Origin of the sequence: Halorubrum miltondacostae (assembly GCF_041379815.1) — an archaeon.
GTDB lineage: Archaea > Halobacteriota > Halobacteria > Halobacteriales > Haloferacaceae > Halorubrum > Halorubrum miltondacostae.
This window is the reverse complement of the sequence record NZ_JBEDNY010000001.1, coordinates 1-55999: the sequence shown is the minus strand read 5'-3', so window position 1 is coordinate 55999 and position 55999 is coordinate 1. Positions and strand designations below refer to the sequence as shown.

Sequence of the window (55999 nt, the reverse complement as noted above, 5' to 3'; positions counted from 1 at the left end):
ACTATGATAATGTGATCGAAACGATTCGTGAACACGACTCAACAGTATCTGTTGACGTGGTTGAACAGTACAGCATCAACGGTACTGGTCGGACTTCTGCTACCCTTCTCATCCGCAGCCAGCACTTTGAGTATACGCCGCTACAGGTCTTGCTCCATGAAGGGTACATTCCACTCGGCGGATTCGGTGAGTTACGGAATGGATCAGAATGTTTTGATTTATTATTGACAGACAGAGAATATCTGTCTGATGCTGTTGAGTTGCTGAAAAGATTTGGTCCTGTGAAGATTGAATATGTTTCTTCAGACTTCGAGCGTCGAATAACACCTAGTGTTGCCGAATGGAATGAGCTATTTGACTCTATCACACCGCGTCGCAGGACAATGCTAAACAAAGCGCTTGAAGCTGGTTACTTTGATATCCCGCGCGGTAGCACGCTTGAGGAGATCGCAGATGACCTTGGAATTGCTAAGACAACCGCTTCTCAGCATCTTCGTAAAGCAGAGCGCAGCATTATGGAATTCTTCATTCAATATGTAAACATATCTGCGAAAGATACAAATAAATGAAACCCTAAGCATGTATATCGAGCAATTATATTTTTTAAATTTTTATCCAAGATACAGAAGACGAGTACAAAATGATAGTAGTTTTCTTTTAAATATTAATATTCTTATATAGCGATGCGACTGGAGAGCGTAGCAATATTGAACATGCCATGGCCGCCGGGGGGCTGGTCGGCATGAGGCTCAAAATTCCTCAGCACTTCACGCACCACAGAGCGGAGTCCAGCACTATCTGCGGTGTTGAATGGAGGTCAAATAACGGATTCAGCGGCTCACGCAGCGTCATATGTGCGTGAAAAATATTGATTGGGTTTACAGCCTCGTGTTCAGATATGATGATTCCATGCGAATGCGAACGATCTCAGCCACTCGTCAGCAGTTTCTGCGTTGGCGTTGCTGAAACAGTTTGAGAAACTGGTAGTTCTGCGTTTTATCTCACGAAAGACACGTTCGACGCTGTTCCGATTTCCATGTCGTTCGTATCTGAAATCGAGGCCGTGTTTTTCACATGCTCGGTGAAGTGGAACCGCACCATCAACGAGAAAGATCGCGTCGTCCACGTCGTGTTTGTCGCGGAGTTCCGCGAAAAACTGATCCGCGATCACGTTGGTTCTTGTCGGTTCAAGCTTCGTGTGGAGCAAATCGTTTGAGCTGGGATCGACGGCGGCGTACAGCCAATACTGTTCATCGTCAAGCTGAATCACAGTTTCATCGACCGCAACGTGATTTGGGCTGCGACCAGATTCCGGCTGTAGCTCGGCCTTGTGAACCCAGTTATGAACAGTGGATCGAACCCGCTCAACACCAAATACCTCAAGAAATGAAACAGTATTCGAAAGCGATAATCCAGCAAGGTGGAGCTGAATACTGAGCTTCATCAACAACTTCGGTGTTGCCTCTCGCTCCACAAACTCTAAGTTGATATCGTCTAAACAGCCGCCGAGGCGGTCGTTTTCGGGCATGAATCACTTTGAAAACGCACCGCCTCACCTTTCAAACCTTATCTGAACACCGTCCATTCTGTCTTACCGCAATCCCTGCTGTTCAGTCTGAACCTCTCCCTACAAAATTGTCAACAGCCCCCCAAGCGGAGATTCGTTTGAGTTCATTTGACTTCCACGGCTGGGGGGAAATGGGGTCTGTATCCTGCTATTCTATATATATGTCTACAGGAGGTCAATCTTGAATATCTCGTTCCGGTATTCGCGTTCTATGTGCTCGTAATGTGGGTGTAGATAATCATCGATGGCCTCTGCAAACTCATCAAGTGGTTCTATTTGGTCACCGCGCATATACTGGACGTGTTCTCTGGTGAATTCAGCCTCAAGCCGAAGATACGAGCTAAACCAGTGACGACCGAAGTGACTCGTGATCGCTCTATGGGCTTCAGTCTCAGCGTACTGTGGATGGAATGCTGCCTTCCACGGTCCGTTTATCCCGTCGTGACCGAGTTGTCTAAAGGACCGTGTTGAAAGGAACACCCACGGTTCATCCACTTGTGGCCTCGTTAGAAGATGGCGGATCAAGAGCCAACGGAGTTCCTCATCGATAGGGAGCAAGCGTGGTACACTCGATTTGTTTCCATCTCGGTCAGGCGGGACATACAGTACATCGGAGTACTCGCCAAGAGCCATATTTGAACCCAATTTTGGATAGCACTCTTGAACACCACTATGGCTTAGATGAATGTCCTCAATCAGGAGATTGAACACTTCACCTGCTCGGAGTCCTAATTTCAACTGTAATCCAATGAGGGCACGCTCGCGGATGTTTTTGATCGAATCGAATACGCTCCTCAGGTCAGTTAACTTGAGATCAGGGAACGTCTTGGTATTACTTTCTCCAAACGAAGCCTCAGCGTATGCGATCTCGAATGGATTGTAGTCGTGCGGGTGCGGGAACACTGACTCGCGTTGCCAGTGAGAATATGCCTGCTTGAGACGTCCGAATTTGATCTTGATTGTACTTGGAGCGTTATTGTGGACATCACGTCGCCATGCGATGTACGCCTTGACGTGTTGAACACTTGGACAGGCAGGGTGTCGATCAGTGGTCGACATGAACTCCCGCCACTGCTGGTACGTCCGTTCATAATCCTCGATGGTTCCTCCTTTGTTGATTTCATCGCGGCTAGTAACGACTCGGCGGAGAAAGTAATCGAATGGATCGGAGAGATCAGCGAAGATATCGTTGTATTGGAGCAGGGGATCAGTAGGCCGGTCAAAAGCATCTGCAAACTGCTTTCGTTGCTCTGTTACATCTGGTTCTTCGAAGCGATCAGAGCCAGTATTATCCTTACTCATTGCCTCTCCCTCGACTACGCTCGTCGACCCGATGCATCCAGATGTGACGCGCAGAATCGTATCTAACGGCGGCCAAGAGCAACGGATTATAGAGGTGAGGGTGTTGTGAGCTGAATTTTAGATAGTCGTAAAAATCGTATATTCGGATGAAATAGTAGTCATAACACGTTCGACGAGCTTTTTCTTCAGCCAGCTGCTTACACCATGAGTTAGCGTCAGTCGGCTTCGCCAGTGCGTGGTGTCGGCCTCTGTCGTGGATGTGTTCGAGCCACGACTCGCCAGCCAGACGGAGAGCCCGCCTCATTCGCTCCGAATCATGCTCTTCCAAAGCGACCTCGTGTACGTACTGCTCCCAAACGTTTTCATCGCAATATTGGGAGGCATACGTCTCGAGTTGATACCGAGGTGGGATCGTCTCGAAGTGTTGTAGTGCGCCAGCATATTGTTCAGGAGTCGTCCCTCTAATCTGAGTCATTCTTATCCATTGTGAGAGGCCCGTTGTTCATCCGAATCACAGAGGTAATACCTCTCATCGTCAAGCATGAGAGTATCTTCCTCAAGAACATCGAGGTGACCTACTACTCGTCCGGGAACGGTGTCGGCGATATGTTGAATTATTTGGGGTGTCGTTGCCCCGGGGTTCTCCTCAACGTAGGTGATGATTTCAGTGTGCGCCGTGTGCTGAAGCTGGCGTTCAAGATCTCGATTACGCTCACGCTGACGTTCGAGTTCTTGCTGGAGATCGGTGAGCTGTTGGCGGTATTCGCGAGCTGAACCAGTGGAAAACTCATCCATGCTGACATTCTTCCGTCCAGCTTCGACCATTCGGATCAAGAACTGACTCGTACTCATATCGAATTTCTCTGCGTGCTCACACCATGTCGAATAGACCGACTCTGGAGGATAGCAGGAAGCCATTACGGTGTCAGATGCGATATCTGGCATGATTGTAGTACTCTCTGTGCGTTAGTAGTCAATCGGTGGTTGCGGTTGGGTGTGTATCAGACCTTGCCGAGTCTGTGCCTGAAATCTCTAAAACACGATCATTGCCAACCTCATTGATTTGATACTCAATCACGTCGTTGCCGTTCAAATCAACGCCAAGCTCACGAAGATCGACGGCAGAGAGAAAGATACACACACCTAGACTCGTCTCCTGATGTGATCCAATGCGCGCGTGTCGTGGCTGAGTACAGAGTCTACTCTTAGCGGAATCCTCGGTTGTTGCGTCTAAACCACACATGGTGTATAAGCCTCAGAGGAGAACCCTCCAGACTGGTTGGTCCAACAGGGGTCTCTAACCTATTTTAAAAAGGGTTCTACAAGTCAGGGTAGCAGACTGTAGTGATTTACTCATCGTAGTAATCGTCAAGACCGTTCTCAAGGATTCGAGAGCCCGTTTCAGTATATCTACTCACCTCGTCCGGTAGAGATTTTCTAAGGGCAGCCTCCTGAATCCAAGCCGGATCTTCCCTTTTTTCAAACACATGGTAGAGTAAGAGGGCTCCGTAGCCCGTCAATTTCCATTCGTTACCATCATACTGAACTATTTCTTTTGCTTCAAAGGTTCGATCTACCTCTTCAGAGGGCTCCTTCCCTTCTGTGGACAGTCGATTGAGTACGTGTGAAACCTGATTTCTATACATCGATCTTTTGCCTGCTTCCTTTGCGATCTCTGCTGAGTTGACTAAGTTAGCAGCTTTTCGACCACCCTCAAGATTGGTGTGCTTACGAGATGTCAGCTCCCAAAGCGCCTTCAGCGCTTCTTCAGCACTCATACCTAGAACACTTGCCTCACCGATTGAGTCCCATTCTTCTTCTAACTCCGTCCGGAGATGACTACACCTTCCGAATCGGTCGCTAATCCGTTCTTCGAGGTATTCCTGTGTTGCTTCTTTTGCTGTCAGCGGGTCTCTGTCTACAATATTACTCCAACCGAGGTTATAGGTCTGGATCAATCGGTCTATGTACTCAGTCGGCTCAATCCCATACTGTTCAAGCAATTGTTTCCGCTCGGTATCAATCTCATCGCTGTACTCTCTATCATTTGTGTCATGGGTACGTTGGTAATGGTCAGTTGAGTACGCCGTAGTGAATCCTGCTAAAAATTCAGATGCTCTCTTATCCTCAGAAATTGTTCCCGTTAGGGTACTCAACCCGAGCCCTATATCAAATCCCAAGGTGAAGTGAGAATTATTTCGATTACTCACCGTTTCGCGCCCGTGTGACTTGCGAGAGACTAAGCTCAGGGCATATGGAACATCATTCAACTTGTCCCAGTTGGTATCAAGATTATCAAGATACCCTCCTTGAGATAAAATTGCGAGATCATAAAGAAAACGAGTGAGACGAAGCGGTAAGTCTGACAATACGTCTTCAATATCGCTTTCATTTGCGGTGTCATTTTCATTAGATTGGAACAGGATGTACCGAGCGGTAGATTCAGCGAGGTATGGACCGTCGCTCGGAGGTCGCTCTGAAACCGAGCGAATGAGTTCTTTCCTATCATCCAATGCCTTAGTGTCAGCTATTTCTGGATTGTCTGTCATCAATTTAGGCAGTCATGCTAGTCCCGTCTTCTATATTACTAGAGAGTGTCGAATACTGGAACCAATTTAAAAAGAATGGATCTAGGTCACCCTGACGAGTGTCATAGGGGGCTTCTGTTCAAATTCTCCATCGATGCGAAACCCACCGCGTCCAGAGAAATGCTCGTACCAACTCGGTATTGTCCGCCGATGTCAGCTTCGGCTGCTCATTCTACATATAAAAGGCGAGCTGACAATCAGGTCGCATAGCGGTATGACTGGTGACAGGAGACATATCACGAACACGAGGGTAAATACAGCTCTTAATAGAGTTGATCACTGATGACGGAGAACACCCGAAAACACTCTATTGCCAAGAAGTTCACCCTGACCGCACATCACGATGAACTGCTGGACAAAATTGTGGAGCAGCGATACGCTTCCCGCAGCGAAGCTGTTCGGGCTGCAGTTCAGCAGCATGCGCAATATCTCAGTGAAGGTGGAGAGACAGACATTGAGCTACTTCAGGCTGAGCTGGAAAAGGTCGCAAAAGAAATCGATACTGTCCGGCAAAAGGTGGAAGAACAGAACTCTAACACAATCCACGTAGCTGGACAGGTCTCTGATAGAGTAGAAGTTGAAGAGCATTCAAGAAGAGAGTCTGAAATAGAAAATAAAATTGTAAAAGAATTGACCGAAGAAGGGCCACTGTCAGCCAGCGAGATTGCAGAAGGGATTGGAAGAGATGCTATTTCGGTGGTTCCAGTAGCGAAGTCACTTCATGAAGAGGGCATCATCTCCCAAGTCAGCGATAGTGACGACAAGTACAAGCTTGACATATAACTTCAAACAATGTCTAAAGAAAATAAGAAGCTAGAAGATTTCATAAAAAAAGATAACCAGCCGCCTGTAGAAACCGCGGGAGACTCAAAAAAATCAGGAGGCGGAAGTGAAGAATCACACAATAAGAACAAGGATACAAATGAGTATGAGAATTCTTCCACTATTTGTGACTGCTATCACAAAATAAGACGCGAATACCAAGAAGAACTTCGTCACCGGGGTATTACTCCGCCTGAATGCGGACACTGTATCGAATATTTATGTAAGGGGGTATCTGCTGGAACAGCAAGTACCTACAATGGTCCACTTCGGATGTTTATTGAATATCTACATGAGCAGGGAGTCTGTATTTCCAGCACTGAATATATTCACGTACGCGACTTCTTTGAGTCACAAAACGAAAGACAGCTGGCAGAATCCACTCTTGGGGTATATAAGTCGTCAATTAAAGGAGTTTTAACGAGGTATGAAGCAGAGAACGAACAGTTTCCAGTAGTCTCCTGGAAAGTTGCCAACAATATTGACCCAAGTAACTACGGTGGAAATACTACATTTGAACGAGAGCCGCTAAGCGACAAAGAAATTGAGTTACTACTGAGGGCGGCAAATGATTTCAGGAATAAGATAATGATGCTCACTGGGATAGAGACAGGAGCCCGAGATGAAGCCACCCGCTCAATTAAAATTTCGGATGTTAAACTGGAAGAGAGTATAATAGAGCTAAAAAACACAAAGTACGGCCGAAAATATACATTACCGTTAACTGATGGCCTAACTGCCTTACTTGAGCATTGGATCGAAGATATAAGATCGAGTTACATACAAGGTGAAGATAATCAGTATCTTTTCCCTTCCAGACATGGTGGAAAGATGTCAGACGGGACCTACAGAGAAATTGTTGACACAGCCGCAGAGAAAGCAGGAATTCAGGAAGAAGTAGCCAAAATTCAGCTATCGGAAGGGCAAAAAGAGGTACTGAATACTGACAAAGATTACCGGGTAAAGAAACGAGTGGATATTCATACTCTACGGCACACTTTTTCTCGATTATTGAAGGAGAATGATATTTCTAAAGACGTTAGAACATACGCATTGGATCACACCCCAGATGTAACTGATGGGTACGGCACTGACGAGGAGGCTAGCAGAAAAGAAATCAGGGACAAATTTGAGGGCGTGGACGTATCAAGATTGTAGCGGGTATATATCTAATTCCGTATCGATACTGATTGTAGACTTCGGATCAATGATCTGAGAAGACTGCTCATTTCAGAGAGTTCGGATTCTACGGACATTTTGGCTCTGTTAAAGTCCTACTCTTTAGAGAATGATGAACAGAAATGAGAGCACGGACGCAATGACCATCAAGTACCCACACCATATCTACAAAAGTAAGTTTGAAGATGTGAGATGGTCACTAAGTGTCCATTTGACCGGGTTAGAAATTTCAGTCATCATGGTGAATACTACTCAGCATGCCGCCACGTCCGGTTTAGTGGGTGACATCTTCATCGGGGTAAGAGACGGTGGGGTCATCGTGTAAGGTTAGCAACATTTCCTTCTGGAGATCGCTTGAGATCTCAAGAAGGTCGAAGATGATGAACACTAGGACCTTCTGTAGCATGAAGGTCAGATCATGGTTGTCCAGTAACCGGTCCTCTCCGAACTCATGAGCGATATCGTTGCGGGTCCGATAACCGTCTCGAATGAGTTGGTAGATTTCCTCCTCGTCGAATTCAGGCTCAATATAGTCTAGGTAGATGAGAATCTTATCTTGGGTCCGGTGCTCGTACATGTGGTCTCTGGTGAACCGGTCGATCAGCGTCTCACCTCGACTCTCATCGATCGCCTCGTCGACTACCGACGATATCCCGTCCTCGATAGCATCCCGCTCGGTGGACGATATAAACTCATTTCCGGGGAGATTGACCCATTCACGGTAGTTCCACTCGCTTGTCCGTTCAATCCCGATCCACGCGAACAGGAACTTGGCCGCGAACAGACCACGTGCCTCGGAGTTGAGGAACAGGTTCAGAGTTGACAGGATATCGCTCCGCATTGCGTCGCCAGCGTTTTCCATCCGATTGAGGGCGGCGTCAATGAACCTATCCTGTTTGTCCAGCCCGAGAGGTCCGATCCCTCCAATAATCGGAAGTTTGTCGTTCTTGATCCGTGGGATCAGGACTCGCTCTGTTGTCTTGTCGTCGTACCCCTGGTTGTGGGGATAATACGTATCCCAGTACGCACGGCGGCGCTGTGCGAACGAGTAAAAAAACGTCAACCAGTCTGCCCGCCGCTGGGCCTCTTTTTCATTTTCAGCCGTGATGTAGCACTTTGCTGTTTTCCAATCACCTTCCGCGTACTTACTATCAGCCTCACGTCGCTTCTCCTCGAACTCCTCGGCCTTTGCCAGCGGTCTGATCCGGATATCATTCGACTGGTTCTCGTATTGGTGCCCTTCTGGGATGTACAGGTTGTAGAAGTCGAAGACGTACGTTGTCATGTCTCTGTATTCCGCACGACAGTACTAACAGACTGTGAATACTTGTCATCCGAAACGATTGTGTGAGACCCCTGTATTGCGCGATCCATGTTGAGTGTAACACTCCCTTTGTCGTACCCTACGGATTAGGCGAGAGCCGGAATTCAGAGAGCATGTAGTGAAGAGGTACTCAACTCAGATCTAAATTTGAGGCTATCGCGGTGCGTTGAACTGCTTACGGATCGATGAGAACTCTTGCTCACGGCCATGTGAGTACTGTTGGGTTGTCTGTGGGTTACGATGGTTAGCTACCAGCTGTCGGTATGGCAGCGAGACACCGGCTTCCTTCATTAATGTGAGGCAGGTGTGTCGCAGCGTGTGGACTGTCACTCGATTCCATTCTCTCACCTCTGTCTTCCCATTATATTGGGTGCGTTGCTCAGGTGAAACTCTAGATTTTCCGATCGTTTCTTGGATGCCGGCTCGCTCTGCTGCCGAGGTCACAATATCATTTAGAGCACTATTGGTTTCCAACTTTGCTCCATTCTGTGAAGGGAATAGATACTGCGCATTTTTACTACCTCCATAACCAGCCCGGTACTGTTCACACCAGACTTGGAGCTCTAGACATAGGTCACGGCTGATCGGGACATCATAGGGTACAGCATTTTTCGGATCACGGACATGAACTTCACGTACGTCAAAGTCCACATCATCCACGTGAATATTTCGCAAATCGGAGTTTCGCAGCCCGGTCTCGGCAGCGAGGATTGCTAATAGGCGGTTCCGATAGCTGTCCATCGCGTCGAACAGTTTTCGGAGTTCCTCACGACTGAGTGGCTCTCGCTCGATATCTGGTGGCGTATTGTACTCAGATATATCAATCCTGTCTAACTCAATTGGATCCAGTGTCAGCGCCTTCGCAGCATCTGTCCGTAATCGAATGAATGCGTACAACTCTCGGATAGCCGTTAGTTTCCCTTCAATTGTCGATTGACGGTTCCCATCGTCAACACATTGTTCTACAAACGCGATAACGTCAGTAAGTTCTACATCTAAGAGTTGTATGTCGCGCTTTTCAAGAAATGTGATGTATTGCTTGAGATTATGCTCATACGTTTCGACTGACCCCTCTGTTAGCTGACGACCGCTACGTGTTTCCAAATATGCGCAGACAAATGGATTTGAAGCCGAGAATTGATCGGGGTTGATTACATCGGGTTCGAAGTCTCGAACAGAATATCGGGGCGTGAGGCGAGTAATCCCGTCACGAAGCAAATCAAAAAATGTCCTTGAGTCGCTATTACTCTGGAGTGGGGGGGTCATCCGCTCGGACCTCCTAGCTCATCTCGATCAGTAGAGTTGAGTCCTGAGGTAGCAAGATAGTATCGAGCAGGGTCTTCTTGTGTAGAGAATACGTGGGCGTGGTCGACAAGATATCCCAACAGATAGCGTACGTCGACGGGTTGCATCTCAACACGCTCAATAATATCCGCCACTCTGAGCGGTGTATCTGTTTCCTCCAGCGCAGCAACGATCTGGTCCCCACCTGCTACCACAGGTGGCTCGCCAGTAACGTTGGCCACTGTCGCTTCTGGTCGGGCTGTGTGTGTTGGATCGACTTGTTCGACGAGAGTATCAACCGACTGAGTAAGCTCACTAGCTTGATCTTCGATGTGTGCGACAGATTCCATCAAACGCCGTAGTGTGACTTCCCCATTGCCACGAAGAGTTTCTCGGTGGTCTGTTACCGCCTGTCGAAGGCACAAGCTCACATTGCCCTGATAGTTGTTGTCGGCCATGCGTTCTAATTCCGCATCCAGCTCTTCCGTAATCGTGAATTTACGACGGACGAACGTCGCTTCAGTATCTTTGTTCATATGATGTCTCCGATTATAGGGGTGTACCTTGGAGCGCGTCCGGTGGTACTAGCGGCCCAATTACACTCCGAGTCTTCCACAACTCTGTTACTGAGGAGCTTCCCTCTTCGAATGATGGGGATTCTGGTGATACCCTTTCACTACTATTCGTATGTTTGTTTGTCAGATCCGGAAGCTGGTCCAGCGGCTTATCGACAAAGTAGTTCGAAAGTAGTTCGACGATAGCGATGTGTCTAAATCCTCGTAGCGTCGGTTGTTGGATTTGGTCACACGCAAGGAATCTAGTTCGGACAACCGCAAGTGTATCCGTTGAAGCCGTAATCAGTGTAATATCGTTATAGCGCCCGTCATCTAGCCATGTCCCGAGTTCCTGTAGCAATTCAGCTTCCTCACTCGGATTGTCAGCGGTGAGTTTCTCTGTCTCGATTAGCTGCTCCTGGTTACCTGCACCAATCTCACACGACGTAATGAATCGCCCAGCAGCTATCGAATCAGTATCAATCGTGAGTAGATACCACGATTGCCGGAGCTCATCCGTACCGTACCACCTATTCATCCTGATCGGCCTCTTGGGGCTGGTATTGCTCATCCGGTTGCGGTGATCGTAATGGAGCAGGCGTACCGTTATTGGCGCATTTAGGGCACAGTGGTGGTGCTGATTGGTCACCATCCCAATCAGGTTCGTCCCAAAGAAATTGAGCATCACAACTAACACACTGCCACTTCGCAACCGGGTGTTGAGAGGCCAATTCAGGGTACTGCTGTGCCAGCGTTGGTGTCAGGACCGCCCCGTCGTGCGCCTCGAGATACTTCCTCACTTTCTCTTGGGGATAGCCAGTATACTCTGGAAGCAACCCGTAAGGACTGATATCGGCATATGGCTCGCTAGACTGCCCACAGCGATGTCGATACGAACAGACGTTACACTCCCAAGCGTATTCAGGATCAGCAGGGGGGAGATCATCAGATAGCCGGTAGGAGGTATGTGATTCCGCCCACTCTAACACCACCTCCTCCCAAAATATCGGGTCAAATTCTACGTGGAATGACGTGACGTCAAGATTCGTTCGGCTTCCATAGAGTACGATTGCATCTGTAACCTCGTAATCATGCTTTTTTGTGAGACCACGCATATATGCGTGAATCTGTGCTTTATGATGACGATTGGGCTTTGTGAGTCCGTCTATCGACCGTTTCGTTTTGATTTCGAGTGGAAGAAGTGGCTGAGCTTCTGCGTCAACAACCACTGGATCCGTTTCTCCCTTAATACGGAGTTCACCCCTCTCGGTGTTGATAGTGAAATCAACCCACAGTGAGTTACAGACATATGTGTTAGAATCAGCAATGAGGTCCTGTAGAAACGGCATGATGATGTCCTTTTCAAACCGATTCCCGAACCAAAAGATCCCTTCTGGATTAGCGGACTCTTCAGGGGCATTGAGCTGGTTGTACACTATTTTGCGTTGGCACTGTAGCAGCTGACTGGGACTGTGACGCCTTGGTGATTTAACACTGCTTGGGCCATTGAAATACGGTGTTCCATTTCGAATATTTTTAGCAAATTGTCTGTTTTGATACCATTTGCTAAATGCTTCTGAGGAGATGGACTCAGTGAGAGATCTCTTCCAATTTTGATCTACCCTTGTCACAGCATCACCCGGCTGTTTTGACTGAGACCCAATGTTCTCAGTCTCGTCACTAGGCGGCATCTGTTTCAACTCCACTGTTCACACTCGTAGACTTAATCCAAGTGAGCTGGCTGCGGATCGACACAGCAGCCGGTCCAAATTGTACGTCCCACGGGGCTAAATATCGGGTTTTCATTACCACAGCCAAAGTGTCGATAGCTACCTATATCATCAATCACCGGTTGAGTCTCCCAATGGTGGCACCCCATCGTCGTTAATATCTGCTATGGCACTGTGAAAGAGCATCTGAGCAACTGGTGAAGTAAGTGCGGCGACCATCGACAACGCAAATAGATTATCATCCGGGCGGATATTTTTCCGATCAGGATTATATCTGATAGCACCCACGTCGTCTAATTCAGGAAGATGTGTCTGGATAAGTGCGGTGTAGACATTATGATATGGATCGCCAGTGGCGTGTTCTAAAGGAATACCTTCCTCAATAGAAACAATTTCTCTTGAGATCTGTCGGACTGTGACAGTAGGCTCTGAATCTGAGGCTTGAACTTGATTCTTAGTCTGTTGGAACTCGGCCGATTTGAGTGACCGGTGGGCCACTAGGCCGACGATTAGTCGCCGTCGTGACGCACGTAAGGTGTGATGGATAGTCGATAGAGACTGGTCGGTGTATTGTTCGGCAGCGGAGGGTATCTGTTCCATTTCACTTCACCCGTTTATGCGAACGAAAGGTGGTTTCTGGACAGTACAGTTCGTCAAATCGTGTGCCGCGAGTTGATTTTCGCGCCATACTGGTGGTCATTAACAACCAACCTATTAATTCCTCGCAAGGGTCTAAACCCTATAAACGAGCAAATTGCTTTATAAATTCCTCTTTCGGTTCTATCTAATGGGCGACCCGGGCCGGAAACCAACAGTCTCCGATGAAGAAATACTGTACGTCTTCCAACAATCTTCAGATCCCGTTCTCACGACAAGTGAAGTGGCAGAAGAGATAGGAATCGGACGACGTGGAGCCTTCGATCGTTTGCGAAAACTTACAGAAGATGGCTCGCTCGAAATGAAGAAGATAGGGGAAACAGGGGCAGTCTGGTGGTCACCGAAGGCGCTGAGAGAGCAGTATTCTATTAAGTAATATTTATAATGTTTATACAGCGTTCTGTAAGTAGCCTTGGCTGTACACCATAGGCCATATTATCTAATTAGCTGGCAGATCCCAACTGTGGGGATACTCAATTAGACAGTATATCCTGATTTATTTCTCGTTAAAATTATAAAAGTAGAAATGATTTTTCACTGATCAGATGCCAATTCCCGACTATCACGTAGGTGACTGAGTGCGGTTACACGTACGGTTGCGCGCTCGTATGGACGCCCGTGTTTCGTTGTGATTAGCGGAGAGCGGTCATAGTCGTCAGTTACGCTGTGTCAGTTTGGGCTTTCGATATAGTCCTCAATTACGTAAGCAACATGCAGAGCAAGTGACGCGTCCCATTCTCCCCGTTTTCCTTTTTGAGAGGGGTATCTTGCTCCGGGCGACGACGGAAACAGATCACGCGATTTTCCTTGTTGAAGTCTTTGAGATTGAGTGCATGAATCCCGCCTCAACGAGCTGACGTACGTCACATCAGAAGGAGAGTCACGTGTTCTACAGATGCGCACTTGAACTCCCAGAGATATTCGAGAATCGCGTTTGCTCTCTCCTAGCCGAGCATCGTATCTCGTGAGCCGTTCCCTTCTACTCTCAGGAGGTGAATCCGTTCGGGGAGTTCCTCCCGAACAGCATCTAGATCGGCAAGGTGTTTGAGAAATCGACGGAGAGTGGAGACTTGTCCCTGTATAGTCACATCGTTACAGGTTGTTTCATCCCCGTTATCTTCACGCTTGTATACTCGGTAGGCGTGGATCATCCGAAGGTCCACCTCGTTCATGTTGTGAACGTCTTGCTCTTTCAGCCAATCCGTGAAGGGGTAAAAGAAGAGTATCGGAAACAGCTTTCTGAGGCCGAGGAGACAGATATAGATCTCTTCGAAAAGGCCGCTAGAATAGTCGAAGACCGGCATTCTTCTGAAACTACAGAATAGTGTAGAGGCAGTTATTCCGATTCGTTTGATGCTTCTGCGAACTCAGAAAGTTCTGCGTTCCCAGTCTCAGAAACACTATCCGAGACGCGTTCTTCGACTGTTTCGTTTTCGAACCGATCCCGGACCCCCATTATGGTTGGGAGATTATACTTCGTGAACAAATACTTGCCATCTTCTCTTCTTTTTCGACATGCACCGATATCCCGCAGATATTCGAACGCGTCTTCGAGCTGCTCATACGAGATACCTCGATTGAAGTCGTCTTTCACATCCTCAAAGTCCAGTGCGACACCGCTTTCGGAGAGATCACTACCTAGAACAATCTCCTCACAAATCCCAAGCACCAGTGATTCGTCATGTATCTCACGAGTAAGGTACACAAGATTTGCTGGGCTGTCGGGGACAGGGATTCCGTTTTCGAGTAGTTCGCATAGGTCGTCGTCTCTTAGCGGTGTTGCCTCTAAGGATAATTCTCCACCTTTAGAAACCGTAGCTAGAGAACTTGTCTCTTCCAGTTCCCGGATTCTCTGCCTCTCCTCTGCTGAACCTACATTATGTTCACGATATTGATCCTCCCGTAGGATAGTACAGTGGTCGTACCACTCAACCTCGTCAGGATCCAAGAAGTCCTCACTTATCGGCGCTCTATTAAGATGATTTTCGACAGACCGCATGTTTATATGGTTATACTTGTCGATTCTATCGATCTCGTCTTCCTCGATACTTCCGGGTGTAATAAAATCGAAGAAGATAGCGGAGGTTCTCCCAAGAAGAGTATACGGTGGTTCAATATCTATATCATTTCTCGTATCCGGAATGACGTTATATTCCCCCACGACTCGGAAGTCCTCATCTATGATTCCGGGGCCCTCTTCTCCGATTACTGCTGATTGGAATAGGTTGTGAGTAGTAGAGTGTCTTCTCTGCGTCTCCCACGTACTCATTTAGGCCCTCACTTTTTCACTAGTTTTATCAAAGTCATATGACGAGTTAAACTCCTCATCGATAATCTCGCAGAAATCTCTTAACCCATCTTTCGTTGTGTTATTCCTCGAATATATCTTTAGATCCTGGCCTGTGACTACGACTTCAAACGACTGACCACGGTTTCCATCATATACCAAAAAGTGGTTGTCACCAATTACAGAATAACGGTAGGGCTGTTTGTATTCCAGTACATCTTCTCTCAGACTCTCCGCGATTCCGGATTCAGACGGATATTCTTCGTCCTCATTTAATTCTTCAAGAGTACAAATCGTCATACCGTCCAAGACACTTCCTTGATCTGCGTCTAGGATAATCTCAGACGCTCCACCATCGGTTTGGGTATCGTCTGCAGACTCGTCTAGAGACAGTTGTGTGAGAAAGCCGTGATCACCCGGGGTTAGGCGCTCTGGACGATGTTCTACTTCGAAGTTTTCCTTGTCTTTCTGCTCACACGCTTCGAAAATGTTCTCGATTGCGTCAACCCCAACATCTCCTGACCCCTCCCTAACTCGCGGGATGGATGCGTATCCGTCTTGATTTACAGTACCTTTTACTGCTTCTACAGGGCTATTTCTCTGGCTGAAGACAACCCGTTTGGGACGGGCAGCGAACTCATCTTGGACCTGGTCGAGAGTATCATCAGAGCCTCCGTGAACCTGTACACTGATGTACTCATCTTTGAAGAAAGGTTCATACTTTGCTGTGAAACCCGATAGGTCTCTCTTATCGTTTACCTCAACAATATCGCGGAGATCCTCAGAACTTAAGAAAATCCTATTGAGCTCGGGAATGTACTTGATTAGTTTTTCAATCGTATCTTCAGCAACTCCTTTTTTGACTACTGTGAGGATTCTTAAGTACTCCCCATCATCAATTAGCAGAAATTCATGAGTGGTGTCGTATTTGATGGGGGTGATCTCTAGCCAAGTGGACTTACTATCTACAGAAGTGGTTGAGAAGGAATGTTCTTGAAAGAAACTCTTCGGAGCCTCGTTCAAATCCTCTGAGGAGAGAAGTTCCTCAATAGATCCTGTTAGACTCTCGGGATGGAACCCGTTATTTGACGCAAGGTAGAGCTTCAGTTCCGTAGATTTCTTTTTATTTTTCCTTCCTTCTTCAACTATTTCTTCGTCAGTTTTTGTTACGTACTCTACGAAGTCTTCAAGTATATCTTCTGTATCCGCTTCTCCAAGGTCCTCCTCACTAAGCGGCATCTCGATTCACCATAATTATAGGAGTATCAAATCTCCAGACACAAGGAGGTTACCCAAGACCCGAAAATGGTTAGAACACATCTTTTTTCAACTCTTCATAATCTTCAGGGCCAAGCTCATGAGCACCTTCTAATTTCCAGTCCTTGCTTCGAAATTGGTTGATTTTTTCGCGATATCCACCAATCGTGATTTCTTGCTCGTCACCCGTAGCGGTTTGATATTTAATAGCTAAGATAATAGAGACCTGCTCATTATCCGAGCCAATGTCTTTTAGGACGTCTCCTATATGATTAGTTCCAACCACGTCATCAGATCTTAGTGTGTTAGAGTTCATTTCCTTCAACTTTGGAGAGGCTTTGAATTCAACACTTCCATTATCGGACTCCGATATTGCACCCCCCTGATCTGTGGGCCACCAAGTTCCTTCCTCCGTCCTTGTCAGGGGTACGGTATGTGAAGAATAGTAGGTGTTTGAACAGCAATCTAAATCATATTTTACACCGGTCCAGAGCCGCAAATTCCTAGCTGCGGAATTTCCATTATTCACTAGATTGACATATACTTTGTTCGCTTTCTGGTGTTGAATGTTATTCTCATCGTCTCGTTCGCTTCCCCACTCTCTCTCAGTCACGCCTAGAATCGGCGTAAATCCAGAACGCATGAGCTTCTCCTGTCGTTCTGAGAGATCTGCTTGTCTACTCTGGATTAGATATTGCATTAGATATGTAGTAAGTAGCAAGGTCGAGACTATGACAGAGAGTGAATCTTTCTTGTTGCTGAAGAAATCAAGGGTACTGTCCACAAATAGAGTACTTCCGAATAGAGTCACGTCTAGAATCGAGGCTACTATTGTACCGAAAACGCCCAATAAAAGGGTCAGGGATAATCTCCTATTGACATCAGCCATATCTGAAGATACATTCTTTCCGAAATATTTGAAGGTGAGGGAAATTCATGTTCTATTCTGGATGGGAAGTGGTGTCTGGAATCCCAGGAAGGTGACCTACCGAATTGCTCAGAAAGACACCTCTCGCTATTTGGCGAAAGTACCGAAATGAAGTAGCTGGGAGCCACGACGGCCCAATTTGTCCGGCCTGAGACTAGCCGGCACCTGGATGGGCCAACTAATTTTTCAGACGGACCTCTGTAGGGTTGAAGCGGCGACCAACTCGTGAATGCGATCGTGACTGAGCCCGGTTTTAGACGGATCTCTGTGGGATTGAAACTAGGCAGTTCACGGGTAGAATTGTAGAATAATATACTCTTTTAGATAGTGATAGAGCAAAGAAGTCAACTTTTAGGTCGGATTATTACCAAATTGCGCAATTTTCACATTCAATCGGGATACGTTCGTTTTTACTGGACTACTCTAGAGACCCTGTCCCACTAATTAAATCGGATCAATAATTGAAAAGAGAGGAAGTGTGAATTCTTTCGGTTCTCTTTTCCATCGGATTTAACGTAATAAATTTGACTGAATGAATTCGAATATCGCGAACAATCCAGAACTAAATCTTATTCACTCATGAATATCGTGATGCATGAATTCTAAAAAACGCTAATGCAATTAACATACCCGCAAGAAGCCCGATAAAACCGGCAAACCGGACGAAAATCTGTCCCGTTGGGGATTCAATTACTTGTACTGGGATTTGAACAATCCCGAGAAATTGCGGAAAATCAAAAACCTCTGCACCAGCGATTGCAAGAACTAACCCCAAAACGATAGACCAACCAAACTTTAGATTAAGCATTGTAAACTTATTGACGACATCTTTCAGTTGGTATATCACCGTAATACTCACTATCCCAAAGCGACCTACGCTGTAGGCGATTGCCGTCCAGTGTAATGCTTCTAAAGTTGGGTTTCGTAAGAAAGCTATCAAAATAAAAATAATCGTTACATTCGTTACTATTGAAGTAAAAATAATCCTCACTGTTCGTTTTTTAAATTTTCTAATTATTTTGTCTAACAAAGGATCTTGAGAGGATCCATAGAGAAAAGAGAATACTCTGGTAAAAAACCGAACAATAAGTGCACCTTCTATGCTCCGGGCAATCATGACCAAAAACATCGCATAGTACCAGAGGAGATCTCGCGAGCGGAACGCTGGGATAGCGGTAAACAGAATACCAATCGTCAGTAGTCCTAAGATCAGAAATCGCTCTGTCGGATAATAATCTGGCCAGTAAGTTAGGTTTCCAGCTGCTACACTGCCCGCAACACCGGCAAACATGAGCATAAACCCGATACCAACGGCAAGTGCTGGAAGTTGCCATGAGATAGGTGTAAAAGACGACTGAGTCTGTAATAGTAAATTCATATATAAAATTATATTAGCTCACCACGAATGAGTAAATTGATCATTGCGATGCCAACAACTACTGGAATCGTCATTGCGACGATACTACTCACGATCTGTACTATCAAATACAAATTGAATATTTTTACGACTAAAATAGTGGCTACTGGCAAGAATGCCCCAAAAAGAAAAATGAATACTCCGCGTGAGGTTCTTGCGTGAGATCGTCTCCAAGCAAGTAAATAGAGAGTCAACGAACTTGCTAAGCATACGGTAGCAAAGTCAATAATACGGATACTACTGAAAAGGAAGATTATAGTTCTCATGAATTATCTAATTTCGGTCGCGGATCCAATAGTACCAAGCAGCACCTCCAATCGATATACCTGTTACAGTGATTAGCGTAAGGAATGCGTAGTATGTTGTAATCGAATCTAGGATAGAGGTAGAATCTCTTTGGGATGAAGAGGCATCGCGAGACATCTCTTCCTGCTGAGCTAGCGAAGAATCATCACTTTCAGAAGTAGAAGGACTGGTACTATCGGCACCGTTGGTATCAGAGCGGTCATTATCCATGTTATCCGCTTCAGACATTTTCGTAAGGCTGCCAGATTTGCTCCCAACGAATAGGCCTTTGCTGGTTATTATGGGTCCCATCGTGGTCCCAGAATTGAGTCGTTTCCACCTAATCTCCCCACTATATCTGTTAAGCGAGTATATTTCGTTATTTTGATTTCCGAAATATACTGAATTTTTGCCGACCGCAATCTGACTAGTCCAAGCAGGATCAGGGACGTGGCCAACGTCGCTACGCTTCCAAACAACGCTTCCATTTGATCGAGATACTCCAACCAATTCCTGAGTACTTCCGAGAGTGGAAGCGTAAATCATATTCTCTGTAATCGCAAGTGAATTAAATCCGCTTCCGTCAGTACCTGCCTCAGTTGACCAGTCTATTATACCAGATCCAGAGTCAATATGGACCAATGAGTTTGTATCTGAAATCACAATTCCCTGTTCTGTAGCAGCAATATCTCTGATCTCCCCTTCACTAGTTTCAGTCTTCCAAACACCCACTCCAGAACCCGAATCAATCGAAATTACCTCACCGCTAACTGTACCTACAATTAAGTTCCCATCAGATACAACTGGACGTGCCCATATCCGATTTTCAAGTTGATGTTCCCACCTCTTTTCACCATTTTGCTTATTAAACGCAACCACAGTTGATCCGTGCGTAACATAAACTAAATCCCCAGCGACTGTTGGACCCCAGTACCAGGTATCGGGAGGATACATGGCTTTCCAATTCACATCTCCAGAGTTAGAATCAAGCGCGAATAATGTCGCTTGTGGGGACGAAAATATACCGCCTCCGTTTAGGGATACAGCAAAAACATTTTCTTGACCGACCGCAGGAGATGTTTCAAAATTAGAGTCTGATGATGGATTAAAACTCCAAATGGTCTTTCCAGTACTCTGATCCAGCGCGAGCACTGAGGACTTAGCAGGAGCAAATATTGTTTCTCCGTCAGTAACTGGAAGTAGCCCAGATGTATCTTCAGATTCAGCGAGATCTCTCTTCCAATTAATCTCGATGTTATTGCTATTTTTCAGATCCGCAGACCCTGGATTATAATTTGTTCCTCCTGGATACCCTCCATGTGTACGCCATTGGTCTGCTGACTCGTTAATAGGATTAGAGTACTGGGCAGTCGATATACCGCTGAAGAGTGTCCCAACACATAACAATACAATCAGGAAAATAGCCATAATCGGTGAGAACTTGGACTTCATACTAACTCTATATGTACATGAATCGACCAATTATAAAAATATCCCCTATAAATTCTTACACGAACTTGTGACTTTTCTAGCTCAACTACTTTTTGCTTTTGAATATAGAAAAATTATAAATATATAATAAGAATTCTGGCCTAGTGAGAGTTGCGTGTCCACCCTCAGTTGGGCCTTGGCGAAGCGCAATTCCGTCGAATTATGATTCTTATGATGCTGTGCCCCTATTTATGATCGCAATCATTGAGTTTGAGTGTGAGTCGATTCTATAAAGTAATTCAATCACGAACTGAGAATTCTTTTCTGACAGTTTCAGATTACGTCTACTAGTAATTCTCTCGTTTAGTCGGGTTTAATCAGGACGACGACCCGCCCGCGGTACGTGCGGGTCCGGTCGCCGCGGTCGGTCACCTGGCAGTCGCCTGCGAGCACGCGGAGTCGTTGCGGCATGGGGCGGGTGGTGCCGGTATGGGTGAAAAACGGTCGTGGCAGGGACTTATTTTGGATGCGGGGCGGGGGTCGGACGGCGCGCGCGCCTAGGCCACCCGAACGGTCCGCGTCGCGGTGACTGGCAACAGCGGGAGGTCGGGGAAGACGACCTCGACGGTGAACTCCAGTTCGTCGGCGTCCGGCGTGCCGAACACGCCGACCGGGAGCGTCGTCTCCCCGTCGAGGTACGTCGTCGTCGCGGTCATCTCCACGTCGTTGACGGTGACGCGGATTCCCGTGCGCGCGCTCCCGGAGACGGCGGTCACGGCGACCTCGCACATCTCGTTTTCTCCGACCGCGATGCTCTCGGGGAACGCGCCCCAGTCGACGTCGATCCGCGGGCAGTCGCGGGCGGCGTCGACGATCCGCTCCGCCACGGAGCCGCTCATGCCGGCGTTTTCGAGGTCCGCCGCGCCGGCGTCGACGACGTCGGCGGGGGAGGTGAGGCCGGCGCCCGCGAGGCGCTCCGCGCGGCCGGAGCCGACCCCCTCGATCGCGGTGAGCGCGACCGCCTCACGGGAGACGCCGTGTTCGACGCGCGCCTCTACGCGGCACGCGAGGTTGGCGGCGCGCGGGCCGGCGAACCGGTTGAGGAACTCCGCGAGCGCGGCGAGCAGGCGGAGCGCGTTCTGCCGGATCACCCACGCGTCCGACCGGAGGTCGGAGGGGATCGAGTCGGCCATCCCAGCGAGCAGGATGGCGAACACCTTGCGGTGGCCGTCCGCTAAGTCGGTGTCACGGCTGTCGAGGATCCGGTCGATCGCGTCCGACTCGGCCGAGCGCGCCGAGACGGAGTCGAACTCGCCCGCCGACGCGACGGTCTCTAGCACGGCGTCGGGGGTCAGCGTCTCGCGGTCGGCGAGCCGCCGGAACCGCCGCGCGGTGTCGAGCCGGAGGTAGTACTTCGAGGCCAGCCGGCCCAGCGCGGTGGGTTCGATCGCGAGGTCGTCGTCGGCCGCGACGAACCCGTCGTCGACCAGCGATTCGAGGGTGTCGCGGACGCGGTCGCGGAGCATCGAGAAGTCGTACTGCTCGGGCTTCGACTGCGCGCGGACGTAGTAGAAGGTGGTCTCCAACCACGCCATCACGTCGTCGAGCCCGCGGATCGTCCCCATCGCGATCTCCGCGTTGAGGTGGGACTCGAGGTCGGCGGCGAGCCGCGACTCGATCGCCTTCCCCTCGCGCAGCAGTTCGCGGTACTTGTCGGCGTCGGCGCGGTCGCAGACGACCCAGCCGTACCCCACGTCGTCGTACTCGGGGCGGCCGGCGCGCCCGAGCATCTGGAGCACGTCCAGCGGCGAGATGTCGGTCTCCCCCTCCAGCGGGTCGTGGTACTTCGTATCGCGGATGACGACGCAGCGGGCGGGGAGGTTCACCCCCCACGCGAGCGTCGACGTCGAGAAGAGGAACTTGATCTTCCCCTGCTTGAACCACTCCTCGACGCGGTCGCGGTCATCCTTCCCGAGGCCGGCGTGGTGGAAGCCGACGCCGTCCGTGACCGACTGGCGGAGCGTGTCGTTGGTGAGCTCTTTCGCCTCGTTGTGGAAGTCGTAGTCGCCGCGGGAGTCGATCGGGATGTCGCGTTCGGTGATCTCGTCGCGGGCCTTCTTCGCCGCCTGGACCGTGTCCTGCCGCGAGGAGACGAAGACGAGCGTCTGCCCGTCCTCCCGGACGTGGGGCTCGGCCAAGTCGAGGGCGCGGTAGAGCCGGCGGTACTTGTCGGCGAACGCGTTCGACCCGTGCGAGTACGTCTTCACGCCGGTCTCGAGGTCGACCGGACGGTACTCGTCGCCGAACGCGTACGTCGTCTCCGCGGGCGCGTCGAGCCACTCCGCCACGTCGCCGATGTTCGGCATCGTCGCCGAGAGCGCGACGACGCGGGGGTCCTGGAGTCGGCGGAGCCGCGAGACGGTGACCTCGAGCACCGCGCCGCGCTTCTCGGAGTCGAGCAGGTGGACCTCGTCGATGACGACGCAGTCCACGTCGGTGATGAAAGAGTAGCGCGCCGAGTCGTGCTTCCGGGTCGCGCTGTCGGCCTTCTCCGGCGTCGTCACCAACACGTCCGCGCGCTCGGCGCGGCGGGGGTTCAGATCGCGCTCGCCCGAGACGACGTAGACGGAGTAGCCGAGCTCCTCGAACCGCTCCCACTCGCTCTCCTTCTCGTTCGTGAGCGCGCGCAGCGGCGCGACGAAGAGGGCGGTCCCGCCCGCGGCGAGCGTCCGACAGATGGCGAGCTCGGCGAGCGCGGTCTTCCCGGAGGCGGTCGGCGCGGACGCGACCACGTTGTGGTCGGTCTCTAAGATGCCCGGCAGCGCCTCCCGTTGCATCCGATTGAACTCGTCGAACCCGAAGGCCTCCGCGAACTCCGGCACCGCGTCCGCGACCTTCACGGCACACCACACCCGTGCGCGAGTCGTCGGGAACCGCGGCTGTGTCGCATCGGATCGAGAGGGGGGCTTCGAGGGCAAAGGCGTTTCTCATGCGGGCGCGACGCGTCGGGACGGCGGTTGCGGAGCCGAGGGCGTATCGGCGGCGGCGTCGACCGCCGAAGTACCGCCGCCGACCCACATCGTTTAGGCGACCGCGGTCGACCGCACGGACATGATCTCCTCGTCGCCGCTCGTCATCGGGGTGGGCGTCGCGGTCGCGCTGCTCGTGCTCGCTCGCCGACTTCTCGGCCCGTCCGCCGAGGCGCGCGAGTCGAAGCGCGCACACGACGCGGCCCGAGAGCGCGAACCACCGGTCGAGATCGGCGAGACTTACGAGTTCGGCGTCACCGAGCTCACCGACCACCACTCCGGCGACGAGGTCGCCGTCGGCAAGGTCGAGGGATTCGTCGTCTTTACCGAGGACGTCCCGAGCGGCCTCGAACCGGGCGACGTGATCCGCGCGAAAGTCCTCTCGTTCAACGAGGGGCGCACCTCCGCCGACGCGACCTTCGTCGGCCGCGCATAATCAGGATGGGGCGGTCACCGGACCGACGCCGCGCCCGCCGCGACCACGTCCGCCCCGAACCGGAGGTTCATACGTGATGGTGACGAAGAGGTGTCGCAATGGCTCAGGCCGGCACCCAGGACCTCACGGAGCGGTTCATCCAGTTCTATCGCAACTACTACCGGGAGGAGATCGGGCAGCTCGCGCAGCGGTACCCCAACGAGCAGCGCTCGCTGTACGTCTCCTACGACGACCTCTTTCAGTTCGACCGCGACCTCGCCGAGGACTTCCTGAACAAGCCCGAGCAGATGCGCGAGTACGCCGAGGAGGCGCTGCGACTCTACGACCTCCCCGCCGACGTCAGCCTCGGCCGCGCACACGTCCGCATCGAGGACCTCCCCGAGAGCGTCGATATCCGCGGGATCCGCGTCCACGACGACCACATCGGCAAGCTCGTCTCGATCCAAGGCATCGTCCGCAAAGCCACGGACGTCCGTCCAAAGGTGACCGAGGCCGCCTTCGAGTGCCAGCGCTGCGGCACGATGACGTACATCCCGCAAAGCGACGGCGGCTTCCAAGAGCCCCACGAGTGCCAGGGCTGCGAGCGACAGGGCCCGTTCCGCGTCAACTTCGACCAGTCCGAGTTCGTCGACTCCCAGAAGCTCCGCATCCAGGAGTCGCCGGAGGGACTTCGGGGCGGCGAGACGCCCCAGTCACTCGACGTCGACATCGTCGACGACGTCACCGGCGAGGTCAGCCCCGGCGACCACGTGACCTGCGTCGGTATCCTCCACATCGAGCAGGTCGAACAGGGCAACGAGAAGTCCGCCATCTTCGACCTGTACATGGACGGCGTCTCCATCTCCATCGAGGACGAGGAGTTCGAGGACATGGACATCACCGAGGCGGACAAACGCGACATCATCGAGCTCTCCGAGCGCGACGACATCTACGAGGCGATGGTGGGTTCCATCGCGCCGGCCATCTACGGCTACGAGGAGGAGAAGCTCGCGATGATCCTCCAGCTGTTCTCCGGCGTCACCAAACACCTCCCCGACGGCTCACGGATCCGCGGGGACCTCCACATGCTCCTTATCGGCGACCCCGGGACGGGGAAGTCGCAGATGATTTCATACGTAGAAAACATCGCGCCGCGCTCCGTCTACACGTCCGGGAAGGGATCGTCCGCGGCGGGGCTCACGGCCGCCGCCGTCCGCGACGACTTCGGCGACGGCCAGCAGTGGTCACTCGAAGCCGGCGCGCTCGTCCTCGCCGACAAGGGGATCGCCGCGGTCGACGAGCTGGACAAGATGGACTGCGTCACGGGCGACACGCTGGTCTCGCTCGCGGACGGCCGCGTCGAGCGCATCGACGAACTGGCGCGGGAGGCCGCGGAAGACGGCGAGATCGAGGAGATCTCGAACGGGCGACACATCCGCGACGTGGACCTCGACGTCTGGACGATGGACGAGAACGGTTCGTTGGTCGAGCGCCCGGTCTCGACGGTCCACGAGTACGACGCGCCGTCGGAGCTCACCGAGGTCACGATGGAGACCGGCGAGTCGCTGACCGCGACGGCCGATCACCCGTTCTTCGTCCTCGACGAGAGCGAGCGCGTCGAGCGGGAGGCGGCCGCGCTCGACGAGGGCGACTGGGTGTACGTCCCCCGGGAACTGCCGGCGAAGGCCGCCGACGGCGGCGGCGCGGTGGCGGCGACGGGCGATACTGGGACCATCGAAACGCCCGCTGACGAGTCCGTCGACGGCGGCGAGGGAGTCGACGCCGCGATGGCGAGCGTACTGGGATACCTCTCAGGCGACGGGAACGTCTACTACGACCGCGACGAAGGCGTCTACGGCGTCCGGTTCACGAACGCGGACGAGGAGCTGCTGGCCGACTTCGAGCGGGCGGCGCGCGAGGCGTTCAACGCCGAACCGACCCGCCCGTCGAGCGAGAGGCGCGACGACGGCGTCGAGACGGTCCGGGTCACCGGAAAGGATCACGCCGACGCAGTTCTCGACGCGGGGATGAACCTCGGTCGATACGACGAGAAGTGCTTCCCGACCGCCGTCTCGACCGGAGGCCGCGCGGCGAAGGCCGCGTTCGTCCGGGCGCTCGCCGACAGCGAGGGGCACGTCGACGAGTCGGCCGGAAACGTCCGGATAGCGTCGGCGAGTCGAGACCTGCTCGGGGGCACGCGGACCCTCCTCTTACAGTTCGGCGCGTCGAGCCAACTCCAGCACCGCGAGCGAGACGGGGGCCGCGACGTGTACTACCTCACGGTGACCGACGCGGATTCGCTCGCGGCGTTCCAACGCCACATCGGGTTCACGGCCACGCGAAAGGCAGAGGCCCTCGACCGCGTCGTCGATTCGGCCGACGGTGATCGAACGGTTCTCGACGTGATCCCGGACGTCGGAGACGCGCTCGCGCGGTCTCGCGATTCGCTCCGGCTCCACCAGCGCGAGTGCGGTCTCAACGCGGTCACGTACCACGACTTCGAGAGCGAGGACGCGAACGTCTCGCTCCACCGCGCCGGCCGGGTCCTCGCGGCGTTCGAGGACCGGCTGGAGACGGCCGCCGAGGACCGGCGTCGACTCGACGAGCCGGCGACGTGGGAGACGCTCGCTGAACTGCGGGAACGGTACCACGTCTCGCAGTCGGAGTTGGCCGAGGGGACTGCGTTGTCCCAACAGCAGATCTCCCGCGAGTGGGGCGGAGACGACGAGGTCCGTCGGATGGTGACCGGGCGACTCCAGGAGATTCTCACCGAGGTCGCGGAGACCGACCTCGGCGACCTCCGCGAGTTCGTCCGCGGTGACGTGAAGTGGCGGCGGGTGGAGTCGGTCGAGACCGTTCCGCCGGACTCGACGGAACACCGCGGCGAGGTGCTTCGACAGCGTCTCGCGGACGTTATCGGCGGACCGGTCGAGACGGTCGAAGAGCGGGCGCGCGAACTGCTAGATCGCGACCCGGTCGGCGGAACGCGGAGGGAGCTGTCGGCGGCGCTCGAGGCGTACGATGTCGGTCAGTCCGACGTGGCGTCCCGGCTCGACGTGACGCAGGCGACCGTGTCGCGATGGCTGACCGACTCCGTCGAAACGGACCGGCTCGGGGACCTGCGCGAGGCCGTCGCAGAGGAGGTCGACGCGGTGAAAGCGGAGCTGCGGTCGATACTGGCGCGGATCGAGGACGGGGAGCGACCGAGGGTGTACGACCTGACGGTCGAGGAGACGCACAACTTCGTCGCGAACGGGCTGGTCGTCCACAACTCCTCGGACCGCTCCGCGATGCACGAGGGGCTCGAACAGCAGAAGATCTCCGTCTCGAAGGCGGGGATCAACGCGACGCTGAAGGCGCGGTGTTCGCTGCTCGGCGCCGCGAACCCGAAGTACGGCCGGTTCGACCAGTACGAGCCGATCGGCGAACAGATCGACCTGGAGCCGGCGCTGATCTCGCGGTTCGACCTCATCTTCACGGTGACGGACAGCCCGGACGCGGAGCACGACTCCCGGCTGGCGAAGCACATCATCAAGACGAACTACGCCGGCGAGCTCAACACCCAGCGCGAGGAGCTGGCCAGCTCGGAGTTCACCTCGGAGCAGGTGGCGGAGGTGACCGAGGAGGTCGCGCCGGAGATCGACGCGGAGCTGCTGCGCAAGTACATCGCCCACGCGAAACGATCCTGTTTCCCGACGATGACCGAGGAGGCGAAAGAGCTGATCGAGGAGTTCTACGTCGACCTGCGCTCGAAGGGGGCCGACGAGGACGCGCCCGTGCCGGTCACCGCCCGGAAGCTGGAGGCGATGGTGCGGCTCTCAGAGGCCAGCGCGCGAGTGCGGCTCTCCGACACCGTCGAGCGCGAGGACGCAGACCGCGCGACGGACATCGTCGAGTCCTGTCTCAAAGACATCGGCGTCGACCCGGAGACGGGCCAGTTCGACGCCGACGTGGTCGAGACGGGCACGTCGAAGAGCCAGCGCGACCGCATCAAGAACATCAAGGGACTCATCGCCGACATCGAAGAGGAGTACCAGGAGGGCGCGCCGGTCGAGGAAGTGCTCGACCGCGCGGGCGAGATCGGGATGGACCCTGGGAAGGCGGAGGGGGAGATCGAGAAGCTCCGCACGAAGGGCGAAGTGTACGAGCCCAAGCAGGGGCACCTCCGGACGACGTAGATGGACCGCATCTCCGCGATACGGAACGTCGAGGACGCGCTCCGCGAGTTCGAGGGCGGCGAGGCCGACCTCGCGGCCACCGAGCGGCGCGTCGCGGCCGTGCTGCGGACCTACGCCACCGAGTTCGACGGCGACGGCGACGTGTTCCGCGCGGTCGGCGACGACCCGGTCGACGGTACCGTGGTCGTCGCCCCGTCGGAGTCGGCCGCGCGCGAGCGCGCCCTCGCGGCGAGCGGAATCGACGACCCCATCGACGACGGGAATGCGCCCGATTTCGACGTCGAACGGTTCTAACCGTCCGTCTCCGGCGTTAGCAAGCCGTCCGTCGAGCTGGCGACGCTGACGCCGGCTGAAACGTTCTGGTCCGGAACGGATATATTTCAAAATCGCCCACCGGCGGGCGTGCTGCTGGTCGTGACGTATTCGGCGGCCGCCCGAACCGGCCTCCGGAACCTGTGTCGCCGCCACGAGTCGGTCGTGGCCCGGCGGTTCGGGCGGGCGGCGCTGCTCGACGAGACGGAGTACGCCGCGTTCCTCGCGCTGCGGCTGCGCGAGTCACACGGCGGGGACGTTCAGGTAGAGCGCACCGAGCCGTTCAACGAGTTCGTCGCCCTCGATCCGGCGGTCCGCGAGGCCGCGGCGGCCTACGCCGATCGGGACGCGGAGTCGACGCCGTACGCGGCGTTCGCTGCGGGGACGGAGCACCCCGACCTGGACGCGATGCGGGGGAACGAGCTGTGACCGAAGCGGCCTCGACCCCGTCGAAGGTCAACGGAGATACAGAGGGAGACAGCTCGACTGACGTGGCGGGGACGCCGGACCCGATCGCGGTCCTCGGCCGACTACCCACCGGGTCTGGGCTCCGGCGACAGCTCGCCGCCGCCGCGCGCTCGCGGGGGCGAACGGCGTCCGTCGCGGAGGAAATCGCGGAGATCGAGGCGGAGCTCGCGGCCATCGACGTCGAGCCGGTCGACCTGACAGCGGCGCGGCGGCGGGTCGCCGAGGCGACCGGCGAGACCGAGCAGCTGAAAGAGCGGGTCGCGGCGCTCCGCGGCGACGCCCGGGCGCGCCGCGCAGTCGACGCCGATCCGGACGAGACGCTCGAAGAATTAGCGGCGGCGGCCGCGGAGCTGTCGGCCGCGCAGACGGAGGCGATCGCCGCCGAGCAGGCGCTCGAACGCGCGCGGGCGGAGGCGGCCCGGGCCCGCGACGAGCGCCGGCGACGGCTCCAACTCCGCGACCGCCTCCGGAACCGACGGCAGACCGCTCGTCGGGAGCTCGCCGGAGCCGTGTACCCGGAGTTCCGGCGCGCCCTCGCGGCCGTTCCGGGCGGGCGTCCGAGCGCGGCGGGCGCGGACCCTTCGGCGTACGACGGGGACCCGACCGCGGCGTCGCTCGCGGCGGTCAGGATCGCCGCGCTCGACGGGGTCGTCGAACTGCGCGGGGACGCGGCCCGAGCGGCCGAGGCGTCGGACCGGAGCGCGCGCTCCCTGCTCCGGACGGCTGAGGTCAGGCTACGGGGCGCACGCAGCGGGTCCGACGACACCTTCGGCCCCGGCGACCGCGACCCCGACGAAGGTCGAGCCGAACGCGGAGCCCGCCCCGACAGTTAAGTACGATTCCGCGGGACGCGGCGTATGGAGCTCGACTGGTCCGTCGACCGGGGGGAGGGCGCGTCGCTCGTCGGAGTCCGAGTGCGCAACGACGGGGCGGTCCCGCGGCGCGTCCGGATTGAGAGCCGGCTCGACGGGCCGTTGTTCCCGCCGCGGCGCGGCGGCGTTCCCGAGTCGGGATGGGACGCGACGGGCGTGACGGCGGTGCTCGATTCGGGCGAACGCGCGGCGTTCGGGTTCGCCGCGCTCGCGGACCCGACCGATCCGCCGGTCGAGATCGCGAGCGTCGAGCCCGCGTCGGTGGACGAGAACGGCGGTCACGGGACGGCCGAAGACGGGACCGAGCCCGTGCGAGCGGCGGTACGAGACCTCGAGTCGCACCGGCCACCGCGCGCCGCGGTGGACGGAGGGGGAGGACCTGACCGCGCCGCGTCGGAGAGAAGCGACGCGGCGGTCTCCGGTTCGGGTGGAGAGGGGGTAGGCCGTGCGGAAGACGGTGCCGACGGCGAGGCAGATCGAGGGGAGTCGACGGCCGAGTCACCACCGGGGAGTGCGACCGGCGACGGCGTCGACGCGTGGTTCGCGGCCGTCGAGGCGCGGGTCGAGCGGGCGGAGCGGCTGACCGACACCGACCTCGAGACGGCGACGGCGGTCGTGGAGGAGCGCGGCGGCCTCGACGCGGTCGCGGGGCTCGACGGGCGCGTCGCGGCCGACGCCGAGCGACTGCGGGCGGTCTGCGACCGCGCCGCGGCGCTGGCCGAACGCGCCGAAGAGTGCGAGGTCCCGAGCGAGGCGCTGGAGGGACTGTCGTGATCCTCGCGGTGGCCGGGGGGAAGGGCGGGGTCGGGAAGACGACGCTCGCGTACAACGTCGCGGCCGAGCTGGACGCCGCCGTCGTCGACGCGGACCTCGGGATGGCGGACCTGCCCGACGGCCGCGGCCCCGACCTCCACGACGTCCTCGCCGGCGCAGCGGATCCGACGGAGGCGGTCCGCCCCGGCCCGGTCGACATCGTTCCGTGCGGGCGGACGCTGGCCGGCGCCCGGGCGGCCGACCTGACGCGGTTGGCGGCGGCGGTCGCCGCGGTCGAGCGCGAGTTCGGGACCGTCGTCCTCGACTGCCCTGCGGGCCGGCGCGCAGACGCCGGCGTCCCATTGGCGGTCGCGGACGCCTGCCTCCTCGTCGTCTCGCCGCGGGCGTTCGCGCTGGCCGACGCGATCCGCACCAGGGAGCTCGCCCGCGAGCTCGACGCCGGCGTGACCGGCTGTGCGGTCAACCGCGTGACCGACCCGCCGCCGGTCGACCCGATCGGCGACGCGCTCGGCGCGCCGGTCGAGGTGGTCCCGGCCGACCCCCGCGTCGGCCGATCAGTGACGGCGGAGCGGCCGGTCGTGACCGCTGCGCCCGACTGCGAGGCCGCGGTCGCGGTCCGAGCGCTCGCGCGGCGCGTCCCGGAGTGAGAGGCCGCTGGGCGATCCGGGGCCCGCGTCGCGACCGGGTCTTTTTACCCCGACCGTCCCGTCGGCGAGAGCGATGATCGGACTCGCGCTCGTCGGCGGCGTCGGGGTGATCGCCGCGCTCGCGGTCGCCGTCGGACCGCTGTACGCGGCCGACCGCTTCCGCGACCTCCGGGAGCCGACGACGGCGGAGCGCGCACAGATCGAGGCGCTCGCGGACCCCGGCGGGCTCGCCGCTGATAGGGTCGCGCTCGAGTCCGTCGACGAGGCAGGTGAGGGAGGTACGAGCGGGAGCGGCGAGGCGGCGGCTACCGGTCCCGCGGACGTCTCGGTCCGCGGACCGCCCGGGCGGCGGGTGCTGTTCCTCACGGAAGACGTGTTGACCGACCTCGACGAGGACGTCGCGGTCGGGCTGCTCGCGGCGGAGGCGGGGCGGGTGGCGACGTACTACGCCGAGTTCCGTGCCGTCGCCGTCGGGGCCGTGTTGGCGATGCTGGCGGCGGTGGTCACGACGCTCGTCCCCTTCCAGTCCGGCTTCGCCGCGCTGATCGCCGTCGGGCTCGTCTCCTTCTGGGCCGGTCGACGGGTCCAGTACGCGGCGGACGACCGCGCCGCGGACGCGGTCGGCGCCGACCGCGTCGCCGACGCGTTCGAGCGCGTCGCGGAGCGTCGCGGCGTCGAGCCGGAGACCGGCGACTGGTCGACGTGGTTCGAGGTCCAGCCGCCGCTCGGCGATCGGATCGCGCGGCTCCGCGAGCGGGGCACAGAAGAGGGATAAGGAGGGGTCGGCCGGTTCGGCGCCTCAGTCTCGGGGGCGCCGAGCGACGGCGGACTCCGGACCGACGCGGACGTCGTAGCCCGCAACAGTGAGCGAGACGTCGACGTCCGCGTCCGGGCGACCGGCGACGAGCGCGTTCAGCGCGTCGGGATCGACGTGATCGTACAGGACGACGCCCTCCTCGGCTAGGTCCGCTGGGTCGCAGCCGGCGAGGTCGGCGATGGCCTCAACGACCGCGAGGCTGGGACTGGGACCGCTGCCGCCGTGGGGGACGCGAGCCGTCTCGACCGTCGACCGAGAGCCGACCGGTTCGGCCGGTACACTACTCATGATAGCTGTTCACGTCGAAACAGTACATAAAATGGTCGTTCAGTTTATCAGAAATGATTACTCGACGGCGCTCCGGTCCCGGAACCGTTACCAACCAGCCGCACGCGTGTAGAGACAACTCGAATGCGACTCCCGGAACGACAGCTCGCGGTCCTCGAGGCCGCGAGCGCGACGGACGAACGGACGGTGGCGGAGATAGCCGCGGCGGCGGACCTGAAGCCGGAGACGGCCGCCGGTGCGGCCTTCGACCTCGCCGACGAGGGGCTCGTCGAGGTCGGGTCGGTGAGCGACGAGACCGTCGCGCTCACCGAGGAGGGGCGGCGCTACGTCGACGAGGGACTCCCCGAGACGCGGCTCTACCGCGCCGGCCGCGACGCGGGGGCCGACGCCGAACCGGTCTCGATGGGCGCGGTCATCGGAGAGGCCGACGTGGACGGTCCGGAAGTTGACATCGCGCTCGCGAACTTCGCGCGGAAGGGGTTCGGACGCGTCGACGGCGGCGATCTCTCGGTCGATCCGGACGCCGACCCGGACGCCGACCCCGAGGCGACGGCGCTCGCCACGCTCGCGGACGCCGACGGTGACGAGGGAGGCCTCGACGCGGACGCGCTCGACGCCGACGAATCCGTGATCGATCAACTCGACTCGCGGGGGCTGATCTCGGTCGCGGAGTCGGTCACGCGCACGGTGACGCTCACCGACGCGGGCGTCGACGCGCTGATGACCGGCGTGGAGGCGACCGAGACGGTGGGCGCGCTCACGCCCGAACTCCTCGCCAGCGGCGAGTGGCGCGACGCCGAGTTCGCCGAGTACAACGTCGAGGCCGAGGCGGAGACGGCCCGCGGCGGCCGCAAGCACGTCCTCCGGCGGACGGCCGGCCGCGTGAAGGACGTCCTCGTCGGCATGGGGTTCAAAGAGATGGAGGGGCCCCACGCCGACGCCGACTTCTGGATCAACGACTGCCTGTTCATGCCGCAAGACCACCCGGCCCGGACCCACTGGGACCGGTTCGCGCTCGACGTGGACCGGATGGAGTCGATCCCGGACGAACTGATGGCCCGCGTCGAGGCCGCCCACCGCGACGGCTGGGGGGTCGACGGCGACGGCTACCACTCGCCGTGGTCGCAGGACTTCGCCCGCGAGGTGGCGCTCCGCGGTCACACCACGTCGCTGTCAATGCGGTACCTTTCCGGCGTCGCGGGGGCCGAGCTCGAGCCGCCGCAGCGCTACTTCTCGGTCGAGAAGGTGTACCGCAACGACACCCTCGACCCGACGCACCTCCTCGAGTTCTTCCAGATCGAGGGGTGGGTGATGGCCGAGGACCTCTCGGTGCGCGACCTGATGGGCACCTTCGAGGAGTTCTACCGCCAGTTCGGCATCACGGACATCCGGTTCAAGCCGCACTACAACCCCTACACCGAGCCCTCCTTCGAGCTGTTCGGCGAGCACCCGGAGACGGGCGAGGAGATCGAGATCGGTAACTCCGGGGTCTTCCGCGAGGAGGTCACCGGCCCGCTCGGCGTCGACTGCGACGTGATGGCGTGGGGGCTCGCCTTGGAGCGGCTCGCGATGCTCACCACCGGCGCGGAGGACATCCGCGACCTCCACGGGACGCTGGCCGACATCGACTTCCTGCGGAACGCGGAGGTGAGCTACTGATGCCCGTCGTCGACGTCGACCCGGAGGAGCTCCGCGAGCTCACCGGCCACGAGGAGAAGGACGACGCGGAGCTGAAGGCGGACTTGTTCGGGCTCGGCTTGGAGTTCGAGGGCGAGACCGACGACGGGATGTACCAGTTCGAGTTCGCGCCCGACCGGCTCGACCGGCTCTCCGTCGAGGGGGTCGCCCGCTCGCTGCGCTACCACTACGGCGACGCGCGCGGCGTCTACGTCCCGAACACGAACGACTCCGAGTGGACCATCGAGGTCGACGAGTCGGTGCCCGACGAGCGCCCGTACGTCACGGGGGCCGTGGTCCGCGGCCTCGACCTCGACGAGGCGGCACTGGAGTCGCTGATCCAGCTCCAAGAGAAGCTCCACGCGACGATGGGGCGCGGCCGCGCGAAGGGGGCCATCGGGATCCACGACCTCGCGATGGTGAAAGGCGCGCCGCTCCAGGAGGGCGCGGAGCCGACGATCACGTACCGCGGCGTCGATCCCGAGGGCGACACGTTCGTCCCGCTGGACGCGAACGACGAGCTGAGCCCGGCCGAGGTCTTAGACGAGCACGCCACGGGCGAGACGTACGCCGACCTCGTCGCGGACCTCGACCGCTACCCCGCGATCTACGACGAGCTCGGCCTGTTCTCGTTCCCGCCGGTGATCAACGGGAAGCGCACCGAGGTGACCACTGGCTCCCGGGAGCTGCTCGTCGAGCTCACCGGCACCGACCAGTGGACCATCGACCGGATGTGTAACATCATCTGTTACGCGCTGTCGGCCCGGGGCGCGACGATCGAGGAGATCGAAGTGAACTACGCCGACGGCGCGGCGCACCCAAGCGAGTACGGCGCGGAGCTCGTCCGCCCGAACCTCGACGTCGACGAGAAGACGGTGTCCCACGACCGGATCGAGACGCTGCTCGGCGTCGACTTCGAGCCGGAGGAGGTCGTCGACTGCTTCGAGCGCGCGGGGCTCGACGCCTCCTACACCCTCGGCGAGGACGTGCGCTACGAGGTGGAGGTCCCACCGTACCGCGTCGACGTCCTCCACCCGCTCGACCTCGTCGACGACGTGGGGCGCGCCTACGGCTTCGACAACTTGGAGCCGCGCTACCCCGACGTCGGCACCGTCGGCGGGCGGCACGAGCGCTCGCGGCTGGAGGACGCGGTCCGCACGAGCCTCGTCGGACTCGGCTTCGAGGACCTCCTCAACTTCCACATGACGAGCGGGACCGAGAACTTCGACCGCATGCGGGTGGAGCCGGGGACCGGCGGTGCCGCGGTCGACGGCGCGGGCGTCTTCGGCGGCGGCGAGCCGGTACAGATCACGGAGCCGTACAGCGAGGAGTACACCCAGCTCCGCACGTGGGCGCTCCCGTCGCTCGTGATGTTGCTGGAGCGGAACACCCACAACGCCTACCCGCAGGACGTGGCCGAGGTAGGCTTCGTCGCGGAGCGCGACGACACGGCGGACTCGAACGTCACCGAGTCGCGACACGTCGCCGGCGCGGTGGCCCGCCGCGACGCCTCCTACGAGGCCGCGAAGGGCCGGCTCCAGGCGCTCTGTGACGACTTCGACGCCGAGTTGGAGACCCCGCGGACCGAACACCCAACATTCATCGAGGGGCGCGCCGCCGACGTCGTGATCGACGGCGAGCGCGTCGGCGTGATCGGCGAGCTCCACCCGGCGGTGCTCGTCGAACACGACCTCGAGGTGCCGGTCGCCGCCTTCGAGTTCGGCCTCGACGCGCTGCGGTGAGGGGCGCGCGGGCGGCCGAATCGAGTCGCGCGCTGAAAACAACTTCCGTTTCGTCGGTTCCATAACGAATTATCACAGATCTGAACGGGAACAGAAGACATATATTCGTCATGGGGTTCTAGGCGGCCATGAACTGCGAGAGATGCGGCGTCGACGCCACGCTCACGCATCGGGACGTCGACGGGTTCGCGTACTACCTCTGTGAGGCCTGCCTCATCGGGTGGGACGCGGTGCGGTCCCCGTCGGTCGGCGCGAGGGACGAGGCGCGGTCGGCGGCGCAGTAGGCGCGCGCTCGCGGACGGATCGCTCGACCGACTGCTTTCTAATCCTCCGAACGAAGACGCCACGAGCGAGCGACGCTCTCAGCGTTGCTGATTGGGGAAGACCATCACCGGAACGTCCGCCTCCCGAATGAGCCGACTCCCGGGGTCGCCCGCCAGCGTCCGCTTCCACGCGTCGATGTCGCGCGGCGTGAAGGTGACGAGCGTCGCCTCGGTCATCTCGATCGCGTCGACCAGCGCCTCCGCGACCTCGCGCGCAGCGAGCGTCACCCACTCGAACTCGAGGTCGCGGCGGTAGAGGATGTCCGAGAACGTCTCGTAGGTCGCTCCGGCGAACTGGTCTCGACCGGTCTCGATTGTCGTCTCGGCGCCCGTTCCCTGCGTGACGTGCGTCACGATGAGCGTGGTCCCCGCGTCGAGGTGCGGCCGAAGCGCGCGCGCCGTCGCCTCGGCGTCTTCGGGGTCCGCTATCGGGACGAGAATGCGTTCGAAGAGCTCGTCGTTCACAACGGAACTGTCGGCCAGACGAATATAACTCGTGCGGGTCGTTCCCAAGACGTGGTCGTCGGGGCGTGGCGGTCGGCGGCAGCCCGGTTCGAGCTCAGTTGACCTCGATAATCTCGACGTCGAACGTCAGCGTTTCGCCGGCGAGGCGGGGGTTGAAATCCACCCGCACGACGTCTTCGTCGACGTGCGTGACCTCACCCTGGCTCCCGTTCTGGGCCTCGAGGAACGAGCCCTCCTCGGGGGTCTCGCCGCCGAGCATCTCTCGGAGCTCCGTAGTGTCGAACTCCTGAACGTGCTCGTCGCTGGGTTCGCCGTATGCCTTCTCAGGCGGGATCGTCAGCGTCTCCGTCTCCCCCGCTTCGAGGCCGATCAGGCCCTCCTCCATGCCCTCGATGACCTGTTCGGCACCGATTTCGACCGTGAGCGGCGTGTACTCTCTGTCGGGCTGCGCCTCGGCGAGGCCCGTCTCCTCGGCGACGGACTTCCGGGAGGTGTCAAAGACCGTGTCGTCGTCGAGTCGGCCCGTGTACTCGAGCGTCACAGAATCGCCAGTAGCTATCGACATACGATTTCGAGCAGTCCCGCACGGATAGTCTATGCCATCGAGCGACGAGAGTCGGCGGCGACCGCGGCGCGTCGGCGCCCGCGTCGGCGGTCAGCCGGACGGCGATGGCGGGGACGTCGCCGTCACTGCGATCCGACCGCGTTCCGGAGCGCGCGCTGCGCGCGGTACAGCGTGTACGCGACGGAGAGGCCGACGAGGACCACCGCCGCACCGGCAGCGGCGAGCACGGGACCGGACGCCGGCTCCTTCAGGTCGTCGTCCGTCCCGCAGTTTCCGCAGCCGTCGTCGCCGCAGTTCCCGCAGCCCGGCGCGTCCGTCGAGCCGTCGTCGGTCGACGAGGCTTCAGTTAGGTCCGTGGCCGTCGAGGCGGGCTCCGGGGCCTCCCGGTCGACCGCGGCGCCTCCGCTCGCCTCGGGCGTGTCGGTGGCCTCGCCCGTCTCGGGAGCGACCCCGTTCGGGCTCGTCTCGCCCCGCGTTCCGTCGACAGTGTCCGGAGTGTCCGCAGTGTCAGTGGTGGCGACCGACCCGGCGGTCACCTCGACCGAGTCGGAATCCTCGTCGGGCGCGCCGTCCGGCTCATCGAACAGGTGCGGCGCGTGCGATCGGAGCGCCTCCAGCCCCGCCTCGATCTCCTCGCGGTCCTCGTGACCGACCGCGAACTCGGACAGCTCCTCGACCATCTCGCGGGCGCGTTCGGACCGGTCCGTCTCGACGTAACTCCGGGCCGCGTCGAACATCGCTCGGCCGAGCCAGTGCGCGAAGACCGGGTTCTCGTACCGCCGTTCGAGTTCTTCGAGGCGTTCGAGCTTCGCCTCGCCCGCCTCGATGTCGCCGTCGAAGAACGAGGCCCGCGCGGAAAAGAACGTCGCCACCGCCGCCCACGTCGCGCTCGACGGGGTCGAGAGCCGTTCGTGGTGCGCGGTCGTCTCGCCGGCCCAGTGTTCGACCCGACTGACGTCGGCCGCCTCGAAGCCGGCGCGCGCGGCGTTCGCCGTCGCGACCGGGAGCCAGCGGGTTATCGACTCCGCCTGGGCCGGGTACCGGTCTGCGAGCGCTTCGATCCGGCCGATCCGGTCTTCGATCCCCTCCACGTCCGTCCGCTTGGCGTCGGCGTTCGTCCGCCCGGCGAGGACGCCGGCGAGGCCCGCGGCGACGTCTCCGTCCGGGTGAGTGCGGAACAGCTCCTCCGCGCGGGCGACGCGGTCGCCTCCGTCCGAGGGTCCGAGAGGGGCGTCAGTCGCGTCGACCGCGTCGTCGGTTCCCAGCGGGACGTCAGTCTCCGCTTCACCCTCACCGTCGCGTTCGCCGCCGAGGTACAGTTCCGCGTGGGCGTACGCCCGCAGCAGCGCGGCGGCGACATCGGGCTCGGGGTGAGCGTCGTACACCGCTTCGAGGCGGTCCAGCAGGGGTTCGATCCGATCGCGACGGTTCCCCTTCCCGTTCGCGTGGATCGTCTCGGCGGTCGCCCGGGCCAGCGGCGCCGCGATCGCCGGTTCGGGGCGGCGATCGTACAGCGCCTCGATCCGGTCTCGGTACGCCTCGATGCGGCCAGGATCGATCGCGGTCTCGTAGAGGTCGTCGCGGTCCCGCACGCTCGTCGCGTTGGCGAGGGCGTTCGCTAGGTGGACCGCGACGTCGTCGGCCTCCTCGCGGCCGCGGAGCCGGTCCAACCGCTCGATCGTCTCGGCCTCGTCGTCGAACGCGCCGCGCGCTCCGTAGGCGTCGGCGAGCGCGACCAGAGCGTCGATCAGTCGCGCGCGGTCGTCCGGGCTCCGCTCGGCCGGATCCGTCGCGCCGATCGCCTCGACGCGTCGTTCGAGCTCGTCGACCGACCGGGTGTCGCTAGCTACCATGTATGTTGGATCGTGGTTGGCGCGTCCCGACGTAAACGCTCGCTTTCGCGCGCAGCGTCACGCGACGTTCCCCTCGTCGAGCGCCTCGCCGCGTTCGAACCGGGATCGCGAGAGAGACGCGACATCGATCAGGTCCGTCCCGCCGCCGAGACCGTCTATCGGCGGGCCGTCGAGGCCGGTGCCGGAGTCGACGTCACGCTGTGAGATGCGTCCGTCGTGAGAGCAGGTCGGTGGCACTCGTCCGCCGGTGGCGGCCGACGGCCGGTCCGGCCCCGCCGGACGATTAATACCGCTTGCGGCCCTGATACGTGTGTTCAGATGGCCGAGCAGTATCCGATCGCGGGACTTCCGGAACCGGATCCGACGTACGACGCCGAGGAGGTGGTCGCGCTTCAGCTCGAGGCGCTCGCGACCAACGACGACCCGTTCGAGGACGCGGGGATCGGAGTCGCGTACAACTTCGCGTCGCCGGCGAACAGGCGGGCGACCGGGCCGTTCGACCGCTTCCGCCGGATGGTGAACAATCCCCGGTACGCGCCGATGATCGACCACGTCGAGGCGGTGACGGGACCGGTCGAGCGCGATGCCGACAGCGCCGCGCAGCGCGTCACGCTGACCGGGCCCGACGGCCGTACCGTCACGTACGCGTTCGAGCTGTCACGCCGGCGGCGCGGTGAGCTCGACGAGTGCTGGCTGACCGACGGCGTCACTCGCGAGTAACGCGAGTGCCGGATGCCGACCGGAGTCCTCGGCGGAGGGGACGCGCGATGAGTCGAACAGTTATCCGTGTCACACACCGACAGTACGTGTGACCACTGAACACACGCACGTCGCGGTGCTCGCGAACGAGGAGGAGTACGACGGCGGGCTGACGTCGGAGCTCCCGGTCGTCGATTACGAGTTCGTCGGGAGCATGTACATGTTCGACCTCGCGGACGGGACGTCGAGGTCGTACGGGACCGGGGTCGTCGAGGAGGTTCGTCCGGTCAACGAGTGAACGCGGAGCGGTCGCCCGTACAGTTCGGTCCGGTGTACTGCGATTTGGGCATGGCTGAGCGTCGAGTGTCCGAACCGGGGTCGCCGATCGCTCGGCGGCCGTCGGACAATTTCGAACGAATCCGAACGAATGTTGAACAACATATTACCGTCAGCGGGTCGGTCTTCCGCCCATGGACGACCCTCTTGCGACGCGTGACCGGTCCGGTCGCCTCTCCAGACGGCGGTTCCTCGCGGCGGCGGGAGCCGCGGGTGCGGGGCAGTTCGCCGGCTGCCTCGGTGGCGGGTCCGGACCCGACGACGGTTCCGGCGGTGGCGACGGGTCGACGGACGCCGTGGCCGATTGGCGGACGACCGAGTTGACCGACGTGCTGACCGACGATCCGTTCCGCGTCGACGACTTGGCGGGACCGGTCGCGATCCAGTCGTTCGCCGTGTGGTGTCCGAAGTGCGAGCGCCAGTCGGCGGCACTGTCCCGCGTCGACGAGTCCGTCACCGTCGTCAGTCTCAACACCGACCCGAACGAAGACGCCGAGAAGGTCCGGCAACACGCGACGGAGAACGGGTTCGATTGGCGATTCGCGGTCGCGCCGGCGCCGATGACGCAGTCGCTCGTCGACGCGTTCGGGCCGGCGGTGACGAACGCCCCGAGCACTCCGGTCATTGTCGCGTGTGACGACGGCGTCACCGAGTTCTTCTCCGGGAGCGAGCAGTCCGCCGCGGAGATCGAGGCGGCCGCCGACGAGTGTTGAGATGGCGTTCCTCACCGCGGTCGCGGCGTCGTTCACCCTCGGTCTGGCGACGCCGTTGTCGGCCGTGTGCGTGATTCCGCTGTACCCGGGGTTCCTCGCGTTCCTCTCGAATCAGGACGACGACGCCCCGCCGATAGCCGTCCTCGGCGTCCTGGTGGCTCTCGGTGTCATCGCGTTCATGGGCGCCGTCGGCCTCCTGTTCACGACGCTCCTCGAGACGTCGCTGACCGCCGTCGTGGAGGCCGTCTCGCCGCCGGCGTTCGCCCTGCTCGCAGTGCTGGGCGTCGTGTTGGCCGCCGACCTCCATCCGCAGGCCGCACTCCCGACCGTCGAACCGCCGCAGACGCGGTTCCCGTCGCTGTCGGCGTTCGTGTACGGGGCCTTCTTCGGGGCCATCGTGTTGCCCTGTAACCCAGGGTTCATCTCGGTGTTCTTCGCTAGGGCGTTCCTCTTCTCGGACCCGATCTCTAGCGTCGCGAACTTCGGTGCCTTCGGCGTCGGAATGGCGAGCCCGCTGCTCGCGTTCGCCGTCGTCTCCGAACGGTGGCGCGACCGCGTGCTCCGCCTGCTGACGGACAACCGCCGGATCGTGAACCTCGTTACCGGCGTCACCCTCGTCGCTATCTCGCTGTACTACCTAGTCTTCGTCTTCGGAGTCGGCAGTGTGATCGGGTAGCCTGCCGGACGGGCAGCGCTCTCCTCGCAGATTCGCACCCACGAGTCGCACTCCGGGCACCGGTGAGCGCGATCATCGTCGTCGCCGTGAATTCGACCGAACAGCGGCGGGAGGTGCGACCCGCAAGCCAGACAGACTCCAGACTCGTCCGGGTCGACCCGCAGGTCCATCATGCGGAAAACACCCCAGGTTGGTGGGACCGATCACCCGACTCGAAGGGGGTCGCGATCGGTGAAATATTCAACCCGATTTCACGACCGTGTTCGGAAAGAACCGATGCGGCCGATTCCAGTGTGTAGCGAGTTTCTACGATAGAATTAGCATTAGTCGTGAAACGGTTTGTGAGGAAGCGGGCGCGACGGGATTATCACCGCGCGGAGCGGCGCTCCCAACGGTTTCGCGGGTGTCGCTCCCTGCCTGCTCGCTTCGCTCGCGGGCGGGGTGCGCTTCCACCAACCGCCCCATGGAACCAAGTGGCGGTAGCCTTCCTGCGCCCTCGATCAACCACGGAGGGTTCAACACGCTTCTAATGGGTCGTAAGCCGGTCACCAGTTCGTCTGCTGATTCAGGACCACAAGATGACGAGCAAAACGCGAACGCGAACCCAAGCATCGCTCATCCCGCGAATCGAACCCGATCATCAGCACCGACATACCGACCCCAGCAATAAACAGCGATCCATCCGAACCCAGGTGGTCCGGGGATGACCCGACCCCAAGAAGCCATTAGCACCTACTTGGATGCGCGGCGATCCGAGGTCGCTGAATCAACGATCAACAGTCACAAATCCCGACTTGGTCAGTTCTGTCGGTGGTTTGACCAACAAGATGACCTCGAAATAATGGCGGACCTGTCGCCGTTAGATCTGACGCAGTATCGTTCGTGGCGACGGGACGACGGTGACCTCTCACCCGCGAGTGAAAAGACGCAGATGGATACCCTACGGGTATTCATTCGGTGGTGCGAAAAGATGCAGATTGTCGAGGAGAATCTGTCTAATGCCGTAGAGAGTCCGACCTTATCCAGTGACGACAATAGCCGCGATGAGTATGTGTCGGAAGAAAAGGCCGAGATTATCCTTGATCGGCTTGATCGGTTCGACTACGCCTCTCGGGATCACATTGTTATTACTTTACTCTGGGCCACTGGCTTGCGTACCTGCTCGATTCGGTCACTGGATCTTGATGACGTGGATATTGACGAGGAGCTGTTGGAGTTGCGCCACCGGCCAGATCAAGGAACGACACTGAAGAACCAGTATGCGTCGGAGAGATTAGTGGCGATTAAACCGACGACTGCGGCTATCCTCAACGATTACATCGAGCATACACGTGTGGATCAGTGCGATGAGTTTGGCCGGGATCCGTTGATCACAACGGGAAATGGAAGGATTGGATCGTCTGTAATTCGAAAGCACAGTTACGGTCTTACTCGGCCCTGTAAGCAGGGATTGGAGTGCCCTCATGACCGTGATCCTGATAGCTGTGACGCCGCTCAGTGTAAGTCGGATGCGTATGGGTGTCCGTCGAGCAAAAGTCCTCATACGTGGCGTAGGGGGCATATCACGCATCTCTTGGCAAACGGTGTGCCACCGGAAGTCGTGTCTGGTCGGGCTGATGTCACTCCTGAGGTAATAGAGGATCACTACGATAGCCGCGACGAACGAACACGAGTTGAGCAGCGAAGGGGGTATCTCGATAATATATAAAATCGGTAATGGCACAAATTGGGGTATCCCGATGAGTCACTGGAGCCAGTGACTACTGGCGACAGCAACTCCTGTTTTCGTGCGTAGCCCCCGTCAGAGTCACTGGAAATCTTCCGTTGATTGTTCCTCCACAGGATCTGTTGAAATCCTATTTTTCAGCCACATTATCGACTGAAACAGCCGGTTGACGAAGAGTGCGTGTTGACCGGCTCAGAACAACTACCTACCTAAACAATTGAGACAAAGCATATATGTAACACTCATCGTGTCTGATATATGAGACGCCGAGGATTTCTCGCCAGTACCGGAATTGGACTTGCTACCGTCGGTGGTGGGTGCCTCGGTGACACTCCTCCCGAGGTCTCGGCTACTGTTGAGATTGAATCAGTGACGGCCAATGACGATCCGGAGGATAAGGCGACGGTCACGGTAAACGACGACCACGCTACTGTGGAGGGTACCTTTGGGGCGGACGTAGACTGCGTCACGCTTGAGACTGCGACGTTCTCCAGCATTGACAGCATTGAGGGCGCTGTGGTCGTTGAACTCACCACAGAGGCGACTGGTGACAATTGTGACGGCCCAGCGACGGTGGCATACACCGGCGAGATCACGACGAACTTCACTATTAACGATTTGCTGTTGATGCACGTCCATGATGAGGAGGACGACCGTACGACGGTATTCTCGTATGAGCGGGGAGATTAATCGGGTCGGATCGAAATAAACAACTGAAAAACGGTTGGACAAACCACGAGTTGCCTGTTCAGAACGTTCCGAGACTCACCGGTACTGAGTGATTTGTGAGTCCCCTCTCTTGATTAATTCATAGGAAGTTATAGAACGGTTAGCACACCTGTCTTCTAACTAATCAAGAGAGTCCGACGCAATTTCGCCAGCAACTACCTTCTTTCCGCGTTCAGTAATTCGATATGCAGGTTCAGTTTCGTGGCGCTTAGCCAATCCGTGTTCAACAAACACTTTACAACGCTGACCGGTCCACTGGTGGCTGAAGCCCGTATTGATTGAAAGATTTTTTGCGGTCTGCCACCCGTCGTACGAAGACAACTCCTCAAGAATATAGGGGTCAGCGGGAACAGCCCACGAAATCTCACGGTACATTCTGCTGCTCTCTCCGCTCTCTCTGGGTAATACGGTTCCTATCGTGTATTCTACCATCTGATCAGTGATCGTGTGGTCTATCAAATCCCTGTACTGACCGATTCGTGAGCTATCTGTATTGACCACAGCCGGGGCAGAATGTGTCTCTTGTTGAGGGTTTCAACAGAGCCGCAAATCTCTGTTAGAATAGAATTTCAACAGATACCGTTCTGAGTAAACCAGTTGTATCGCTAACTCATGACCTCCAGATGGGTCTCAGAAGCTCTCATCGATCATTTCGCTATCTGGAAGATCTTCTTTCCAAATTTTTGCATCACAGTCCTTGCATGCAGCCTTTCCCTGGTCAGCCCATCCATAATCCATCCACCTGTGTTCACCACCATAGATACAATCGTCTGAAACACCTCTCGGATATTTTGAAATCCCGTATCCATCTTGATAGTCAATATTCGTGTTATCGTCTCGCCCTGGTGATTTTTCCAGAGATACATCGTCACGGTCTGTAGGGCCTAAGAAACCCACGTTGTCATACAAGAATCGAGTCCGATCAGTACTGTATGCCCGATTAATTCTACACCGGGCACAGAACTGGAATCCGTCTATATCCTTCCACTGGTGATTACACTCAGGCATAGGATCCTCCCATAGTAGATCTTCCTCATCAAACTCACCTACTCGGTTCAGGTCACTTGGCAAGTATGCAAGGTTACTATTGGAACTGAAACCCTCCTCCAAACGCTCATATTTGAATTCGCTTTCAGAGAAATCCTTCGGATATGCCCAGAAGACGCTGTAGCCTTTTTCAAGATAACCTTTTGTTGTTTCTGGGATCGACTTTCCCTTATTCCTAAACTGAACCTCGATAATGAGACCGGAGTCAAAAAGAGGGTGCTGCTCTTCAAAACGAACTAACGAGTCCGCTACTCGCTTTTTGACTGTCGACGTTGTTCCATTCATATCTAACATTACCTCAGGTCCACACTGCGAATACTGACCAGAAAATACGTCCCTTAGTTTGGACACTGCCATAGATTTCATTCTCTTATGCTCCTCAGATTCCCCACCAGTACATGAACCCGAATTGTTAAGATGGAAAAAGTGCCGTACATGGTCCTCATCTGAGGGTTGGCGAGGTCGCATATCACCACCACAAGATGGACAGACAACTGTGGTTTTGTCAGGGACTTGCTCCGGAATCACCCTCTCTTGATTCAGCTCTCCGATGAATGGCATAGATGTGCGCTTTGTTTAGAAGTTGGTAAGCTCTTGGCATAAACTAACACTAATTGGCTTACGTCAAAAACGACAATTTGTCCCTGTTGAGATCCTCATCACGTCGAACGATTTACTGAGTACCATTTTCACTGGCTCCGCGAAAAACCGCATGAAGAACAGCTCCTCTGAATGTCAACATCAGAGTATTCTAATGGAGGCGTTTTTTCCAAAATAGATAGACGCCCCCACTCAACAATATTCCCAAGAATCCTAACCAGTATAGTCCAAGCCGTGCCCATAACGGCTTCCGAACTGTCAACGTCATCTTATCAGCTGTGATCTCTTTTTCGGCCGTACTAATCTCCATATAAGGATCATTCCAGATAGTCGCTTTAGCGTTGAATTTTGTTGTTCGAGGACTTGTACCACTATCTGCGACCAACATATCTCCGGAAAGAGTAATATTCGTCATAACTGTCTCTCCCGGTGAGAGGTCAAAGTTTAGCGTCGTGATCTCGCCTTTAAATCGATAGCTAACTCTACCAAGAACTTCCAGTTGGCCTTCAAGACGGTTTTCGCTTGGGTTGTGAAGTAACACCCGTAACTGTGTTTTTTGATTTTCTGAAATCACGCTGTCAGCTAACTCATATTGAAGGACCAGAGGAGGGCCGACATTGTAGTTGTATTCCTGACCACCTCCATCTGGGTCATCCGTGACCGTTCCGTACTCAATATGATATTCTTCACTAACCGACTGCCCAGCGGGAAGAACCTGTACTATAGACCCATACGTTACTGCAAAGAACACAACAATACCGATTATAGCCGCAGAAATCACTACTTCGACAGGGTCAGTTTCATTTGAAGTGTCTGAGGTGGTAGACACTCCAACTCCGTGTCCATGGACATCAGAGTGGCAAGACCTGCATAATGTCTTGAGGTTACTGTATCTGTGCGATCCACCCTCTGAGATCGGTTTTATGTGGTGCGCATGAAGTTCCGAATTGCCACGTTTTCCACCTCTTGCCCCACACTTCTGACATCGGTAGTTGTCTTGCTTGTAGACCTTCTTACGACGAGAATTCCAGTCAGAAGGATACTCGTCTCCCATCCAATAAAGAGAACTGACACAATCCGATCACATAAAAATTCCGAGATAGAATTAGGATTTCTCAACACTATTTAAATCAACTTCTTCGGATATGTTCTTATGTCAAATAACTATTCTGAAAACCACGTACTCTTCAGCAAGCGGTTGTTACATTCGATATTATATTTGAAGAATAGGATTTCAACAGATCATATAAAATAGATTCAGAGATACCCACCACTCGTTCCCTACTACCTTCTCACCATTCGCTTAGAAGATGATATGCCACTGCCGGTGCCCCAACAACGACTGCAGGAATCACGAAATCACTGATTTCGTCTATTGCTGCGGGAATCTGAGAGAATGAGCCTGAGGTCGGGAGAAATGGCCACAAGGCAGCAAGAATCAAAACTACCGTGAATTCGTAGAGAACAGACCTCCCGATGATTTCAGCGTTCACCGTCCAGCACCCCGGAGAATCAGGATAGCAGTGACTGCGATACCGGTTCCACCAACTGCTAACACAAGCGCGTCAGATACAGCAGCCAGAAGATTCTCTCCGCTGCCAGCAAGGGGACCAGTTATTGTGACAGTTTGACTGACCTCAGAGAATAGGTAAATACCGAGCATAGCGACCACGGCTACTATGACAAGGGTGATGATTGCACCCACCGGATTACCTTGCCCACGATCCGTCCACATTTTATCAGAATAAGTATACAGAGTCTTTTGAGTTTTACTGCATCACATTCTCGATGTTGATCGCAAAAGGTGCGCATTGTATTTCGCACAGCTATCGCAAATCCACCTGAAAGTTTGAAACATGGTTCTCAATGGGTCCATCTTTGTTCGTGGTCGCGTCGGGGGTGCGTGATGAACGCGGATCTATCCTCCGACGAGCTGCGGGTCGTGTAGAGTGCGGATCTCCCACTGAACGGATCGCGGTGCTTGAGCAGGGCGGATGAGTTCTCCGCTGTGTGTTTCATCAAGACGTGTTCAATTCGCATTCGCTGCGTCTGTGGGGCGGAATGAAGAAGGGGAAGGTTGGGCGTGGGCATTTGGAGCTGGAGCGCGCGGATGACTCGACTCGAATGGCGTTACAAGCAGCTCTCGAACCAATCTTGTAGACTGTTGGTAGTGCGTGCCAACGCAGAATCCCGAGAAAAAGCTCCGGAAAACTGCTGTGTGTGGCCGAGAAAAAGCTCCGGAAAACCGCTGTCCAAATCGGCATACGCAACCGGGGTTCACTGATATTCATAAAGATAGCTCAGGAAAACCGGTGTGTATACCCGAGAAAAAGCTCCGGAAAACCGGTGTGTATACCCGAGAAAAAGCTCCGGAAAACCGGTGTCCAAATCGCTATACACAATCGGCGTCTACTCGTCTTCTTTCAGCTGCTCCTTGGCATAGTCACGTGCGTCCTTGCTCATCGATTTGTACATCCGATACATCTCGGGGGATCGAATTAGATCGAACTCTGCATTCAATTCCTCCACAAAGGCCAATTCTGGAGAGAAATCAGGGACGGTCGACCCTATCCCAACCACCTCGTTATCTGTATCGAACTGTGGATCATCCGAGTCGAACCTATCCACCTGAGTCATATACTCAGGTCGTAAGTCCTCTACTTCATCGTGCAGAACACGTATCTCTGATTCCCTGCCTTCGGTTTGATAGAATACAGCGTCTAATGTGTTCACAATCTGGAACTTATTCAGATCAGTCACAACATCGCTCCCAACATCAACTACACCGGTGCCGGGAATATGATAGCAATCCGGGTCATACATCATGAGCGTGAGGTCAGGAGAAATTGGGCAGAATATCTGTATGCCCCGTGTTTGGAACCCTGTTTTCGCGTCCCGGATCTCATCCTGAAACATCGGATTATCCAATACGACGGGGTGGTCAGAGAATATGAACCCCATCTCGGTCGCGTCTCTCAGTAATGCTACTTCCAGATCTCCAATCAGTAATGGCCCATACATCGAGACGAGTTCGCCCATTGGGAATGCGGGGCTGTTTTTGATCTGGATTTTGTCCTCCTCAAGCATCTCTAAGGCTTTTTGACGCATCTCTTCGTCGCCTCCCTCCATCGCGCCTTCATTTGCTTCGAGCCAGAGACGGAGAAGTTTCTGAGTGAATTCCTGAGATTCCTTTTTCGCGTTCTTCGTCCGTTTATGCGTATGAGTTAAGAATGTGAGAAGGAACATCCACTCCTCCTCACTGTCTAACGCGGAGAGCGTCTGCTCGTTTCTGAGTTCTTGGAGGACAGCCGCAAACCGATCCTCGATCTTCATTGTCGCTTCTTCTTTCTCAGAGTCGTCGCTATAGAAATAGTCCTCGTAGCAGAGGTTGTCAATCGATGTTGGCTGGAATTCTTGGCGGTGGTCTAACTGATAGGATGGGAGTTTTTCGGTGTCTGTGAATCCCCGCATGTAGAGTTTTGGGACGTAGTGTTGTTTCTTTCTTGCTGGCATTACCTCAAAAATCGGGATTATAACATAAAAGTTTATTGAAGATTCATGGATCTGATTGAAGTGATTGACAGTGGATTGGGATTCACGTATCGTCGAGGCTACGCATTAAGTGCGGAGTGGCCACACCTCCGACTATGGACGTATCCATGGCTGAATCTGTGGATCTGGCGTCGTATCATGTCGTTCCTGAATCCGGAATCGAACGCGAGCGCCTCGATTCGTATCACGACCTGAGTCCTGACGAACCGTCGCTCCCGCGCCCGCCTACCGTCGAATCGAAGCAGTATGCCGTGTTAGTCACAGATGACCTGGTGTCGATTAACGGGAGAGCGGAACGGGACTGCTACTAGGTTGTGACTGAGTCACTGGCAGAGACGGAGCAGGTGGCTGGGGTGTGGTGTTGACGAAAATTCGAGGTTGTCCCGTGGACAACCAATCTACACGACATCATCGTCGGTGACCACTCTCACGAAACGTACCGTGACAGAGTCACAAGTACGTAGTGACGCTATTCGCCGGGGTTCTGAGCCGGGAACAGGAGGCAGTTGAGGTGGATGGCTAGCCGGGGACGCAGGCCGAACTCGGATTCGCAGGAGAGTCACTGGCCAGTGACTGCGGGGTGAACCGCAATGTCCGGGGGTGGATTCATTTTCCCAGAGTCACTGAGTCGATGTATGGGACCCACCGATGGAGTATCGAAGTGGGTGGATCAGACGACTGCATACGACAGGGTGCGGTCAATCGGCAGTACTGTGTCTCAGCCTCGTTCTGTTCAGTATATCGCGTCTGAGGCGCGTGTGTCTGAGGTGACGGCGCGGGAGTATTTGGATCGACTCACTGATTTGGGTGTGCTTTTGAAGTCTGAGAAAGAGGAAACGCCGGTGTACTCGCCGGATCCGCTTCACACGAGACTGATGGGAATTCGAGAGTTGCTGGAGCAGAACGACCAAGAGGATCTCATCGAGATGCGATCAGAGATCAAGGCAGACTCCGAGACTCGGGACTCCGGACTTGTGGCGTATCGACTCTCGTTGATTGAGGACGCGATTGAGTGGACTCGGTCGCAGTGACTTGATTCTACCTGCGGTTTATGTGTGTAACCGGACAGATGAATAGATGGGGACGTGTGCCTCTGACAGCTCGGGTTGCCTCCTACAAGCGCCCGAATCGCGTCCCCGTCTTGTGATTAGGGGTGAGACGGCATCTGTGTGTTGGTGGAGTCTGCCAACGACACGGGTTCCCGAGGTTCGAGGACTTAAAAAAAAAACACCTGGCTCTGTTGAAATCCTTAGGAACTGATAGGACCGGCGTGCGAGATACAGAGGCTGAGTACAGCAGTTGACGAGTAGTAGTGAATAGATGCTTCATGAAAATTTTGTTTTGTTATCCAAAGAAACATCAAGAATATAATCAGGTGAGCAATTTTGTTTCAAATACTGAGAGATGAGTGTGATTAGCTCTTCTATTGTTTCTTCAAATTAGCACCTGACTACTCTCAGAATAAATACTAAGAAATTAATGAAACAACTATAGAAAGGAGAGCGATCCCGCTGGCAACTAATGAGATGGTTATTCCGAGCCGAGAATTAGCAGCAATGGTTTTTGAGTTAATTTGTTGACCAACGGACGCTACAGAATTTTCAAGCCTCGCAATCTCATTTGATATATCATCATTCCGAATACACATATCAAGAATATTTTTGTCCCGGTCGTCATTGTTTGAAATACTGTCTAGTACATCTAGTTTTCGTGTGACCATTACTGTATGAAGAGTATTAGCGCTTCTACTCACTTCTTGGTATCTGCTATTTATATTATACAATTTCTGTTGTGTTTTATAACCCGTGATTGATAGATTAATGTCGGTCAGATCATCTTGAATGTTTGCCAACGTCTGTTGTGCATCAATTATTTCAGAAACATATTGTAACACGTTCTCAGTAATTCTCGAATCTTCAATAGATAGCCGAGATTGAGCCATAGATCGATGAGATATTTCAGACATTTTAATTTGAATATAAACACCGACGTATCCAGTCGTCTTCTACAACATTTAATCCTGCATCCGCTTGTTGGGTGAGTTTTTGTGAAACATACAGATCCTCACTTGGATCTGCCCCATACGCGACGTATACATTGTGAAGTGTGTCTTTAGCCGATTCAACGGCATGTGTTAAGTCTTCGTCACCGGCGAACAAAATGAATGCCTCTGCTCTCTGTTTATGCGCCATATCAACCAAATCAACTGCAATTCCGACATCTACTCCTTTTTGATTCCCAGTATCTGGTCGGACACGTCCCCTTTGCACAAACTGATGATTCCGACACCCATCAATCATATCAAAAAAACTTTGTCTTATTGACATATCCTCTTCACCTTCGCTATTCAATGGAGGGGCATGGTAGAACTTCGTTCTCAGCAGGTTTGTATCAAAGTAATCGCATAATGCGTGAGAGAACTCTTCAATGTCAATTGGACTTCCATGATCGTCCATGACATAGTTGTTTACAGCATCATAATAACCGCCGTCAATCAATATAACACTATCCGTCATATCAGATAATTGCTTTTACACCTAATAAATATTAGGCTACCAGCGACTCAAGTGCCTTCAGGAAAGGTGTATCCGTTGCCCGATTCGGACAACGGTCAATATTGCATATGGAATAATGGGGAGGTAGGATAAAAATGCTGCGGTTTGTTTTGCTAAAGCCACTCATGTGCCTAAATGAACCGGATGGTCGCCAGTTCAATAATGAGGTGTTCTATTCGCCCTCATTTTTCTAAACCATCCACTCAGACACGCGTAAAAGATTTTTCACAAATATTCTGGCGAAGTTCCGGCGAGAGATACGCGCTCTATATTCAGCACACCTGCAAAAACATATCACCTGCTGAGGATTTCAGCAGAGCCAAACACCTCCATTTTGCGAGTGTAAACACACGACTCAGAGGCTCTGTGAGTTGTTTTCGGGAGGGGACACACCACACATGTTCAGTGTGCGTCACCAGTATCGAGTCACTCGAAGACATCGTCTCGGAGTTGAGTGTCGAGCCACGGATCCTTCCTGTGCATCTCCCGAACGACCTCTTCGATCTCGTTTGTAATATTGATCCCTTCGTAATTGGTGACTCCCAGATCTGTCGCGGCCATTCTCCGCGTTAACTCCCCGTTGAGGTAGTCAATCGTCACTTCGAGAGCATCCGCGAGTTTGTCCTCGCCGTGTTTTCGGTGGAAATCTCGGATGTCGTCTCGGTCGGCGTCGAGAACCGCCTGGAATGTTTCGGTGTCCTTGATCTCGTCTGTGTCTGTCATGTATCCGATTACGTTCTGAGATCGGATTAGGAATGGGTTGGTGCGTGATACCGTGACGTGATCCCTAGCTATCTCCCACGCGCGCCACCGCCGATGTGTCCACGAGGCCTCCACCACGGGGCCACCCCCAACAGATCCAAGTATGGGTACAGCATTGTTCCCATTGGAAACCATGCCAGAAACCACGAAGACAACAGTCGTTCAGGACAGTGATGGTTACTATCGAGTGAGAGTGCCAAAGTCGCTCGGTGACGCGATGGAGTTAGCCGGGGAGAAAGTGGAGTGGACCGTTGACAGCGGAAAATCCCTCAAAATCACCCGGGTGGATGATGACTGACGTGGTACGAGTCATCAGACAAAGTCAGGGCACCGAGGATAGCATCTCTCTCCAGCAGCAGCGATCCAACACGCGAGAGTTAGCTGAGGAACTCGATGCACGGTCACTTGACACGGTTGATCTCGGAAACACCTCCGGGTTCAGCCTGTTTTTCAAATCCAAGGATGATGATGGGCGGCTGGATGCCCAACCCGAAGTGAAAGAGCTGATCTCGGGGCTTCGCGCCGAGAGATGGGACTACTTGATCGCGAACGACGACACCAGAATCGCCAGAGATGAGTATTTTAGCGTGATTCACCACGCTGCTCTCGAAGGTGAATGTGAACTCCGTTTTGTCTCGGAAGTCCCCGATGATCGACTCACGTTCAGGGTTCGGAGAGTTGTAGAATCGGAAGCTAAGGCCAAAGAGATAGAGAGATCGAAGGCGGCGGTAGAGCATCGACGCGAAAAGGGGTTTTACCACGGATCTCCACCGTTCGGCCTCAAGTTCGATGATGAGGGCGAATTTCTTGTGAAGGACGGTAAGTGGCCGATTGTTAAGCGCGTGTTCCATCTGAGGGTGGTGGAGGGGATGTCGTATCGTGACATCTCCGATGAAATCGGTGAAATCTCGAAGAGTGGGGTGGGGAAAATTCTTCGCGAGAACCGGGAGATGTATCTGACGAGAATGGATGCGGATCACCCCGCTGTTTCGACTGCAGAATAACGGCTCTGCTGAAATTTTCAGAGGTGACCCATCTTAGCCCGTTGCGGTCAGTACAGACGGTGGACTTACCGTCTCCTCACGTCACCTGATAGTACATGAGCGGGGAAAGCGAGCCAGGACCGAGCGGGAAAGACACGGGAATAGGGATGGCGATTGGACTTGCGATTGGGGTCGCTATCGGTTCTGCTACGGATAATATCGGACTGTGGCTCGCTATCGGAGTGGCACTTGGTGCTGCAATTGGTGCCGGACTGAGTAACCGGGAATAGAACTGTATAATTCTTGATTGCGGAGTAGGCACTCTTCAGTGACCAGACGTTTCTGGTGATAATATGTCTGATGAATGGGATTTCAACAGAGCCAGAGATTATTTTTCCGCAGAAAATCTCTACTCGGCTTCTATTCCGACGAGAAGTTCAAATTCTCCGTTCCGAGCTGCTTCAACTGTTCCTTCATTCGATTCAATAATCTCAAGAAGAGTTCGAACGCCGACGAACTGATTGTCGAGGATTTGCTGGGAATGGTCGTTGAGGGTCCCACGGATCCCTGATTCGACGATCTTCTCAACGTCTTTGCTGGAGTGATCCGCGACATATTGAAGGACAGTTAGCAGGTCTTCATCAATGTCGACTGTTATTTCTGTCATCGATTGGGTGTCGCAGTAAAAGGAATTATAGCCGTGCCTCCCGGCGTTATTTGTCAGTTTTATGACTAATATTAAAAGCGTCGATTGAGAGGGTGGCGTTTACCATGGTGATCCCCATAGGTAGGCAAATCGAGCGAAATCTCTGAGATCAGTGGGACACATCCCGCCCCGCGTTTCCATTCGAATTTGGCAGGCACACAACAACGTCAAAACCAGACCACAGTCCTCACTTCACCGTCTGCTTGTTGTTAAGCACTACCACAGTCACTGGCCGAGATCAGTGACTGCATCTTCTACCGCCTATACCTCTGTCGGGTAGTATTTCCCAAGATCAGCGTTTAACTCATCGACCGCGTAATCGTTCAACGTGGCGACCAGCCGCCGCGCTTCGATCAACTCAGGGATGGACTCGGGGTCGCGAGTCGCCTCCTCCTCAATCGTGTCCAGACGGGAATCCAGATCATCGAGTCGACGCTCAACCCGAAGCAGTCGTTCCTCAGCACTCCGGATGTCCGTGGACTTCGGATCGAGATCCCACGACTCAGCCTTCCCGGTTCCTTCCTCGGTGAGTGTCGCGCGCGTCGGCGGAATGGGAGTCGGCGCGTTCTTGTCTTTGTCGAGAGTCACTAAATCCGCAGATTCGAGTTTATTGAATCGGCGGCGGACGTAGTCGTTGTCTGAGATGCCGGTCACGGTTTTCGCTTCACTCGTGGTGAGGCGGTGGTCGTCTTGCCGAGACAGCGCATCAAGTACCAGCAGTGCGTCCGAATCGAGTCGTGTATCTTTGTGTTTCATCTTATAATTAGCGGCATAAAAGAAACCCGTATAAGGGTTGCGCAGAACTCTACGCGCGCGACGTGAGGAACCAATCAGAAAACAGTAGAACACAAAAAACCGCGCAATGAGTATTAACGAGTCACGTGACCGGCCACTCGTGACGCGCAATGAGTAACCCAAAACCAACAGGTGAGACGGCAACGTGAGTTACTCGGCAAAATCGCTCGGGTACTAAGGCGGATAATGAGGAAGAGAAGGAAAGTAGGGAGAAACAGGAGAGAAAGATCAGAGATCGGGAGAAGAAGAAGGGTGAGAGGGAGCGAGAGCAGGAAGAAGGAGAAGAACGGTGAAGGGAGAGAAGAGAGGAGAAGGAGGACGAGAGAAGAAGAGGAAGGGGTCACGAAGGGAGACAAGGGAAGAAAAAAGGAAGCAAAAATAACGGAATCAGGAAGTCGGGAAACAAGAAGAAGAATCGAACTGAAGCGATTACTTCACCCCAATATCGCTGTAGCTGTCATTGCTGTATTGCTCATTGATGGCGGAAGCGACCGTAGGGAGCGTCCGAGCCACACATGGACCTCGACCCTCGCGGCTCAAACCCCGGCGGGTGCGCGGCACCTGGACGTCCCGAGCGCGACTGTGTATTCACTCGTGTGTCCCGTGGAGGTACAGCTGATTCAGTGATGTGAACTGGTCGCATCGAATGCGGTGTGGGAACCCCCGCATCACTGAATTAGATCCGAACGAGACGTTTCTGGTTCAGTGACGTGAACTGGCCGCATTGAATGCGGTGCGGGATCCCCACATCACTGAACCTACGCCACACACGCCACACCCTCGATACGCCTGTATTCACGGGTTTTACGTGATTCAGTGACTCACGTCGCCCCGCAACGCACCGCAGACACCACTCACAAAATCCTAATCAGAGTCACCGTCAAAACCTCATAACCGCCGAGAAAAACTGTCACCAAAACTACTCAGGGAGATGATCGATGCGAATTAGGTATCCGGATGATCGATGCGAATTAGGTATCCGGATGATCGATGCGAATTAGGTATCCGGATGATCGATGCGAATTAGGTATCCGGATGATCGATGCGAATTAGGTATCCGGATGATCGATGCGAATTAGGTAT

58 protein-coding genes and 2 pseudogenes (1 of these 60 cut by a window edge) are annotated in these 55999 nt (G+C 56.0%); 27 read left to right on the top strand and 33 right to left on the bottom strand.

All coding sequences use genetic code 11. The annotated features are described in order from the left end of the window. On the top strand, positions 1-569 hold the 3' portion of the coding sequence (locus ABNG04_RS00290; RefSeq protein ID WP_371159028.1) for a helix-turn-helix domain-containing protein. The gene continues 145 nt to the left of window position 1, outside the view; only the last 569 of its 714 coding nucleotides appear in the window; its start codon lies off the left edge, out of view; it ends in the stop codon at positions 567-569. A gap of 323 nt (positions 570-892) precedes the next feature. Here ABNG04_RS00290 and ABNG04_RS00285 read toward each other — a convergent pair whose 3' ends face one another. The 4 genes from ABNG04_RS00285 to ABNG04_RS00270 form a co-directional block, all read right to left on the bottom strand. Then, the gene (locus ABNG04_RS00285) at positions 893-1528 is read right to left on the bottom strand and encodes an IS6 family transposase (protein WP_371159026.1); all 636 of its coding nucleotides are present in this window, start codon (positions 1526-1528) and stop codon (positions 893-895) included. A 204-nt stretch (positions 1529-1732) separates the two neighbouring features. Next, positions 1733-2869, bottom strand: a complete 1137-nt coding sequence (locus ABNG04_RS00280) for a tyrosine-type recombinase/integrase (protein WP_371159024.1) — start codon at positions 2867-2869, stop codon at positions 1733-1735. A gap of 477 nt (positions 2870-3346) precedes the next feature. Then, on the bottom strand, positions 3347-3694 hold the full coding sequence (locus ABNG04_RS00275; protein ID WP_371159022.1) for a hypothetical protein: 348 nt from the start codon (positions 3692-3694) through the stop codon (positions 3347-3349). Positions 3695-4218: 524 nt separating this feature from the next. Beyond that, entirely contained in the window at positions 4219-5418 is a 1200-nt protein-coding gene (locus tag ABNG04_RS00270; protein WP_371159020.1) for a hypothetical protein, read from the bottom strand. 321 nt (positions 5419-5739) lie between these two features. Here ABNG04_RS00270 and ABNG04_RS00265 point away from each other — a divergent pair, with 321 nt between their 5' ends. Continuing rightward, the gene (locus tag ABNG04_RS00265; protein ID WP_371159018.1) at positions 5740-6240 is read left to right on the top strand and encodes a hypothetical protein; all 501 of its coding nucleotides are present in this window, start codon (positions 5740-5742) and stop codon (positions 6238-6240) included. 9 nt (positions 6241-6249) lie between these two features. Beyond that, positions 6250-7437 carry a tyrosine-type recombinase/integrase gene (locus ABNG04_RS00260; RefSeq protein ID WP_371159016.1) on the top strand — a complete coding sequence of 396 codons (1188 nt, stop codon included), beginning with the start codon at positions 6250-6252 and terminating at the stop codon, positions 7435-7437. A gap of 295 nt (positions 7438-7732) precedes the next feature. Here the strand turns inward: ABNG04_RS00260 and ABNG04_RS00255 are convergent, their stop codons facing one another. The 5 genes from ABNG04_RS00255 to ABNG04_RS00235 form a co-directional block, all read right to left on the bottom strand. Beyond that, entirely contained in the window at positions 7733-8743 is a 1011-nt protein-coding gene (locus tag ABNG04_RS00255; protein WP_371159015.1) for a hypothetical protein, read from the bottom strand. Between the two features lie 192 nt (positions 8744-8935). Next, entirely contained in the window at positions 8936-10048 is a 1113-nt protein-coding gene (locus ABNG04_RS00250; protein WP_371159013.1) for a tyrosine-type recombinase/integrase, read from the bottom strand. After that, on the bottom strand, positions 10045-10602 hold the full coding sequence (locus tag ABNG04_RS00245) for a hypothetical protein (protein ID WP_371159011.1): 558 nt from the start codon (positions 10600-10602) through the stop codon (positions 10045-10047). The genes ABNG04_RS00250 and ABNG04_RS00245 overlap by 4 nt, the downstream gene beginning before the upstream one ends. Before the next feature lie 548 nt (positions 10603-11150). Continuing rightward, on the bottom strand, positions 11151-12056 hold the full coding sequence (locus tag ABNG04_RS00240) for a CRISPR-associated protein Cas4 (RefSeq protein ID WP_371159009.1): 906 nt from the start codon (positions 12054-12056) through the stop codon (positions 11151-11153). Between the two features lie 405 nt (positions 12057-12461). After that, a complete protein-coding gene (locus ABNG04_RS00235) occupies positions 12462-12950 on the bottom strand; it encodes a DUF7344 domain-containing protein (RefSeq protein ID WP_371159007.1) in 489 nt (162 codons plus the stop codon). 187 nt (positions 12951-13137) lie between these two features. Here ABNG04_RS00235 and ABNG04_RS00230 point away from each other — a divergent pair, with 187 nt between their 5' ends. After that, on the top strand, positions 13138-13383 hold the full coding sequence (locus ABNG04_RS00230; RefSeq protein WP_371159005.1) for a winged helix-turn-helix domain-containing protein: 246 nt from the start codon (positions 13138-13140) through the stop codon (positions 13381-13383). Between the two features lie 568 nt (positions 13384-13951). Here ABNG04_RS00230 and ABNG04_RS00225 read toward each other — a convergent pair. The 5 genes from ABNG04_RS00225 to ABNG04_RS00205 all read right to left on the bottom strand — a co-directional run bounded on the left by ABNG04_RS00225 (position 13952) and on the right by ABNG04_RS00205 (position 18857). Continuing rightward, the gene (locus ABNG04_RS00225) at positions 13952-14311 is read right to left on the bottom strand and encodes a site-specific integrase (protein ID WP_371159004.1); all 360 of its coding nucleotides are present in this window, start codon (positions 14309-14311) and stop codon (positions 13952-13954) included. A 32-nt stretch (positions 14312-14343) separates the two neighbouring features. Next, the gene (locus tag ABNG04_RS00220) at positions 14344-15276 is read right to left on the bottom strand and encodes a hypothetical protein (RefSeq protein ID WP_371159002.1); all 933 of its coding nucleotides are present in this window, start codon (positions 15274-15276) and stop codon (positions 14344-14346) included. Beyond that, positions 15277-16533 (bottom strand): hypothetical protein, encoded by a 1257-nt coding sequence (locus ABNG04_RS00215; protein ID WP_371159001.1) that lies wholly within the window; start codon positions 16531-16533, stop codon positions 15277-15279. Between the two features lie 70 nt (positions 16534-16603). Continuing rightward, positions 16604-17440 (bottom strand): hypothetical protein, encoded by an 837-nt coding sequence (locus tag ABNG04_RS00210; protein WP_371158999.1) that lies wholly within the window; start codon positions 17438-17440, stop codon positions 16604-16606. 616 nt (positions 17441-18056) lie between these two features. Then, positions 18057-18857: a hypothetical protein gene (locus tag ABNG04_RS00205; protein ID WP_371158997.1), complete on the bottom strand. Its 801-nt coding sequence runs from the start codon at positions 18855-18857 to the stop codon at positions 18057-18059. 27 nt (positions 18858-18884) lie between these two features. Here ABNG04_RS00205 and ABNG04_RS00200 point away from each other — a divergent pair, with 27 nt between their 5' ends. Further along, a complete protein-coding gene (locus ABNG04_RS00200; protein ID WP_371158995.1) occupies positions 18885-19058 on the top strand; it encodes a hypothetical protein in 174 nt (57 codons plus the stop codon). Positions 19059-19169: 111 nt separating this feature from the next. Here ABNG04_RS00200 and ABNG04_RS00195 read toward each other — a convergent pair whose 3' ends face one another. The 3 genes and pseudogenes from ABNG04_RS00195 to ABNG04_RS00185 all read right to left on the bottom strand — a co-directional run bounded on the left by ABNG04_RS00195 (position 19170) and on the right by ABNG04_RS00185 (position 23512). Next, on the bottom strand, positions 19170-20633 hold the full coding sequence (locus ABNG04_RS00195) for an outer membrane protein assembly factor BamB family protein (protein WP_371158994.1): 1464 nt from the start codon (positions 20631-20633) through the stop codon (positions 19170-19172). A gap of 345 nt (positions 20634-20978) precedes the next feature. Further along, a pseudogene (locus ABNG04_RS00190) lies at positions 20979-21083 on the bottom strand (DUF91 domain-containing protein); the annotation flags it as partial. An 86-nt stretch (positions 21084-21169) separates the two neighbouring features. Then, positions 21170-23512 (bottom strand): DEAD/DEAH box helicase, encoded by a 2343-nt coding sequence (locus ABNG04_RS00185; protein WP_371158992.1) that lies wholly within the window; start codon positions 23510-23512, stop codon positions 21170-21172. A gap of 211 nt (positions 23513-23723) precedes the next feature. On the opposite strand from ABNG04_RS00185, the gene ABNG04_RS00180 reads away from it, so the two are divergent. The 8 genes from ABNG04_RS00180 to ABNG04_RS00145 all read left to right on the top strand — a co-directional run bounded on the left by ABNG04_RS00180 (position 23724) and on the right by ABNG04_RS00145 (position 32082). Continuing rightward, a complete protein-coding gene (locus ABNG04_RS00180) occupies positions 23724-24077 on the top strand; it encodes a hypothetical protein (RefSeq protein ID WP_371158990.1) in 354 nt (117 codons plus the stop codon). 98 nt (positions 24078-24175) lie between these two features. Then, entirely contained in the window at positions 24176-28234 is a 4059-nt protein-coding gene (locus tag ABNG04_RS00175) for an LAGLIDADG family homing endonuclease (RefSeq protein ID WP_371158988.1), read from the top strand. Continuing rightward, complete coding sequence (locus ABNG04_RS00170) at positions 28235-28528, top strand: DUF7854 family protein (RefSeq protein ID WP_371158986.1); 294 nt, start codon at positions 28235-28237, stop codon at positions 28526-28528. 108 nt (positions 28529-28636) lie between these two features. Continuing rightward, positions 28637-28975 (top strand): DUF7855 family protein, encoded by a 339-nt coding sequence (locus tag ABNG04_RS00165; protein WP_371158984.1) that lies wholly within the window; start codon positions 28637-28639, stop codon positions 28973-28975. After that, positions 28972-29847: a DUF7856 family protein gene (locus ABNG04_RS00160; RefSeq protein ID WP_371158982.1), complete on the top strand. Its 876-nt coding sequence runs from the start codon at positions 28972-28974 to the stop codon at positions 29845-29847. The genes ABNG04_RS00165 and ABNG04_RS00160 overlap by 4 nt, the downstream gene beginning before the upstream one ends. 24 nt (positions 29848-29871) lie before the next feature. Then, entirely contained in the window at positions 29872-30660 is a 789-nt protein-coding gene (locus tag ABNG04_RS00155) for a DUF7857 domain-containing protein (protein ID WP_371158980.1), read from the top strand. Then, complete coding sequence (locus tag ABNG04_RS00150; RefSeq protein WP_371158978.1) at positions 30657-31307, top strand: MinD/ParA family ATP-binding protein; 651 nt, start codon at positions 30657-30659, stop codon at positions 31305-31307. The genes ABNG04_RS00155 and ABNG04_RS00150 overlap by 4 nt, the downstream gene beginning before the upstream one ends. A gap of 73 nt (positions 31308-31380) precedes the next feature. Further along, positions 31381-32082 (top strand): M48 family metalloprotease, encoded by a 702-nt coding sequence (locus ABNG04_RS00145; protein WP_371158976.1) that lies wholly within the window; start codon positions 31381-31383, stop codon positions 32080-32082. Positions 32083-32106: 24 nt separating this feature from the next. Here the strand turns inward: ABNG04_RS00145 and ABNG04_RS00140 are convergent, their stop codons facing one another. Next, the gene (locus ABNG04_RS00140) at positions 32107-32412 is read right to left on the bottom strand and encodes a HalOD1 output domain-containing protein (protein WP_371158974.1); all 306 of its coding nucleotides are present in this window, start codon (positions 32410-32412) and stop codon (positions 32107-32109) included. Between the two features lie 123 nt (positions 32413-32535). On the opposite strand from ABNG04_RS00140, the gene pheS reads away from it, so the two are divergent. From pheS to ABNG04_RS00125, 3 genes are all read left to right on the top strand, one after another. Continuing rightward, positions 32536-34071, top strand: coding sequence for a phenylalanine--tRNA ligase subunit alpha (gene pheS, locus ABNG04_RS00135; RefSeq protein ID WP_371158972.1), 1536 nt, complete (start codon positions 32536-32538; stop codon positions 34069-34071). Beyond that, on the top strand, positions 34071-35831 hold the full coding sequence (gene pheT, locus ABNG04_RS00130) for a phenylalanine--tRNA ligase subunit beta (RefSeq protein WP_371158970.1): 1761 nt from the start codon (positions 34071-34073) through the stop codon (positions 35829-35831). Before pheS ends, pheT begins: the two co-directional genes overlap by 1 nt. 128 nt (positions 35832-35959) lie before the next feature. Further along, positions 35960-36115, top strand: coding sequence for a hypothetical protein (locus ABNG04_RS00125; RefSeq protein ID WP_371158968.1), 156 nt, complete (start codon positions 35960-35962; stop codon positions 36113-36115). A gap of 78 nt (positions 36116-36193) precedes the next feature. Here the strand turns inward: ABNG04_RS00125 and ABNG04_RS00120 are convergent, their stop codons facing one another. The 4 genes from ABNG04_RS00120 to ABNG04_RS00105 form a co-directional block, all read right to left on the bottom strand. After that, complete coding sequence (locus ABNG04_RS00120; RefSeq protein ID WP_371158966.1) at positions 36194-36619, bottom strand: universal stress protein; 426 nt, start codon at positions 36617-36619, stop codon at positions 36194-36196. A gap of 94 nt (positions 36620-36713) precedes the next feature. Next, positions 36714-37184: an FKBP-type peptidyl-prolyl cis-trans isomerase gene (locus ABNG04_RS00115; protein ID WP_371158964.1), complete on the bottom strand. Its 471-nt coding sequence runs from the start codon at positions 37182-37184 to the stop codon at positions 36714-36716. Positions 37185-37306: 122 nt separating this feature from the next. Further along, entirely contained in the window at positions 37307-39037 is a 1731-nt protein-coding gene (locus ABNG04_RS00110; RefSeq protein ID WP_371158962.1) for a hypothetical protein, read from the bottom strand. Positions 39038-39094: 57 nt separating this feature from the next. Further along, on the bottom strand, positions 39095-39274 hold the full coding sequence (locus ABNG04_RS00105) for a hypothetical protein (protein WP_371158960.1): 180 nt from the start codon (positions 39272-39274) through the stop codon (positions 39095-39097). An 81-nt stretch (positions 39275-39355) separates the two neighbouring features. On the opposite strand from ABNG04_RS00105, the gene ABNG04_RS00100 reads away from it, so the two are divergent. From ABNG04_RS00100 to ABNG04_RS00085, 4 genes are all read left to right on the top strand, one after another. Continuing rightward, the gene (locus ABNG04_RS00100) at positions 39356-39757 is read left to right on the top strand and encodes a DUF4864 domain-containing protein (RefSeq protein ID WP_371158958.1); all 402 of its coding nucleotides are present in this window, start codon (positions 39356-39358) and stop codon (positions 39755-39757) included. An 88-nt stretch (positions 39758-39845) separates the two neighbouring features. Beyond that, positions 39846-40034 (top strand): hypothetical protein, encoded by a 189-nt coding sequence (locus tag ABNG04_RS00095; RefSeq protein ID WP_371158957.1) that lies wholly within the window; start codon positions 39846-39848, stop codon positions 40032-40034. A 172-nt stretch (positions 40035-40206) separates the two neighbouring features. Next, positions 40207-40785 carry a TlpA family protein disulfide reductase gene (locus ABNG04_RS00090; protein WP_371158956.1) on the top strand — a complete coding sequence of 193 codons (579 nt, stop codon included), beginning with the start codon at positions 40207-40209 and terminating at the stop codon, positions 40783-40785. 1 nt (position 40786) lies between these two features. After that, entirely contained in the window at positions 40787-41461 is a 675-nt protein-coding gene (locus tag ABNG04_RS00085) for a cytochrome c biogenesis CcdA family protein (RefSeq protein ID WP_371158954.1), read from the top strand. On the opposite strand, the gene ABNG04_RS18035 is transcribed toward ABNG04_RS00085, so the two are convergent. Next, complete coding sequence (locus ABNG04_RS18035) at positions 41419-41631, bottom strand: DUF7563 family protein (RefSeq protein WP_445972114.1); 213 nt, start codon at positions 41629-41631, stop codon at positions 41419-41421. The genes ABNG04_RS00085 and ABNG04_RS18035 overlap by 43 nt on opposite strands. A 1814-nt stretch (positions 41632-43445) precedes the next feature. On the opposite strand from ABNG04_RS18035, the gene ABNG04_RS00080 reads away from it, so the two are divergent. Next, positions 43446-43877, top strand: coding sequence for a hypothetical protein (locus tag ABNG04_RS00080; protein ID WP_371158952.1), 432 nt, complete (start codon positions 43446-43448; stop codon positions 43875-43877). Positions 43878-44036: 159 nt separating this feature from the next. On the opposite strand, the gene ABNG04_RS00075 is transcribed toward ABNG04_RS00080, so the two are convergent. The 6 genes and pseudogenes from ABNG04_RS00075 to ABNG04_RS00050 form a co-directional block, all read right to left on the bottom strand. Next, complete coding sequence (locus ABNG04_RS00075) at positions 44037-44348, bottom strand: winged helix-turn-helix domain-containing protein (protein WP_241211164.1); 312 nt, start codon at positions 44346-44348, stop codon at positions 44037-44039. A gap of 198 nt (positions 44349-44546) precedes the next feature. Next, entirely contained in the window at positions 44547-45524 is a 978-nt protein-coding gene (locus tag ABNG04_RS00070; protein ID WP_371158949.1) for a competence protein CoiA family protein, read from the bottom strand. Between the two features lie 190 nt (positions 45525-45714). After that, complete coding sequence (locus ABNG04_RS00065) at positions 45715-46392, bottom strand: hypothetical protein (RefSeq protein WP_371160767.1); 678 nt, start codon at positions 46390-46392, stop codon at positions 45715-45717. Between the two features lie 27 nt (positions 46393-46419). Next, positions 46420-46617: pseudogene (locus ABNG04_RS00060) on the bottom strand (HNH endonuclease); the annotation flags it as partial. Positions 46618-46855: 238 nt separating this feature from the next. Continuing rightward, positions 46856-47056: a hypothetical protein gene (locus tag ABNG04_RS00055; protein ID WP_371158947.1), complete on the bottom strand. Its 201-nt coding sequence runs from the start codon at positions 47054-47056 to the stop codon at positions 46856-46858. Between the two features lie 916 nt (positions 47057-47972). Then, complete coding sequence (locus ABNG04_RS00050) at positions 47973-49076, bottom strand: DUF4238 domain-containing protein (RefSeq protein ID WP_371158945.1); 1104 nt, start codon at positions 49074-49076, stop codon at positions 47973-47975. A gap of 134 nt (positions 49077-49210) precedes the next feature. Here ABNG04_RS00050 and ABNG04_RS00045 point away from each other — a divergent pair, with 134 nt between their 5' ends. Together ABNG04_RS00045 and ABNG04_RS00040 are read left to right on the top strand one after the other, a co-directional pair. Next, positions 49211-49426 (top strand): hypothetical protein, encoded by a 216-nt coding sequence (locus ABNG04_RS00045; protein ID WP_371158943.1) that lies wholly within the window; start codon positions 49211-49213, stop codon positions 49424-49426. A gap of 324 nt (positions 49427-49750) precedes the next feature. After that, on the top strand, positions 49751-50146 hold the full coding sequence (locus tag ABNG04_RS00040; protein ID WP_371158941.1) for a DUF7342 family protein: 396 nt from the start codon (positions 49751-49753) through the stop codon (positions 50144-50146). A 936-nt stretch (positions 50147-51082) separates the two neighbouring features. On the opposite strand, the gene ABNG04_RS00035 is transcribed toward ABNG04_RS00040, so the two are convergent. Together ABNG04_RS00035 and ABNG04_RS00030 are read right to left on the bottom strand one after the other, a co-directional pair. Beyond that, positions 51083-51631, bottom strand: coding sequence for an NYN domain-containing protein (locus tag ABNG04_RS00035; protein ID WP_371158939.1), 549 nt, complete (start codon positions 51629-51631; stop codon positions 51083-51085). A gap of 465 nt (positions 51632-52096) precedes the next feature. After that, a complete protein-coding gene (locus ABNG04_RS00030; protein WP_371158937.1) occupies positions 52097-52393 on the bottom strand; it encodes a DUF7437 domain-containing protein in 297 nt (98 codons plus the stop codon). A 172-nt stretch (positions 52394-52565) separates the two neighbouring features. Between ABNG04_RS00030 and ABNG04_RS00025 the strand changes: the two genes are divergently transcribed. From ABNG04_RS00025 to ABNG04_RS18120, 3 genes are all read left to right on the top strand, one after another. Continuing rightward, the gene (locus tag ABNG04_RS00025) at positions 52566-52730 is read left to right on the top strand and encodes a hypothetical protein (RefSeq protein ID WP_371158935.1); all 165 of its coding nucleotides are present in this window, start codon (positions 52566-52568) and stop codon (positions 52728-52730) included. Next, a complete protein-coding gene (locus tag ABNG04_RS00020; RefSeq protein ID WP_371158933.1) occupies positions 52723-53436 on the top strand; it encodes a recombinase family protein in 714 nt (237 codons plus the stop codon). The genes ABNG04_RS00025 and ABNG04_RS00020 overlap by 8 nt, the downstream gene beginning before the upstream one ends. A 95-nt stretch (positions 53437-53531) precedes the next feature. Beyond that, the gene (locus tag ABNG04_RS18120) at positions 53532-53705 is read left to right on the top strand and encodes a glycine zipper domain-containing protein (protein ID WP_510963761.1); all 174 of its coding nucleotides are present in this window, start codon (positions 53532-53534) and stop codon (positions 53703-53705) included. A gap of 119 nt (positions 53706-53824) precedes the next feature. Here the strand turns inward: ABNG04_RS18120 and ABNG04_RS00015 are convergent, their stop codons facing one another. Both ABNG04_RS00015 and ABNG04_RS00010 read right to left on the bottom strand, forming a co-directional pair. Further along, positions 53825-54082, bottom strand: a complete 258-nt coding sequence (locus tag ABNG04_RS00015) for a hypothetical protein (RefSeq protein ID WP_371158931.1) — start codon at positions 54080-54082, stop codon at positions 53825-53827. Positions 54083-54382: 300 nt separating this feature from the next. After that, on the bottom strand, positions 54383-54877 hold the full coding sequence (locus ABNG04_RS00010) for a hypothetical protein (protein ID WP_371158929.1): 495 nt from the start codon (positions 54875-54877) through the stop codon (positions 54383-54385). A gap of 225 nt (positions 54878-55102) precedes the next feature. Between ABNG04_RS00010 and ABNG04_RS00005 the strand changes: the two genes are divergently transcribed. Continuing rightward, the gene (locus ABNG04_RS00005) at positions 55103-55543 is read left to right on the top strand and encodes a hypothetical protein (RefSeq protein ID WP_371158927.1); all 441 of its coding nucleotides are present in this window, start codon (positions 55103-55105) and stop codon (positions 55541-55543) included. Positions 55544-55999: the final 456 nt, after the last annotated feature.

Excerpts from the sequence above, each read along its gene's own strand:
- pheS (WP_371158972.1), top strand. The coding sequence starts at position 32,536 with ATGCGACTCCCGGAACGACAGCTCGCGGTCCTCGAGGCCGCGAGCGCG.
- ABNG04_RS00025 (WP_371158935.1), top strand. The coding sequence starts at position 52,566 with ATGCCAGAAACCACGAAGACAACAGTCGTTCAGGACAGTGATGGTTAC.
- ABNG04_RS00210 (WP_371158999.1), bottom strand. The coding sequence starts at position 17,440 with ATGGCTGATGTCAATAGGAGATTATCCCTGACCCTTTTATTGGGCGTT.
- ABNG04_RS00275 (WP_371159022.1), bottom strand. The coding sequence starts at position 3,694 with ATGGTCGAAGCTGGACGGAAGAATGTCAGCATGGATGAGTTTTCCACT.
- ABNG04_RS00110 (WP_371158962.1), bottom strand. The coding sequence starts at position 39,037 with ATGGTAGCTAGCGACACCCGGTCGGTCGACGAGCTCGAACGACGCGTC.
- ABNG04_RS00200 (WP_371158995.1), top strand. The coding sequence starts at position 18,885 with ATGAGTAAATTGATCATTGCGATGCCAACAACTACTGGAATCGTCATT.
- ABNG04_RS00030 (WP_371158937.1), bottom strand. The coding sequence starts at position 52,393 with ATGACAGACACAGACGAGATCAAGGACACCGAAACATTCCAGGCGGTT.
- ABNG04_RS00115 (WP_371158964.1), bottom strand. The coding sequence starts at position 37,184 with ATGTCGATAGCTACTGGCGATTCTGTGACGCTCGAGTACACGGGCCGA.
- ABNG04_RS00080 (WP_371158952.1), top strand. The coding sequence starts at position 43,446 with ATGAGACGCCGAGGATTTCTCGCCAGTACCGGAATTGGACTTGCTACC.
- ABNG04_RS00125 (WP_371158968.1), top strand. The coding sequence starts at position 35,960 with ATGAACTGCGAGAGATGCGGCGTCGACGCCACGCTCACGCATCGGGAC.
- ABNG04_RS00090 (WP_371158956.1), top strand. The coding sequence starts at position 40,207 with ATGGACGACCCTCTTGCGACGCGTGACCGGTCCGGTCGCCTCTCCAGA.
- ABNG04_RS00230 (WP_371159005.1), top strand. The coding sequence starts at position 13,138 with ATGGGCGACCCGGGCCGGAAACCAACAGTCTCCGATGAAGAAATACTG.
- ABNG04_RS00005 (WP_371158927.1), top strand. The coding sequence starts at position 55,103 with ATGAGGAAGAGAAGGAAAGTAGGGAGAAACAGGAGAGAAAGATCAGAG.
- ABNG04_RS00035 (WP_371158939.1), bottom strand. The coding sequence starts at position 51,631 with ATGACGGATAGTGTTATATTGATTGACGGCGGTTATTATGATGCTGTA.
- ABNG04_RS00250 (WP_371159013.1), bottom strand. The coding sequence starts at position 10,048 with ATGACCCCCCCACTCCAGAGTAATAGCGACTCAAGGACATTTTTTGAT.
- ABNG04_RS00100 (WP_371158958.1), top strand. The coding sequence starts at position 39,356 with ATGGCCGAGCAGTATCCGATCGCGGGACTTCCGGAACCGGATCCGACG.
- ABNG04_RS00270 (WP_371159020.1), bottom strand. The coding sequence starts at position 5,418 with ATGACAGACAATCCAGAAATAGCTGACACTAAGGCATTGGATGATAGG.
- ABNG04_RS00050 (WP_371158945.1), bottom strand. The coding sequence starts at position 49,076 with ATGCCAGCAAGAAAGAAACAACACTACGTCCCAAAACTCTACATGCGG.
- ABNG04_RS00015 (WP_371158931.1), bottom strand. The coding sequence starts at position 54,082 with ATGACAGAAATAACAGTCGACATTGATGAAGACCTGCTAACTGTCCTT.
- ABNG04_RS00085 (WP_371158954.1), top strand. The coding sequence starts at position 40,787 with ATGGCGTTCCTCACCGCGGTCGCGGCGTCGTTCACCCTCGGTCTGGCG.
- ABNG04_RS00215 (WP_371159001.1), bottom strand. The coding sequence starts at position 16,533 with ATGCCGCTTAGTGAGGAGGACCTTGGAGAAGCGGATACAGAAGATATA.
- ABNG04_RS00255 (WP_371159015.1), bottom strand. The coding sequence starts at position 8,743 with ATGACAACGTACGTCTTCGACTTCTACAACCTGTACATCCCAGAAGGG.
- ABNG04_RS00145 (WP_371158976.1), top strand. The coding sequence starts at position 31,381 with ATGATCGGACTCGCGCTCGTCGGCGGCGTCGGGGTGATCGCCGCGCTC.
- ABNG04_RS00070 (WP_371158949.1), bottom strand. The coding sequence starts at position 45,524 with ATGCCATTCATCGGAGAGCTGAATCAAGAGAGGGTGATTCCGGAGCAA.
- ABNG04_RS00220 (WP_371159002.1), bottom strand. The coding sequence starts at position 15,276 with ATGAGTACGTGGGAGACGCAGAGAAGACACTCTACTACTCACAACCTA.
- ABNG04_RS00010 (WP_371158929.1), bottom strand. The coding sequence starts at position 54,877 with ATGAAACACAAAGATACACGACTCGATTCGGACGCACTGCTGGTACTT.
- ABNG04_RS00020 (WP_371158933.1), top strand. The coding sequence starts at position 52,723 with ATGACTGACGTGGTACGAGTCATCAGACAAAGTCAGGGCACCGAGGAT.
- ABNG04_RS00245 (WP_371159011.1), bottom strand. The coding sequence starts at position 10,602 with ATGAACAAAGATACTGAAGCGACGTTCGTCCGTCGTAAATTCACGATT.
- pheT (WP_371158970.1), top strand. The coding sequence starts at position 34,071 with ATGCCCGTCGTCGACGTCGACCCGGAGGAGCTCCGCGAGCTCACCGGC.
- ABNG04_RS00260 (WP_371159016.1), top strand. The coding sequence starts at position 6,250 with ATGTCTAAAGAAAATAAGAAGCTAGAAGATTTCATAAAAAAAGATAAC.
- ABNG04_RS00280 (WP_371159024.1), bottom strand. The coding sequence starts at position 2,869 with ATGAGTAAGGATAATACTGGCTCTGATCGCTTCGAAGAACCAGATGTA.
- ABNG04_RS00175 (WP_371158988.1), top strand. The coding sequence starts at position 24,176 with ATGGCTCAGGCCGGCACCCAGGACCTCACGGAGCGGTTCATCCAGTTC.
- ABNG04_RS00170 (WP_371158986.1), top strand. The coding sequence starts at position 28,235 with ATGGACCGCATCTCCGCGATACGGAACGTCGAGGACGCGCTCCGCGAG.
- ABNG04_RS00140 (WP_371158974.1), bottom strand. The coding sequence starts at position 32,412 with ATGAGTAGTGTACCGGCCGAACCGGTCGGCTCTCGGTCGACGGTCGAG.
- ABNG04_RS18035 (WP_445972114.1), bottom strand. The coding sequence starts at position 41,631 with ATGGACCTGCGGGTCGACCCGGACGAGTCTGGAGTCTGTCTGGCTTGC.
- ABNG04_RS00075 (WP_241211164.1), bottom strand. The coding sequence starts at position 44,348 with ATGGTAGAATACACGATAGGAACCGTATTACCCAGAGAGAGCGGAGAG.
- ABNG04_RS00285 (WP_371159026.1), bottom strand. The coding sequence starts at position 1,528 with ATGCCCGAAAACGACCGCCTCGGCGGCTGTTTAGACGATATCAACTTA.
- ABNG04_RS00195 (WP_371158994.1), bottom strand. The coding sequence starts at position 20,633 with ATGAAGTCCAAGTTCTCACCGATTATGGCTATTTTCCTGATTGTATTG.
- ABNG04_RS00265 (WP_371159018.1), top strand. The coding sequence starts at position 5,740 with ATGACGGAGAACACCCGAAAACACTCTATTGCCAAGAAGTTCACCCTG.
- ABNG04_RS00155 (WP_371158980.1), top strand. The coding sequence starts at position 29,872 with ATGGAGCTCGACTGGTCCGTCGACCGGGGGGAGGGCGCGTCGCTCGTC.
- ABNG04_RS18120 (WP_510963761.1), top strand. The coding sequence starts at position 53,532 with ATGAGCGGGGAAAGCGAGCCAGGACCGAGCGGGAAAGACACGGGAATA.
- ABNG04_RS00205 (WP_371158997.1), bottom strand. The coding sequence starts at position 18,857 with ATGAATTTACTATTACAGACTCAGTCGTCTTTTACACCTATCTCATGG.
- ABNG04_RS00045 (WP_371158943.1), top strand. The coding sequence starts at position 49,211 with ATGGACGTATCCATGGCTGAATCTGTGGATCTGGCGTCGTATCATGTC.
- ABNG04_RS00225 (WP_371159004.1), bottom strand. The coding sequence starts at position 14,311 with ATGCCGGTCTTCGACTATTCTAGCGGCCTTTTCGAAGAGATCTATATC.
- ABNG04_RS00180 (WP_371158990.1), top strand. The coding sequence starts at position 23,724 with ATGATCTCCTCGTCGCCGCTCGTCATCGGGGTGGGCGTCGCGGTCGCG.
- ABNG04_RS00040 (WP_371158941.1), top strand. The coding sequence starts at position 49,751 with ATGGGACCCACCGATGGAGTATCGAAGTGGGTGGATCAGACGACTGCA.
- ABNG04_RS00235 (WP_371159007.1), bottom strand. The coding sequence starts at position 12,950 with ATGGAACAGATACCCTCCGCTGCCGAACAATACACCGACCAGTCTCTA.